Source organism: Ruegeria sp. CDSC085, from assembly GCF_059610465.1.
The window spans coordinates 1-57,453 of sequence record NZ_JBXWNR010000007.1 but is presented as its reverse complement, the minus strand read 5'-3'; the positions used below and the strand labels follow the sequence as shown (position 1 = coordinate 57,453).

Genomic DNA, 57,453 nt, shown 5'->3' with positions numbered 1-57,453 from the left:
TGGCTGACCCTGACACTCATCGCAGGCTTGCTGATCTTCGGTGCGATCTTCGGGGTCAACTCATCGCTGCATTCCTATTTGATTCTTGCCTTCACCCGGTCCGAGCGTGTGACGATGGATGTCGGCTTTTACTACATGGCCAATGCGACAGGGCGGTTGGCCGGCACCGTTTTGTCTGGCCTGACCTATCAGGTCGGGGGGCTGCCCCTGGTGCTGGGCACGGCGGCCGTGATGGTTGGCCTCGCTGCTCTGACGTCCGGCAAACTTACGGATCAAACTTCCGAGGCGCTATTATGAGCATTTTTGAACGGTATCTCACGATCTGGGTTGCGCTTGCGATGATCGGTGGCGTCCTGATCGGACTGGCCGCGCCGGGTCTGGTGCAGCTGGTGGCAAAAGCCGAGATTGCCAGTGTCAACCTGGTCGTGGCGGTGCTGATCTGGGCAATGGTTTACCCGATGATGGTCAACGTCGATTTCGGCGCAGTCGCCGGGGTTGCCCGCCAGCCGCGTGGTCTGATTGTGACCGTGGTGGTGAACTGGCTGATAAAACCTTTCACCATGGCACTGCTGGCCGTTCTGTTTTTTGACTATGTCTTCGCGCCCTGGATCGCGCCCGAAGATGCTGCGCAATACACTGCCGGTCTGATCCTGCTGGGTGCAGCCCCTTGCACCGCCATGGTGTTTGTGTGGTCGCAACTGACCAAAGGCGACGCGACCTACACGCTGGTTCAGGTCTCGGTCAATGATCTGATCATGGTCGTGGCTTTTGCGCCGATCGTGGCCTTTTTGCTGGGGGTCACTGACATCGAAGTGCCGTGGCAGACTTTGGTTTTGGCCACAGTCCTTTATGTGGTGCTGCCGCTTATCGCAGGGTTGATCACTCGCCAAAAACTAGGCTCTAAAACGGCTATAGAAGCCTTTTCGGCGCGGGTGAAACCGTGGTCCGTCATGGGATTGATTGCAACTGTAGTTATCCTGTTCGGCCTGCAAGGTCAGACCATTCTGGCGAAACCTGCGGTCATCGTTCTGATCGCCGTTCCCATTCTGATCCAAAGCTACGGTATTTTTGCCATTGCCTATGGCGCCGCCTATGCGCTGAAGGTTCCCCACCGGATCGCAGCGCCATGTGCCATGATCGGGACATCGAACTTCTTCGAACTGGCCGTTGCCGTTGCAATCAGCTTGTTCGGCCTTCATTCCGGCGCGGCACTGGCGACGGTTGTGGGTGTCCTTGTCGAAGTGCCGGTGATGCTGTCGCTTGTGGCATTCGCCAACCGAACCCGCCAGCGTTTTCCGGAACCTGCGACACGATAGGATTGGTCAACGCAGCAGAACGACTGTCATATCTGGCGGCTGGGCGCCGCCAGAGTCCCGTCTCACGCTGCTTCAGAAATCCACGCCACGCTGGGCTTTGATACCGGCCTGGAACGGATGTTTTTCCTCGGTCATTTCAGTAACCAGGTCGGCATAGTCACGCAGCGCTTGCGGTGCATCACGTCCGGTCAGGAATACGCTGGTCTTGTCCGAGCGCGCGTTCAAACCCTCGATGACCTGTTCGACCGTCAGGTATTCGTAACGCAAGGCGATGTTGATCTCGTCCAGTACAACCAGATCGTATTCGCCACTGGACATCAGGGCACATGCCTTGTCGAAGGCTGCATTGCCAGCAGCTATGTCACGCTCACGATCCTGCGTGTCCCAGGTAAAACCTTCGCCCATCGTATGCCATGTCACCAGATCGCGCTCTTCGAAGAAACGGCGCTCGCCGGTTTTCCACTTGCCCTTGATGAACTGCACCACACCGACCTTCTGGCCCCAGCCCAAGGCGCGAATGACCACGCCGAACGCGGCCGAGGACTTGCCTTTGCCTTTGCCGGTATTGATCAGGACCAGACCACGGCTTGGATCCACGGCCTCGGACACTTTCTTGCGGTGCTGGGCCTGCACCTTCTGCATCTTTTCCTTGTGATCCTGCGCGTTGCTCATTTGGGAACCTCTTTGACTGTTCGGCCCAACCTAGGGGAAGATTACAAAAGGTAAAGTCACGCTTTGGGGTCAGTAACCGACCGGGCCTTGCCACGCTCCAGCCCCAACTGGTGTTCGCGCCAGATGACAACAACATTGCCTGCGATCACCAGTGCGGCCCCGATCAAGATTGCAAGCGTTGGCAGTTCGTCGAACCAGACATAGCCGATCACAATCGCAAAAAGCATGGTTGCATAGTCATAAGGTGCCAGCATCGAGGCCTGGCCAAACCGATACGAGGAAGTGACCAAAATCTGCGCGACGCCGCCGATCAGGCCCATCATGACCATGATCAGAGCCTGATTCCACGTTGGCATTGACCACCCCCAGAATGCTGTCAGGGCGGACAAAAGCGTCGCGGTCATCGAGAAATAGAACACGATGGCCGCAGGGTGATCGACCTTGACCAATTGCCGGATATGGATCTGAACGAAAGCACGGGCAAGGGTAGCACCCAGCACACATAACGCGCCGATGGTGGCGGCGACCTCCATCTCGGTTGTGCCGAGGCGCGGCCAAGTCATGATCAGGACCCCCAGCAGACCCAGCACCACTGCTCCGATGCGGATAAGCCGAATGCGTTCACCCAGCATCACGGCGGCCAGAATCAGGGTGAAGATCGGCGTCGCATACCCGATTGCAGTGACTTCGGGCAGCGGCAGCAGGCTGAGGCCGGTAAAGGTAAGACCCATGGCGCTGGTCCCCAGAACGCCACGCCAGAAATGGCCCATGGGTTTCTTGACCACGAAACCCTTGGACAATTCCCCACGCGCAATGAGCCAGAGAATAATAACAGGTATCGCGAACAAGGACCGAAAGAACACCAATTGGCCCGGTGGGAACTCATCCGACAGTGCTTTGACCAGCGCGGACATCGATGTGAACAGGAACAAGGCGCCAAGTTTCAGCGTTACTGCAAGCAGAGGTCGATGCGATGTTAAGGGTTTTGTCATCGGCGCGAACCTGCGCCTTTGACAGGCAAAGATCAACGGGTGGGTTCAGCAATTCACCCAGGATTGAGGCAAGGAGCAGTCGATCTCCTCGGCGAAGTCTTCTAGAAAGCGGATCATGCGCGCGGTGCGTTGCTCGGCAATCAGTCGGCCGGTTTCGGTTAGCATGTCACCCGGCAGCCGCAGCAGTTTAACCTTCCAATGGTCGAGCGAGAAATGAAGGTCGTCCAGAGGTCGGTTTTGGGCAAAAGGATCTGCCGGGTCATAAAGAGTGCGCCCCAAAGCACCGGAAACGGAAAAGTTGCGGGCGATGCCGATGGCGCCCAAAGCGTCAAGCCGATCCGCATCGCGCAGAATGCGCGCCTCGATCGTTTCAGGGGGGATATTGGCCGAAAAGCTATGGGCTTCGATCGCGTGCCGGATAGCGCGGACCTGAGCCGTATTAAACCCGATTTCCCCAAGAATAGGCTCTGATTCCATCGCGGACCTGCGCGAGGCAAGATGCCGGTTGGGATCGTCCTTGGGCAGATTTACAAGATCGTGCAGATAACTTGCGGCCAGCAGCACGGACATATCGGCTTGATCATTCGCGATGGCTTGGGCGTTGGTCCAAACACGATCCAGATGGGCCAGATCATGGGCGGGATCAGTTTCCATGCGGTGTGCGACCACAGCACGCAGACGTGCGCGCAGATCAGCCGATCCGTCCACGGTTCTCTCCGATCTGGCCGCGATGCAGCAGAAGGTGGTCGAGGATCACGCAGGCCATCATTGCCTCACCCACTGGAACGGCGCGGATACCGACGCAGGGGTCATGGCGACCTTTGGTGATGATCTCGGTTTCTTCGCCGGATTTGGTGATCGTCTTGCGGGTGGTGAGGATCGATGACGTGGGCTTCACTGCGAAGCGGACGACGATGTCCTGCCCGGTCGAGATACCGCCCAGAATACCTCCGGCGTGGTTCGAGCTGTATTGCGGGCCGTTTTGCCCCATGAAGATTTCATCCGCATTGGCTTCGCCGGTCAGTTCGGCGGCGGCCATGCCTTCGCCAATCTCGACGCCCTTTACAGCGTTGATGGACATCATCGCGGCGGCTAGATCAGTGTCTAATTTGGCATAAACTGGCGCTCCGATCCCGGCGGGGATACCGCGCGCGACAACCTCGACCACTGCTCCGACCGAGTTGCCGGACTTGCGCAGATCATCCAGATAGGCGGCCCAGTTCTCTGCCGCAGATGCGTCCGGTGTCCAGAACGGATTCTGTTCAATCTGGGACCAGTCGAAGTTGGCGCGGTCGATCTTATGCGACCCGATCTGGGTCATGTATCCGGTGATCTGCACGTTGGGCGCGATTTGCTTGATCGCTTCGCGCGCCAGTCCACCTGCTGCAACACGTGATGCTGTTTCACGGGCCGAGCTGCGCCCGCCGCCGCGATAATCCCGGATGCCGTATTTCTGCCAGTAGGTGATATCAGCATGACCCGGGCGGAACTTGTCCATGATATCGCCGTAGTCTTTCGAGCGCTGATCGGTGTTTTCGATCATCAACTGCACAGGCGTGCCGGTGGTTTGCCCTTCGAACACGCCGGACAGGATTTTCACCTGATCGGGTTCGCGCCGCTGGGTGGTGAACTTGTTCTGCCCCGGTTTGCGCTTGTCCAGCCAGTGCTGGATCATGCCCTCGTCGATCGTGACACCCGGCGGGCAGCCATCGACGGTGGCACCCAAAGCGGGTCCATGGCTTTCACCCCAGGTGGTGACACGGAAGAGATGGCCAAAACTGTTCATCGACATGGGGCGTGCTCCTTTGAGCGTCGTGATTAGCGGGCAAGGCCTTTGGCCTCAAGCGGATTTGCGGTTGGGGCGTGTTTACCCCAACCTTACGAGCTTATGCAGCCTCAGCCAGTTGGGTGCGCGTGGCCGTGATTATCAGCGCAGCTTGTGCGGCTTCGTGGCCTTTATCCACAAAATGCGCGCGGTAGATGGCGTTGTGGTGATCAGTTTCCTGATATTGGTGCGGGGTCAGCGAGACCGATAGGACAGGAACACCGGTATCGAGCCCGGCGCGCATCAACCCATCGACCACCGCTTGCGCGACGAAGTCGTGCCGGTAAATGCCGCCATCCACGACAAATGCGGCGCAGGCAACTGCGGCGTAGCGGCCGGTTTGGGCCAGATCGCGGGCCATCAGCGGCATCTCGAACGCGCCGGGAACGTCGAAAACATCGACCTGATCGGCCGGGATCAATTCTAGAAATCCATCGAGCGCGCGGTCAACGATGTCGGAATGCCAGTTTGCTTTGACAAAAGCATAGCGGGTGTGTGTCATAGTGATCTCCTTTCAGTTTGGTGGCCTGCTGGCGGTCGCGAAAACCTTCGCTGCCAGCCCGGCATGACACGTCACCCAAGGCGATCACGAGCAGGCGCGCCGTATCACCGGCGCACTGCACGTTCTCTTCCATCCGGACTTTAACCGTCGGCTCTGGCCTCTCACCAGATCTGCTGACACTCTTACATGGTTCCACATTTTGTCCGAAAACCGGTTCCCACTTTTCGGATCGTGGACACGGCAGAGCCGCTCGCGGGCTTGCGGGTCATGGCCCGCATACCGCCGGTGGGGAATTCCGCCCCGCCCTGAGAACAAGGCGGACCTTGCCAAGAACCGACCCCATCTGCAAGAGATTTGGCAGGAGGTCGTTCATGCACCCAAATCCAGCCTACCGCGCCGAAGACAAAGCGCGTCATATCGAATTCGCCCGCGACCGGGCATTCGGCGTTCTGGCGATTTCTGACGACGGCGCGCCATTGATCAGCCACGTGCCGTTTCTGCTGTCGGAAGACGGTGCGGTGGCCGATCTTCATTTGGTACGATCAAACCCGATCGTTCGTGTGCTGCAGGGGCCGAAAGAGGTCAGGATCGCGGTGCAGGGGCCTGATGGGTATATCTCGCCCGACTGGTACGGAGTCGCAGATCAGGTTCCGACATGGAACTATGTTGCCGTGCACCTGACCGGAACGCTTGAGCTGCGCCCGCAGGACGAGCTGCGCGAATTGCTGGACCGACAATCCGCATTCTATGAAAAACGACTTCTGCCGAAAGCGCCATGGGTCACTGGGAAAATGTCTGATGACGCGTTGGCCAGAATGATGCGGATGATCGTACCATGCAGGATGCAGGTAGAGGATATCCAGGGCACCTGGAAACTGGGCCAGAACAAGCGGGACTATGTAAGGATCGCTGCCGCCGATCAAGTGGCCAGCGGGTTTGGCAATGAAACCGGTCAGCTGGCCGCCTTGATGCACAAGGCGTAGCCAGCACCGGGAAACAGGATTACTCGGAACTGAATGTTGCCAGATAAGCGGCGATATCTTCCGCACCCTTCTTCAGTTTGACGCTCATGTTAGGGCGGGCGGTTTCGTCATCCAGATACTCTTTGATGAAACCGATGGGGTCTTTGGAATAGGCGGCGATGTTATCTTCGGTCCAGATCAGACCTTCTTCGCCAGCACGGATCATATCGTCAGTGAACATGCCGATGGGCAGGCGTTCGCTGCCATAACGATAGTCATTTTCTGATCCGGCGACGCGTCCGACGACGCCGTAGAGATTCGGGCCGGTGATTCCGCCTTTGACCAGGACTTCACCGTCCTTGATGATCGCATGACACGAGGAGCAACGGTTATACATTGCTTCACCTTTCACCGGATCGCCTGCGGCAAAGGTTTGCGTGGCCAAAGCCAATGTGAACATCGCAGCGGCCGGGGTGACTTTTGACATAGGGGGTCTCCTTGCTGGAGTTCGCGCGTTTTTTGCGCTGTCCGGCATTCGCGCAAAAAGTGCAACGGTGTATTTGCGCTCAATTTGCAATTTAAATCATCTATTTGGCGAATATGATTTCCCTGAAAACAATCTGCGTTTGGCGTTGCTGATTGTCGAGAATGCACGCGCGAATAAGACGCTGCCCAGGTTGTCTGAAACCGACTGGATGGGGCCCGCAAAGCAGAGTTCTGAGCTCGAATCAACAACCGCTGATTCGAAGCCGCAGGCAAAGTTGCGGGCAAGATTCACCAAAAAAAGCCCTTCGGCAGGTGCATGAAGCGACACATGCGGCGTATTGCGCGTTTATGAACGCTGGACGAACACTATTCTCCCCGATAGTAAGCGCGGTTAAGACGCCGCATTCATGCGGTGCGCGAGCTATTTGCCCGTCCGCGGGCGCCAGACAATCGGAGATAACCTCGTGTCCCACGCAGAAGACCACGAAGGCACCCGCAGAGATTTTCTGTATTACGTCGCAGGCGGCGCAGGTGTCGTTGCAACGGGTGCAGCTGTATGGCCCCTGATCAACCAAATGAACCCATCGGCAGACGTTCAGGCGCTGTCCTCGATCCGTGTGGATGTGAGCGGCGTCGAGCCGGGCACACAGCTGACGGTAAAATGGCTGGGCAAACCCGTTTTCGTCCGTCACCGCACCGGTGCCGAGATTCAGGAAGCCCAGGATCAGGACGCCGAAGGCGTTGATGCGCTGCCAGATCCGCTGGCGCGTAACTTCAACCTAAGCGCTGATGCGCCCGCGACTGACGCAAATCGCGTCATGCCGTCTCCGGAAGGCGAAGCGCCGGGTGCTTGGATCGTTCAGATGGGCGTATGTACGCACCTTGGCTGTGTACCTCTGGGAGACGCCGGTGACTTTGGCGGCTGGTTCTGCCCCTGCCACGGCTCGCACTACGACCTCGCCGGTCGTATCCGCAAAGGCCCCGCGCCTGAGAACCTGCCTGTCCCGCCCGCAGAATGGGTGGACAACAGCACAATCAAACTCGGCTAAGGGAGACCCAAACTTATGTCCGGAATTCCCCACGATCATTACGAGCCGAAGACAAACGGCGAGAAATGGCTGAACAGCCGTCTGCCGATTGTCGGCCTGCTGTATGACACACTCATGATTCCAACCCCCAAGAACCTGAACTGGTGGTGGATCTGGGGCATCGTTCTGGCGTTCTGCCTGGCGCTGCAAATCGTCACCGGCATCGTATTGGTGATGCACTATACCCCGCATGTTGATCTGGCCTTCGCCAGCATCGAACACATCATGCGTAACGTGAATGGTGGTCACTTTATCCGCTATGTGCACATGAACGGCGCGTCGCTCTTCTTTGTTGCGGTTTACATCCACATATTCCGCGGCCTGTTCTACGGCTCGTATAAAGCCCCGCGCGAAATCACATGGATCATCGGTATGCTGATCTATCTGATGATGATGGGCACCGCCTTCATGGGCTACGTTCTGCCCTGGGGCCAGATGTCCTTCTGGGGTGCGACCGTGATCACCGGCCTGTTTGGTGCGATCCCGTTTGTTGGTGACGCGCTGCAAACCTGGCTGCTGGGCGGACCCGCCGTGGATAACGCGACGCTGAACCGCTTCTTCTCGTTGCACTACCTGCTGCCGTTCATCATCGCGGCACTGGTTGTCGTGCATATCTGGGCCTTCCACACCACTGGCAACAACAACCCGACAGGTGTTGAAGTGCGTCGTGGTTCCAAGGACGAGGCGAAGAAAGACACGCTGCCGTTCTGGCCGTATTTCGTGATCAAGGACCTGTTCGCACTGGCCGTGATCCTGGTCGTGTTCTGGGCCATTGTCGGCTTCATGCCGAACTATCTGGGCCACCCGGACAACTATATTGAGGCCAACCCGCTGGTCACACCTGCACACATCGTTCCTGAATGGTACTTCTTGCCGTTCTACGCGATCCTGCGCGCCTTCACCGGTGAGGTCTGGGTCGTTCAGTTTGCCAGCTTCATCACCGGCGGCATCATCGACGCCAAGTTCTTTGGTGTGCTGGCGATGTTCGGTGCGATCCTGGCCATGGCACTGGCGCCCTGGCTGGACACGTCGAGCGTGCGTTCGGGCAAGTACCGTCCGATGTTCAAATGGTGGTTCTACCTGCTGATCATCGACTTCTTCGCCCTGATGTGGCTGGGTGCGATGCCCGCCGAGGAGCCCTATGCGACTTTCTCGCTGATCGCCTCCGCCTACTGGTTCGCCTATTTCTTCGTGATCCTGCCGATCCTTGGTGTGATCGAGAAGCCTCTGGCACAGCCCGAGACGATCGAAGAAGACTTCAACGCGCATTATGGCAAGGCTGACGCCGAAGCCACGCCGGCCGAGTAAGAAGAGGGACCGGAAACATGTTCAAGAAACTTGCAATCGGCGCCGCGTTTGCCTTGGCCCTGACCCCTGCTGCATCCATTGCAGCAGGTGGGGGTGAGCAGCATATCGAAGACTTCGACTTCTCGTTCGAAGGCCCGTTCGGTACATGGGATCAGCATCAGCTGCAGCGCGGCCTGCAGATCTATACCGAGGTTTGCGCAGCCTGCCATGGCCTGCAATATGTACCTCTGCGCGATCTGACAGCGCTGGGCTATTCGGAAGAAGAAGTTATCGCTTATGCGGCGGACAACTTCGAAGTGTTCGATCCTGAGCTGGACGATTTCCGCCCGGCCATCCCGACCGACCACTTCCCGGCCAATAACGGTGTTGGCGCGCCGGACCTGAGCCTGATGGCCAAGGCCCGCGCGGGCTTCCACGGGCCTTACGGTCTGGGTATCAACCAATTGGTCAAGGGCATGGGGGGTGCCGAATACATCGCCTCTCTGCTAGACGGCTACACCGGTGAAGAAAAAGAAGAAGCAGGTACCATCCTGTACGAAAACAAAGCCTTCCCTGGTGGCTGGATTTCGATGGCACCGCCGCTGTCGGACGAACAGGTCGACTTTGCTGACGGACATTCTAACTCTGTCGAACACATGTCGGAAGACGTTTCAGCCTTCCTGATGTGGGCGGCAGAGCCGAAGATGATGGAGCGTAAGAACGCTGGCTTTGTTGGCGTGATTTTCCTGACCGTTCTGTCGGTGCTGCTCTATCTGGTCAACAAGCGCCTCTGGGCTCCACATAAGGGCAAGCTTCGTAAAGAAGATTGACCTTTCTCAAGATGCAGAAATTGAAACCCCCGCGCCATCAGGCTGCGGGGGTTTTTGTTTCTAGAACGAGTAAAAAGGTCCGAACCCCTTCTTGGCCTTTGAGCGGTTCTTCCTCGAGGTATTTTTCCGGATGAGGGGGGATCAGGCCGTGAGTTGGGACATGGTCTGCCCCGTGATCGCAGCGCGCACAATCTGCCCTTCGGGTTGCGCGGTTGCGAATGTCACCTCGGTGAATTGCTCGGTCCGGCCCATATGAGGGTTCTCCATCAGGATGTGATGGGTCTTGCCGATTTGCTTCGACAGGTGTGTTGCGACCTGAGCGTCCCCCGCCGCACGCAAGCGGGCAGCGCGATCCTTAATGACTGTTCCACTCACCTGCTGCGGTATGCGCGCTGCCGGGGTGCCTTCTCGCTTGGAATAGGGGAAGACATGCAGCCAGGTCAGATCGCAATCGGTGATCAGTTTCAGCGAGTTTTGGAAACGCGCTTCCGTCTCGGTCGGGAAGCCTGCAATGATATCCGCACCGAAGGTCATATCGGGGCGCAGTTTCCGTGCGTCCTCGGTAAAGCGGATTGCATCGTCGCGCAGGTGGCGGCGTTTCATGCGCTTGAGAATCAGATCGTCGCCATGCTGAAGCGACAAGTGCAGGTGCGGCATCAGACGCGGCTCGGTCGCGATGGCCTGCATCAGATTTTCATCGACCTCGATCGAGTCGATTGAACTGATCCGCAGGCGTGGCAAATCTGGCACCAGCTTGAGAATCCGCATCACCAGATCGCCCAGTTTGGGCTGCGCGGGCAGGTCGGCGCCCCAGGAAGTCAGGTCGACCCCGGTCAGCACGACTTCTTTATAGCCGCGATCCACCAGCCGCTTGATCTGGTCCACCACCACGCCTGCGGGGACGCTGCGCGAGTTGCCGCGGCCGTAGGGAATGATGCAGAAGGTGCAGCGATGGTCGCAGCCGTTCTGGACCTGCACGTAGGCGCGCGAACGTGTACCGAACCCGTCGATCAGGTGTCCGGCCGTTTCCGTGACCGACATGATGTCATCGACCTGCACCGCCTCGGTCTCACCAATAAAATCGGCCGCCATGCCTTTCCAGGTCTCAGGCTGCATCTTTTCAGCGTTACCGATGACCGCATCGACCTCGTCCATCCGTGCAAAGGTTTCGGGCTCGGTCTGAGCGGCGCAACCAGTGACGATCAGGCGAGCATTCGGATTCTCGCGCCGTAGCTTGCGGATTTCCTGCCGGGCCTTGCGCACCGCCTCAGCCGTCACTGCGCATGTGTTCACCACCACAGCGTCTGTCAGACCTGCCTGTTGCGACAGCTCTTTCATTGCCTCGGTTTCATAGGCGTTCAGGCGGCAGCCCAATGTGGTGAACTTGGGCGGGTTCATCCCAGTGACCTCAGAAATTCAGGCGTCAGAGTGCCAGAAAAGACGTGGCACGTTGGGCCGGTCATCCAGACACCGTCGTCGCGCCAGTCGATCCAAAGCGTGCCGCCATCCAGATCAATCTGCACCTTGCGCCCGGTTAGCCCGCGACGCGCGGCAGCAACGGCAGTTGCACAGGAAGACGACCCGGAGGCCAGAGTGATGCCAACTCCGCGTTCCCATACACGCATACGGATGTGATCCGGGCCGATGACTTGTGCCACCTGCACATTCGTCCGTTCCGGGTAAAGCGGGTGGTATTCATAACGTGCACCGAACTCTGCCAACGGGATCGCTTCGGCGTTCTCAACGAAGAAAGTGCAATGCGGGTTGCCCATTCCTGTTGCCGTTGGGGCGCCTTCAATTGGCAATTCCAGCGTGTCCATCTCTTCTGCCAGCGGAACTTCGCGCCAGTCCAACTGCGGGTGACCCATGTTGACCGAGGTGCGCCCATCGCCAGCATCCCGCGCATGAAGTGTTCCGCGTTCGGTGGTGAGCGTCAGCGCAGAGCGACCCGTCTCATTCATAAGTAATCGCGCAATACAGCGGGTGGCGTTGCCACAGGCAGCAGAGGTTGATCCATCGGCGTTGTAGAACACCAGATGCGCGTCAGCTTCACCATTTTCAATAACGGCCAACTGATCGAAACCCACACCAAATTGCCGATGCCCGATTCCTTTGGCCAGCGCCGGCGTGATCGGGGCATCGTGCGCGCGTGCGTCAACGATGACAAAGTCATTGCCCAGCCCGTGCATCTTGATGAAGGGCAATCCTGTATCGAGTCTCTGTTGCATGGCGGGCATATATCGTTGGTCGGAACATGAATCCACCCTGTCGCGAAGATTCCTTAAAAAAGGGGTTGACCCTCCTGCGCCTCCTGCCTAATTAGGCCGCCTATCGGGTTGCCGGAAACATGAGTTGTAACGGCGAAACGAGGCGCAAAATAAGGGCTTGAACCTGGTTGAGGAATTGCCGTAAAGAGCGCCACGGATCAACAGATCCAACAAAAGAGTGGGCCGTTAGCTCAGTTGGTAGAGCAACTGACTTTTAATCAGTGGGTCGCAGGTTCGAATCCTGCACGGCTCACCACTGCACCCTGACTGCTTTTTAGTAGGCCTAAAGCCTTGAAAGGTGGGCTTATTTCGGCGGTTCGAATACCTGTTTTTCTATTGAAGATTAGTGGTTCCGAAAGAACTAACTTCAGGACAGTTCGTTTGACCTCAAAGTCCCCATTTTTCCATATTTCATAGGGTTTTGACAAAAATCTCATCGAGTGTTCGAACATTTCGTCAAAGGTTTTCTCGGGACGGGCGTTTTGAGCCGCTTCTTCTAGTCGCGCGCGCTCATGCTCCAACTCTGAGATTCTTGCTTCGTAAGCGAAGATCATTTTTTCATTGTCGGTTCGAACTAATCTCTCCAAGTACTTTTCTACATCAAGTTCCACTTGCCTCGCCTTGGCGCGAAGGCGTTTTGCTTCGGCGTTAACTGAACAGCTTTTCTCTTCCCAAGCGCTTCTGAAAACAGTCTCCGCCAATTCAAATGTTTCAGGAGTGGGGACAAGTCGATTTAGATGATCTTCGAATTCGTTTTCTACATCGACTTTTGAACTGGACTTTCCCTTTTCAGAACAACCACGGTATTGGCAGAGGTAGTAGGGATACTTTTTTCCGCTCCGGCTCTTGGACCAGCAAGATGTCAGGGGGTGACCACAACTCTCGCACTTGAGAAAACCGCGTAGAGGAAAATCCATATGAATATCCTTGCGAGCGGGAGCGTTAGCGCCTTCGTTCAATCGCTGTTGGATAATTTGGAACGTCGCAAGGGTAACCAGTGGCTCGTGTTGCGCTGGTGTGAGTGGAATGTTCCATCGAGGGTATTCCAAATAACCAGCATACAACACATCGGTGAGCATACGTTTCACTTTATCCCAGTGGACCTCTGAGTTTTTCCGACCTCTTGGAAACTCAGATTTTGATTCCAAGAAACGCTTTACTTCCCCCTGAGAACCTAGCCTTCCGGCGGCAAAGCCTTCTAAAGCGTCCTTTACGATATTTGCAATAGGTTGCTCGGGTACAAGGATTTTTCCACCGCCACGATGTTTGTCGAACCTGTAGCCAATGGGGGTAGTCCTGAGTGCCCAGAAACCATTTCGCATTCTGGCTATTGATCTGCGTCTAGATTGCTCAGCAATTCGGCGTCTTTCATGTTCTGCGATTGCCGCCATGACGGTCTCGATAAAGCGATCACCCGCATCTTCTCCAAATCTCTGGTTTGGGCTCTCGATTTTTGCCCCAGTGGCCGTGACTTTATCGCGCAATGTTGCGTGAGTTGATACGTCACGAGCGAACCTAGAAATATCGTCGACCACCACTACGCAGCCATTTGGGTGCGAAATGCGGAGACTATTAAGGAGCGCGTTCATGCCGGGTCGATCTGCATGGCGGCCAGAAATAATGTCGGTGAACACTTCTACGACATCGTAACCCATTCGTTCTGCATAGTCGCGGCATGAGCGTTCTTGGCTCGATAGACCTGAACCCTCTTTTGACTGCTTGGTCGAAGACACTCGTGTGTAAATTATGCAGGGCACTTTAGTCGAGCTGAGCGACTTATTCGTTGGCATGACTTAGTTTCCTTCCCCGCTGTTCTTGCTCATGTAGTTATCAACTGCCTGTTGGATGGGCTTGTTGTCATTAGCTGCTTGCAAAACCAGCTTCGTGGGCGAGGAGCCAAATCCAATATCGACGAAAGCGACGGCAATTTCTCTAATGGCCTCGGCGTACTTGTCCGATTTCTGACTAGCGGTACTAGTTGGTTTTGACCGTGGTTTTTTTGCAAACGATTGGGTGCCATCATCCATGTTCGAACCTCCTTCTAATTCTCAGATATGAAATATTGAATTTTCCATATCTCACGTTTTGCAGCATCCAAAGCGCGTTAGTCAAATTATTGATATTGTTATATATTATGACACGAAGAGTCTGATTTGCGTCATTCTCGATGACAACTTTTTCGTGATCGGTCGCTCAATTTGGCGCTCTGTCACTTTCGGTAGAGACGCGTAAGTAGGGCTAGCCGAGTGTCAGGATAAATGACGAATCACTTTGTTCGAACCGCATTTGAGCACTGATTTTTTTCTGCTCGGCGAAGGTCAAAGTTGAGATTTTCTGCGCGATCTGAAGGTACAAAGATTAGAAACCTTGCTGCCAAGCGGCAAAGTCGTAAACGTCACTCAAAATAAATCTAAGCTAGATCTGCAATTCGTGTGAGTTCATTTGGCACATCTGCTTTCTGATTTGATCACAAAGGACAAAACACCAGCATAACACCGCGCACGCCATCTCTAGACTTGAAGTTCGAGATGCCGTGCATAACTTATTTATACCGAACCATCTGCGCCCGTCGCTAAACCGACGTTAGTTAAAATTCGCTAAGTGTAGCTCTTGAATAACTGATGTAGGTGCAGTAGGTTATCCAAATCGGCGGGAGTAGTTTGCGAGGCTGGGTAGGAGTTGTGTTAAGCGACTCAAAACTCATCTTAACATTTGTGCTTAGCAAACAATGGCTTCCTTGGGTACAATAATGTCGAATGTTCAACCGGAGTACCCACGCGGTTTGGACGCAGTATGGGGTTTGAGGTCCATGCTGGCTAGCTCATAGTCGTCTGTTTTGACGGCTGATTTGATGAATTCGATAGTGTCGCCTCGTATTGGGGCGACGCTTCGAAATTTTCTTAGGAGCTATGCTTTGGACGAGCAACCCAAACTTCAAGAACACCTGAACGATATCGAGAGCGCTTTGAACAGGTATCCTGATGCCCTCATTCAGGGAGCAAAATTGAATCAATATATTCAGGATGTCGCGCCAGAATTGAACGTTCGCGAAACTGTAGGAATCCTTACAGGCCCCGGAGCGCTCAAGAAATTTGTCGAAACTTTTTTGCCCGACGTTCTTACGCACGTCGGATTCAATGGTGGCGATGTAGTCTACAAAATTGAAGGACACGCGCGATCATCAACCTTGCCTGGCGAAATTAATCCGAACATCTGGAAAGCTTTTGTAAGCCCTTCTGCTTCTTCTGATGTTGCTATCAGTGAAGATCGTTCTGAATTGAATGTTAGAAAGCCAAGTGAATTAGAACCGGACGAACTACTTGTCTCACGTGTTTCCACTTCGGAGCACAATCAATTGCGCGAGGAATTTGTCGAACTAGTTTCAGAGGAGAACGAAGGGGCTCTCAAGACCGCATCTAGCGGCATTGACGATTATGGAGATTGGCTTGACGTTCTACGTGCGCATGGGTTTTTCAAGCGTTGGGGCGAATTTCGTCGAAACGGGCTACTCAACATATTCTCGAGGCGGCTTTCGGATCTTGAGCTAGACCCTGAGGTGGTTGAAGAGTTGTCTTCCCAAATGAGCAAATCTCAGCTCGCAACCATATCTAAGAAGCCATCGGGTACGGCACGCATCACGCAGACAGTTCACAGCGCTCCTACCAATAAGCAAACGACGGTTTCTGTGAGCAATTCACCAGTTGAACTTGGGCGTCAACTAGCGCACGCTGCCATCAACAGCATGAGCTATGAAGAGCTTCGTTCAATCAGCTTACCATTAGGTGTTGTTTTGGACGCTTTGAGCAAAAAGTAATTCTGTGAGCGCCTTATTATATGATTCCACCAAAAGTCTTCTTGGCTGCGCCGGAGAGCGTTCGCAAGAACGTTGAGCGGTTTTGCATTGACAACATTTCGCCCAGTTGGCGCAATCAAATCTTCGCAATAAATCTAGATTCTCCCGGTGTGCAGAACCCAGACAGACATCAGCTAACTGAGCGGGTAGCGAATGTCTTCGAGAGCTACGACGCAAATCAAAGCAGCGTTTTGTTCGTGTATCAGGGAGCAAAGCTAGACCATGAAAACCTTGAGGACCGGTGGATAGATCACGGCTATTCATCGGAGAGATTCCATTGCATAGCTTGCGACACCATTAGAAAGAAGCTCAAAAAGATAAGTTCCGCGAACCACGCATTTTGGAAGGACCATGCCGCCGCTCAACTATCTAACTTCGAAGGGATCAAAACGCCCCCGCAAGTTTGGATGGAGCAATTCAATCAGCTTGGTATTGGCCATATTGGCAAGCGCCTGCTGATGCAGATAAGAGCCATAAGCTTCGACACCCAAAATAGGCCGTTTGGCGCAAAGCAGCATGAGGAGCTTGGGCAACGTGTGCTTTACAGCTACATCAGCGATGAAGATCCGGGTGGCAGTTGGGTCAGCGTAAAGGATGTGATTACGCATGAACACCGACCAGATTCTGTCGAATGTGTGCGTTGGAGTTCAGAGACCTGCGAAATTGAGATTCCCAATCGCGACTTTGACGAGTTGGTAATTTTTGAGGACGGCCTTTGGAGCGGCAGCGAAACTAACAAGCGATTGCATGCATTGTACGACGCATCGCTGGACAAGCGATTGCGCCTAAAGTTCTCGGTGGTAACCGATTTCGGGCTGCGTGTCGTGCGACACAAGATTCGTGAGCTAAAATTGAACGGACTTGTTCAAGTGGACGCCCACGATGCAGAGGTAGTCTCATTCCTAAACCCGAGTATCCCTGATGAACTATCACTTGGGTCTGGGATTCGAACCGAGGATTACTTCAAAGAACTACATAACCATGTAATGCCGTTCGCTTTCTCAAGAGATGAAGACTGGCCTGAGGGTCGCGGTGAGGCGATAGAAATCTGTCGCTCTATTGGTTCTCAGTTGGTTCAGCAATGGTATGCGGACGAACGACCGGAGAAAGATGCGGGCGCTGCCGCTAAAAAGTTTGAACTTGGAGGAGGAGGATTTGCTTCTACACTATTCTTTAAACGAAGTGTTCCTAAGGTCTGCCTTCCACTTTTCTGGTTGGACGGCAGTGTCGAAATAGACGGAAAGAAAGTCAATTGGCGTCCACTATTGGTAGATTCTCGCCGAGTTAGAAGCGACCAGTTACTTCGACGCTGAGGTAAGCAGTGCAGGCCGGTCAACCCGTTCTTCTCTACTGATTGTACATAATAGTGATATCGTGGGCAGCGGCGCGAAGTTGATGTTTCACGCCGCAATGCATGAAGCAAATGGGCAAAATGCTAACACTGGGTTGGCGGCTTATTGGCGATACCAAATTAGAAAATCTATTGCAGAGACCCTCACTTCCATAAGAAAGGGTAGATCGCAATTGAAGCCTTCGATTTTAGGTTTTTAACCTCAAGGGTTGGGCGCAACGTCTCACCCACTCTCCGACTAGTCCTTAGCGAGGTCTAAGTGTTTACAGTGCCTAATTTGAACCTCCCAGAAACCGAGACTCTCGAAAAGAAGGTTCGAACTTGATCGCTTTAGGGTCACCACTTTTTTCTGATAGAAACCAATTTGTTAGCTATCCTTGCGCCAACATGGCGGCTAGTTTAGCTGGTTACCTGGATACTTTTGGGGGACAAAACCCTAAGGCAAATGCGTCAATGAGTATGCTGTTTGCTTCGACCAGTACACTTGCGGCTATGAGGGCTTCACGTGTAAATCCAATTTGTCTGATCTAGCTACCGAGTACGATGACTTGGTCTACGACTATAATAACCTAATGAGCTCGTATAACGCGCTTCGCTATGAAGCTGAGGAACTAGTTTAAAACTACCAGCGACTATTTTCAGAATACGAAAGTGTGGTTTCAGAGAGAGACAATATCGTGTCGTGCGTTGAATCCGCCTCTTCGATTTCGGAAGCTCGATACTGCTTTTAGTTGAGGTTTTTTTTATTGAAGCCTCAACTTCGAACGGGAATTAGCGACGCTGTTCGTTCCAGCGGTATTCGACGATTTCGGTATCCAAGAACATGCGGAAATTGTCATCGGATACCATTGTCAATCTGATTGCATTTGAAGCGTCGGACCATACTGCAATGCCCTCTAAGTTGCCGTGGGTGCGTATCTTGGTCTGTAGAAGAATGTCGGTTTCGACAATTCCGTCTTCCACGAATGCGAAGCGCCTCACCCTATTTGAAAAACCAATCCCCCAAACAAATCGTCGTTCCAGCAAATACAAATGACCATCAGGTCCAGTGTCAGCTCCCACCGGCACGTAAGAACCACTTTTCCGAATCTCGCCTGATACAGACCATTCACCTTTCTCTAAGCGAAATACAGGAAAGGAATTTTCCGGCCATGTCTCTGGTATCGCAATGACCCGGCCCTGTGGGTCAAGTGACAGCGCTTCTAGTCCCTGATTGTAAGGCAACGACCTGAACGCTTGGGTTTCGGTCTCGTAGTCGATATGGTTTGCCGTGTGTTCGCCGCGGTTGAAGTACTCAACGTCGTGGTAGTTTTCAGTGCTGACCCAAAGCCTACCAGGCTTCTGCAACGCGAGCGCTTCCGGGTCACTATTTACTTCATCATGGTAATTCATCGAGCCCGGAGTTCTGGGGCGAACAATCTCCATGTTTTGAATGCCGACAATTGAGTCACCTTGCCTTCGTACTTTGGTAAAAAACCAGCATCGGCCTGTCTGACACGGCAATCAGCTTTGTTCCGTCTTCACTTATTTCCAAACCAGATAGGCCGCCAAATCTCTCTTCTCCCGGCCATCTCCAACTTAGCTCACTCAACAACTCCAATTGCGAAGCAGCACTGTCATTTAAGTGAGCAATATATGCTCTCAGGGAAGTAAGGCTGACCAAAACAAAGCAAATCACAAGAAGAAGCGAATTACGTTTCAAAGGAATTTTCCGAACAAGTCACATTTCTCGCAAGACAATGACGAAACGAACAATAACGTCGCAACAGAATCCTGCAATCGTTCGCGCCAGAAGTGGTAACCACTGATTGAGCATACTCAGCCCAAGTCTGAACCTACTATCATGATACCAGAGGATGCGCTCAAATTTGAATAATCCCCAAGAAAAAAATACACCGAGCGCAATCGATGCAGGGCCAAGCCCGACAAGGGTCAAATTGCATTGGTGGTCTTCCCTTGAACGGCAGATAGCCGACTTACATTCACGGCGCTATACAGCTGGACCACAGGACCACCGGGCAGCAATGCGTGATTGGTTAGTTCACAATGACGTCCCTGCTCCAAGAAATCTTCCTGGATGGTCGGAACATTTATAGAGGCTGGCTGAGGGGGTCGAGGCCAGCCTCTATCTTCGTCACGAGGGGGTAAGTGGTTATTCTGATCCCACACTACTCAATATGAGCGAAGCCCGAAATTGGGGGATTCCCGTAACGGCGCTGTTTCGGTCAAAAAGGTTCGTTTCCGGAGGGTAAACAGTCAGTTGCCGAACGAGCTATGGACACAACTTTGCCACAATGCGATCCTCTTGACGTGGGTGGCATGCTTTTATTTTAGCACTTTCTGGTTTTTCTGACTGGATTTGAGGGGGTTACCTAGCACGGTGTGCCACCCCACGAGTTTTTCGTAAAACAGACCGAAGCAAGAACCGCGTTTTTCAGATGTCATTGCGCTTTGGTAATCTTCATCGAACGGTCGCAATCAGAACACTTCGCTCCCATATCACTTATATGCGGCGCGTCATGATGGGGTTTAGCGATTTCAATGAGGGGGTACGAGTTCGGCGCGTCGCAACCCCAACATGTTTTTCTGGCAAGAAACACCGGCTGTCTTGATATCAGAGTGACTGAATAAGAACGCGGGTACAGAGCACCAATGAATATCGATGAACCTAAACTAGTAATGTCAGACAAGTGCAAGTCCGTGCTTGTTGATGGGTATCGGTTTGAAATCGAAATCTACCGCCTGGACAACCAGAACAAGTAGACGTTGGAAGCGGTGGACTGCAAAGATGCCAGCTATGTCTGGGACGACAAGTTTGTTTCGGATCAGGAAGCCTTGGGTACTGCAATTGAGATTCTGAACAATGAAGGCGCTTTGGGCTTCATGGGTTAAGGACACGAAGCCTTAGGGCAATTCCTTTCGGAGGATCTCTACATGTCGACTATCATGCGTTCGAGTTGGCGTGAAATACGCACGTGTTCAGTAACGGCCTTCCTCATCTCCTGAGCTTCTCTGGTGCGCATTCCGTGCTTGTAGGCGGGGTTGACTGACCCAGAACCATGCCTGCCGCCTGCGACATGCATACGGCAAACCGACCAACCCCTTACAGCAGGATTTTTGCATTGAACGCCACTACGTTTGGACGTCGCCGTGCATCGGGGTGCTGCATGTGCTCTTTGCATGGGGTTGGCGAATCCAAATTGAGCGGCTGCGACGACGGGGAGTTTAGTAGTAAGCGATCTCTCAGGAAATGATATCGGAGAAACGATACTCGTGTCGGAAAATCACAAAGCGTGAATGTCCAATGGATCGGAGAAGCCCTTGATCTGGCTCCCGCCAAATGTCTCCTGAATATCAACTCCGTCGAGCAGATCCAGGGTCTCTTGATCAACCAAAATCCGGCTTCCGGTGTTCTGGGTTTCCGCTTCCAATCGGGCTGCGAGATTTACTGCGGATCCGATACAGGTATAGGTCGCCCGATTGTCAGTACCGGCATAGCCCGCGACGACTTCGCCTGTGGCGATACCGATCCCGATCCTGAGACCCCGTTCTCCATCCGCGAGCCGGTCATGATTCAGCATCTCTATCATGCTATGCATTTCATGCCCCGCAGCTACAGCACTTTGCGCAGTATTGTTCAGAGGTTGTGGAACACCGAAGAGAGCCATCAACCCGTCACCCAGCATCAGGCTGACAATGCCGCCATTGCTGGTCACCGCCTCGAACATCAACGTGTAGAAGGTGTTGAGTAGATCAATTGTTGCCTCGGGCGCTAAGTTTTCTGAAAGGGCTGTGAAACCGCGAATGTCGCAAAAAAGAACCGATGCGTTTGCACGTTTGCCACCGATGGCAAACCCAGACTCTTGCAGGTCTTGCGCAACCTCGGTGGTTGCGAAGCGTTCGAGAAGGCGTCTTTGTTCGTCCCGCAGTCGCTTTTTTTCAAGGCAGCTGGAGACGCGGGCGCTGAGAAGCGTCTTGTTCACCGGCTTGGGCAAGTAGTCTTCTGCGCCTAACTCGATGCAGCGCACAATATTGTCGAGCCCTTCGACCGAAGAAGTCACAATCACCGGCAATTCGCGCAGGTCGGGGTCCGCATTGATTGCCTCCAGAACCTGAAATCCGTCCATTTCCGGCATTTCGATATCGAGTAGAAGCAGGTCATAAGACTGACTCGACAACATCTCCATCGCGACGAGGCCGTTCTCCGCGACAGAGGCTTTGTGCCCCAACAGTTCAACATTGCGAGACAGGAGTAGCCGATTGACTTTGTTGTCATCAACGATAAGGAGATGGCCAGATGCATCAGTCATCGTTCAGGGTCCGCAGGGCCACAGCAGCTTTGGCGAAAGCGGCCTCCAGGGCTTTCGCATCTGTAAGGTCGCCAGTCGCGGGTATGTCCCCGAGCTCGATTTTTCTTGCCAACTCGGCCAGTTCAGTCGCACCAAAGGTGTTTGCATTCGATTTAATGGAATGAGCCGCGCGGCGATATCCATCAGCATCGGACACGTCGGCAGCCGCTTTCAATTCGGCAATCATGCCGGGGGCTTCGTCGAGAAAGGTGTTTACAAGCTCGGCGGCAAATTCGTCGCCAGTCGCGTCCTTGAGTTCAGCGAAGATATCAAGATCAATTGGGCCGTTTGTCATGGATTACTTGCTTTTCCTGGGAACATTCAAAAGGGCTTCGATAAGAATAGGCAGGCGTATCGGTTTGGCGATGTAGTCGTCCATCCCGGCATCCAAACACATCTCGCGGTCGCCTTGCATGGCGTTGGCAGTCATGGCGACTATACGCGGTCGGTCTTCTTCGGGGAAATCTTTGTTTATGCGGCGTGAAGCTTCGAGCCCATCCATTTCGGGCATCTGCACGTCCATCAATACGATATCGTATGTTTGCCGGTTCACACTTTCGACCGCCTCAGCGCCGTTGCTGGCCAAATCAGCGCGATAGCCCATCTGTTCCAGCAGGCGAAGCGCAAGTTTCTGGTTCACCAGATTATCCTCAGCTAGCAGAATACGCAGAGGGTGGCGTTTTGCCATCTCTGGATCGGTCTGGGGTTTGTCTGCGGGCTTGGTCAGTTTCACGGGGATATCTTCGGTCGAAAACAAAGTGACCAGAGTGTCGAAGAGATGCGACTGACGCAATGGCTTGGCGAGGTTGGCAGCAAAGAGGCCGTCTTCGAGGTCAAATTCACGTGGACCAAGAGAACTAAAGAGGATCAGCGGCAAGTCCGGATGCTTGGCCCGAATTTTCTGGGCAAGTTCCTCGCCATCCATTTCTGGCATGTGCATGTCGAGAATGGCCAGATCGAACTTTCCAGCCTTCTCGAGAGTCGCTAGCGCCTCGGATGGGGTTTCACATGTGGTGGTTTGAGTGCCCCATTTCTCGGTCTGGAGGGACAGGATTTTTCGGTTGGTGGCATTGTCATCCACCATAAGAATACGTTTGCCGTCCAGTTCGGACTGAACACCTACCAGATCGCGCGACGAAGATTTGACCGGTTTGGAGGGTTTGGCCCGGATCGTAAACGTAAAGGTCGAACCATGCCCTTCGCCGTCACTTCGTGCCCACATGGTGCCGCCCATGAGTTCCGCAAGACGCTTGGAAATTGCCAGACCAAGACCGGTGCCGCCATATTTGCGGGTAGTTGAGCTGTCTGCCTGACTGAAGGACTGGAACAGACGGCTCATCCCCTTGTCGGACAGGCCGATGCCGGTGTCACGGACTTTGAAAGTCAGCTCAAGCGATCCGCGCTTTTTGGCAGTTTGTTTAACTGAGAGAACCACTTCACCGCTTTCTGTGAACTTCACCGCGTTGGAAAGCAGGTTCAGCAGGATCTGCCGCAGCCGGGTCAGGTCAGCACTGATTGCAAGGGGCAGAGCGTCGTCAAGCTCATAAGCCAGATCAAGCTGCTTCTCGGCGGCTTTGCCGCTGATCAGATCTAGCGCGCTTTCGATACATTCACGCAGGTCAAACGGATGGTTCTCGATGTCCATCTGCCCGGCTTCGATTTTTGAAAAATCAAGAATTTCGTTGATTATGCCCAGTAGTGCGTCGCCACTGTCGCGGATCGTGTTGGCATAATCGCTTTGCTCGGCATCTAACTTGGTATCAATCAGGAGCCCACTCATCCCGATAACGGCATTCATCGGTGTGCGGATTTCGTGGGACATGGTGGCGAGGAAGGCACTTTTGGCCTCGTTGGCAGACTCGGCCGCTTCACGTGCCTCTTGAGCCTCCTGGAATAGGCGCACGTTCTCGATGGCAATAACAGACTGATCTGCAAAAGACTCAGCCATTGCAATATCGTCGTCCGAGAACGGTGTTTTTGATTTCCTGATGAAATAGAGCCCGCCCAAACACTTGTCTCCGCGCATTAACGGTGTGCCAAGGAAAGCTTCAAATCCGTTTTCTTCGTGAAGCTTCTTTGCCAAGCGCGGCAAGCCCTGCGACGTCAAATCGTGGACATGCATAGTTTTCCCGGACAGTAACACGGACGACAGAAAATTATCCTTCGGGTCCAACGGGTGTCGGGTTCGTCCGAAATCACGTAAAAGGCCTTTTGGCGTCGCCAAAGCCACTTGCCACCAGAAACTGTCATCTGACAAAGCGGCGCCTGCCATGTCACATGAAACAAGCCGTGTCGCGGAATTCACAATCGCCTCAAAAACAGGTGTGGTATCTGAAGGCGATTGGCTGATCACCCGCAGTACATCAGCACTGGCAGTCTGTCGCGCTAAGGAAGCCTGAGTTTCATTGAACAGACGCACGTTTTCCAGCGCGATGATAGCCTGATCCGCGAAAGATTCGGCAATGGCTACTTCGTCATCACTGAAAGCCTTCGACGTTTTCCGAATAAAGGCGAGAGTGCCGAAACAGTCTTTCCCTCGCATCAAGGGTACCATCAAGAACGACTTGAATCCTTGCCGCTCGACGATTTCCGTGTCCCGCGGAGATAGTTCATCAAAGCGCGAGTCATCCAATTGCAGCGTCTTGCCTCTCTGGATGACGCGGGATGGCAGGTTGTCGTCGGGATCAATTGGCAGGCGCTCAGTCCAAGTGATTTCCTCTAAACCATCCGGAGTTGCGGCCGCTACTTGCCAGTATTCAGTTTTGTTAGCCTGCATGGCAATCGACAAGTCGCAATCGATAAGAGCCGTAGCCAGTCCGACAATCTTCTCAAAAACCGGTTTGGTATCTGTCGGGGATTCCGAGATCACTCTGAGGACATCCGCACTTGCCGTTTGGCGAGAGAGTGCGACTTGCGTATCGTTGAACAATTGAGAGTTTTGAATCGCTATGATCGCCTGCGAGGCAAAGGTCTCCATCTGCTTGATTTGCTTGTCCTCAAAGGCGGCTTTATTTCGGCTGCCCATACTGATGACACCTATCGTGTCACCGTCGCGTATCAAAGGTACAGAGAGAACCGACCTGTATCCATGCAAGTTGGTCCTAAGGACTGGATCATAATTAGGGTCCGCTTGAGTATCCTCAACGTAATCGGCGCGCCCATATAAAAGCGCCCGGGCGGTCGCCGACGTTTCCCCCGGTTCAAATGGATGCGACTCGAGAAATTTGGCAAAACTCTCTGTGAGATTGTGCCCGGCAAAGAAATGAAATTTTCCGTCCTCGGGTTTCTTAAGCGCCACAAAAGCATCTTGCAGCCGGCAGATGCGCGACGAAACCGCCACCAACGCTTCCAAAACCGGCTCTAAAGCGTCAGGGGAACGGGAAATCACCTCAAGCACTTCGGATGTGGCTTTCTGATACCCCAATGCCTCTTCAACTTCTGCAGTGCGGGCCTGCACTTCTTTGAAAAGTCGCGTATTGTTGATGGCGATTACGGCCTGGGACGCGAAAGTTTCCAGCAGGCTGACTTGTTTGTCGCTAAACGCTGCTGCCTGCCGATGCGCCATAACAATAACGCCAACAGTTACGCCATTGCTGACCAAGGGGACACCAAGGGTGGTTAGGTAGTCCCCGATCTCAGCCGCTTTTTTCCATGTGTAAGTCGGATCCCTACGGGTGTCTTTTATATAAACCGTCTTGCCGTGCAAGGCCGTGCGCCCGATGCAAGAACCTTCCTCTGGCGCGATAGGGTTATCGGACAGGAATTTGAGAAAAGCACCACTGACATTGTGGGACATGGCCACACGGTAAAGGCCATCGTCAGCATCCTTCATTGCAAAGAACGCGTATTCCGGTGAACAGATACGCGACGAAACCTCCAGGATGGCGTCCAAAACCGGTGGAAGATCGTTCGGTGAGCGCGAGATGACGCCGAGAACTTCGGACGTGGCTGTCTGATACTTCAGCGCCTCTTCGACTTCCGCGGAGCGAGCCTGGGTTTCTTGCATCAAACGGACATTTTCGATGGCGATACTCGCTTGGGCAGCGAAACTTTGGACCAACTCGATTGTTTCAGGTGCTGGCTCTTCTGTGCCTGGCCAGCCAAGGTTGATGCAGCCCCACACTTTGCCGCCTGCCTTGATTGGCACGCCCAGCATACGACGCCATCCAACAGCTGCGGCGAACTCTGGGGCGTAGTACGTCGATTTCTGTGCATCTTCGATTTGAACCGGGGCACCTGCTTCGACAACAAAAGCCGACATGTGCCCTTCTGTATCAGAGACCGGGTAATCCGACATCAGCTCCGAAAACAACTCCAACGGAAATCCGTGTTGCGCACAGTAATAGAATTTGTCGTTTTTATATTGATCCAACACGCAGAACCGCGCGCGGCTGAGTTCGGCTGATTTTTTGACGATAAGGTCAAACACCGGCTGCAAATTGGAAGTCGCTTCGTTGATAATATGCAGAACTTCTGCACTTGCTTGTTCGCGCACCAGTGCTTCTTCAACTTCGGCGGTACGGGCCTGAACTTCTTCAAACAACCGGGTGTTGTTGATCGCAATTACAGCTTGGGCCGCGAACGTTTCCAAGAGGGCGATTTGTTTTGAATCGAATGGTGCGACTTTGTCGTGGCAGAGCACGATCACACCGACCACGACCTTATCCTTGACCAATGGGACACCCAGAAGCGAGCGATACTTGCCAATACGTGCGGCTTCCTTCCAGGCGTATTCGTTAGCTTCAGTGTCCTCGTAGTAGACTGTTTCGCCGCGTGCAGCTGTTTGGCCAATACCGCTCCCATGACCTGCCGGCACTGGGTGTGCCTTCATGAACTTCATGAAATCACTGTCAAAGTCGAGCATGATGTCAGTATGGTAAAGGTTGTCTTGGGGATTCAGAATCGAGATTGCCGCATATTTTGGCTCGCAAATCCGGCCGGCGACTTTCAGTATCTCCTTCAGCACCGGCTCCAGCTCATTCGGAGATCGCGAAATCACCGACAATACGTCTGAAGTGGCAGTTTGATACTCCAGTGCCTGCGTGACTTCTTCTGTCCGCTCCTCCAACTCGTGGAAAAGGTTTGCGTTGGTAATCGCGATAACGGCCTGATCCGCAAAAGTTTCCAGCAGTTTGATCTGTTTGGCGGAAAAACCCAAGACCACTGGCGCCCCAAGAGAGATAACGCCTACGACTTCGCCGTTTTTGACAAGCGGAAGTCCAAGCAATGATTTGTAATCACCTACGCCGCTTTCTTCCAACCAGGTGTAGGTGTCATCCGCTTCGACATCTTCGACATAGCTTGTGCGTTTCGACAAGATCGCACGCCCACTTACACCGTTATCCGTTGGCGAAATCGGGTGAGCTTTGACGTACTCTGCAAAGGCCGTGTCTTGTGTGAGCGTCGAGTGCACATGAAAAAGCCCATCGTCCGGGTCGAGCATTGCGACATAGGCATCCTGCAATTCGCAGATGCGCGACGCTTCTTTAAGAATGGCGTCCAGAACGGGCGACAGTTGATTGGGAGACGCTGAGATCACACGCAGCACTTCGGATGTTGAAGTCTGATACTCCAAGGCTTGCGTGACTTCCGCGGTACGGTCCTGCACCTCTCGGAACTGGCGTACGTTATCCATTGCGATCACGGCTTGGGCCGCAAAGGTTTGGACCAGAGCGACATCATCATCCGAAAATGGCGAAACTTCACGGCGATAGAGAACGATCACCCCAAGACCCGTGTCGTCTTTCATCAACGGCACCGCAAGGACCGAGCGAGCCCCTTCCACTTCAACCATCTGAACCCGTTTTGGATCGCGATCCTGATAATAAAGCGGATCATCTGCAATATCGTCTTGCCGGATGACCTGGCCATCGATCATAGGGCGGATTGCAACGAGTTCCGTACGGGTCAAGGGCTCCACGAACCCCTTCAGGGCCTCATCAAAATCCGTTCGCGCACCGATATTGGCCGGAATTGTTGCAAGGCCACGTTCGTGATCGGCGACACACAGAAAGGCCAGCGGCGCTTTGCACAGTCGGCTGGCGTTTTCGAGTATGCTATTGAAGACAGGGCTATCGTCATCGCGGCTGCGGCTTATGACTTCGAGGATTTCACGCGACGCTTCTTCCCGTTCGAGTCGTTCCTGTACTTCGCGAAACTGACGCGTGTTTTCGATGGCAATGACTGCATGTTTGGCAAATTCTTCAATCAACTGCACGTCAGGGTCAGCAAATGGTCGCACCTCCCGGCGACTGACCGCGATGGCACCAATGGCCTGATCTCCTTGCATCAGGGGAACCGCAACGCGTGATCGAATGCCTTCAACTTCGACCATCTTTATGGCTGTAGGATGCCCTGAGCGGAAAAAGTCCGTTTCAACCAGATCATCCACGCGAACAACCTGACCTGTCCGTATCGCCGTGGCAACGGTAACCGATCCTTCGATTAGCCATTCCTGTCCGATATCAAATTCGGTTTTCTGATGCCCCCAATTCGCAGCCAAACGGCCGTGGGTTCCAGCTTTATTGATCAAGACAAGCGCAGCCTGATCTGCGCCACAAACCTTAGTGGCTTGTTGAAGCACTGTGTCAAAGACGCGCGCATCGTCATCACGGCTTTGGCTAATGGCCGTTAGAATTTCTTGTGTTGCCGTCTGACGCTCCAACTGAGTGTGCAGTTCATTCAATTGTCGCGTGTTGTCCAAGGCGATCACGGCTTGGGCGGCAAAGCCCTCAACCAGAGAGATCTCGTCGTTTGTAAATGCGCGAACCTCACGTCGGTAAATCCCGATGACGCCCACAGGCGTTCCGTTTGCCGACATTAGTGGGACCGTCAGAAATGACCGGACACCTTCTTCGTCTACAAGTTGACGGCGCCATGGGTCGCCTTTGATATACTGGTCAGTCAGGCGCAAATCGACATTGTGAATGACGCTTGCCTCGCGCACGGATTCCGCAATCTGGAGATGTGAATCCAGTGACCAGCGATCTACGCCGACCTCGTAGGTCGCCAACTGATCACCGAAATGGGCCGCATACTCAAGGTGGGTTCCTGCCTCATTCAAAAGGCTCAATGTGGCGACATCTGTTTCGCAAAGCCGGGCGGTGTTTTCCAGGATGGTCTGGAACACCGGCGTCTCATCTTCTCGTGATTGGCTAATTGTCTCGAGAACTTCACGCGTGGCGCCTTCGCGTGCCAGGCGGATCTGCAATTCGCGGAATTGGCGCACATTCTCAATGGCGATTACCGCTTGGGCGGCAAAGGTTTCGACGAGCTTTACCTGATCGTCGGTGTAGGGCCGCACCTCGTCTCGCGCCAACATCAAGCATCCGATTGCACCGCCATCCACCTTTAGAGGAACAAACAGATTACTGCGGCACCCATGCTTGTCGACAATCAGCTTGAATCGCTCATCGCCGGACTTGTGGAATTCAGTGTCTCCCATATCCACAACACGTTTGGTCTCGCCGTTGAGGATTGTTTCAGTCACCAGAGAATTGCCCGGCTCCATCGTGTATTTGCCGTCGCGCCAGAGCTGCTGAATGTCAGGGTGCAGGTTAACACTGGCCACGAGCCGCTGAAGTGCGTCGCCTTCCTGTCCAAGAACCAGACCAGCAAAAACAGCGTCGCAAAGGTCTTTGGCAAGCGCAACAATCAGATCGCAAACCGGCTGAACGTCGTCCTTGGTCACAGAGATCGCCTGCATCACCTGAGCGGTGGCTTCAAACCGCGCCTGTTGATCAGCTGCGCTTAACTCCGAACTTGGCGCAGATGATGGCGCGGGACTTATCGGGGTCCCTGATGCCTTTTTGTCGCCCAACTGAGCCCAAACTCCCACGTCAATTCTGACTAACAACTGCCCGGAGTTTAGAGAGCATGTTATAGAAGTCACTGGAATTCTTTACGGATGATGCCCTTTGCATTCATGCACGCGCGAGCACGGCCCACTTAGCTCGGATCATCTGACTGGTCAGCGTGATGAATCAACAGTGTAGTGCCAAGGCGCTGGATAGCCTTATAGGCCTTACCGTTCTGGCACTCCATATGCGCCTCGAAATCGTCAGGACGTTCGATCTCTGAGGCGCTCCACCGAGCGTCATTGCTTAAACCCAGACTTCTGTTGGCGAAAGGCAGCATGTGCTGGGCACGCAAGCCCCTGTAAACTCTCTGGGAAGATGCACTGCGAAGTGTACTGCTCGCTTAACAGGACGGCAGACATGTTCCCATCTCGGAAATCGAAGCAAAGGAAATGTTGCAAATGTCGGAATGGCCGCTTTCAGGAAGCTGATTAGTTAATGATGGTTCAAGCTCAATGTCGGGCCCATACCTGCCGTTGGCCGATGGGCGTCTTTTCTGCTTTGCGGACCGCCAAACCAGTCGTTCGCTCCAAAAGTTTGCGGTATAACCAAGAAGCGTGGCGACTTACGTACGGTTTATCTTCTGCTAGGTCATGCGAAAATGGTCAGTACAGTTAGGTATCTGGACGCTGAGTTGGAAGACGCGCTTGCGATTGCAGAAGCTATTGAAATCTAATGACGCGGGCCGTCACACTCTTATAAAGCGATCAATGCCCGCGTTCCAGATATTCACTCAACGCGCAGTATTCAGGCAACTAGAATTCAATCGGCACCGGCCAAATCTGCCGTTCTACTTTTCTCAACCAGCAACTATTCTTCGACTGTCTTATAAATAGTTAGATTCTCCAGAAAGGCGATGATTTTTGTTTGTTCACTTTCGCTGAGGTGGTTGTAGGCAGTGGCGCTGTCTGAGGCTTCACCCGCATGACTCACAATTGCCTCTTGCAGAGTGGTTGCCCGACCATCGTGCAGCCAGGGTCCAGTTGCTCCGACACCCGCCAGTGATCGCGTCAGAAACATAGAAGCCCCCAACCCAAGAGGGTCATCGGGATCTGCCAAGTCGGAACCCATATCGTGTCGTTTGAAGTCTGTGTACCATCGGGCCACTGGCTCACCTTCGGCGTTCCGCGCCATTGCACCTAGATGGTGGACTGAACCGTCCAGCAGCTTAATCGAGTTGTTGGGCTGATCTCCGGCCAGATTGAATTTGATTGCACTGGCGACGTTCAGTCCATGAATATTCGGGTCAGATCCATCTGGAAACCTGGCATCGTAGAAACCCGGAATCTCGCTGGGTTCTTTAAACATTGCGTCCCGAAGGCTCATCGCTGGCATGTGACAACTGGTGCAGCCGGTTTGAGCAAAAAGCGCCTCTCCTGCCAGAATACTGGTTCTTTCGGATCCAGAAAGGTCGATCAAACCCAGATCGGCCAGTTCAATCTTGGTTACCGGCCGTTCGAGGGCTGCCATGTATACTGTAAGAGCCGTTACGTCGCCGACGGTCAACTCATTCACCACACCATCGAAATCGCCATCCTGATCTCCGACAAGCTCGACGGCCTGTAATCCCAGTTCATTGTGCGCAGCATTCCTGGTGAATGCTCTGATCGTTGCATGATTACCCTTCCATCCAAACGGTTTGATCACGAGGTCCGGGTCTATACCACTCAACCCACTGGAATCCGTGTCGACGGAACAAGGGTCTTGCGAAATACGCGTCAGTGTCAACGTTCCAAAGTCAACGCCCTTGGACTCTAACTGAACTGAGGCGCGACCCGAATTACAGGCAACCTGATGGGCTGCATCACGCTGTTGATATAGGTCCGTGCTAATTTCTTCTGCAAGCCGCTGAGGGATACCAAGCGCAAACAAGGGGAGTGTATTTCTCTCAAGATATCTGGCTGCGTCGCCCGTATGCGCAGGATCCACAAGAACGTTCATTGCAACGTCACCCGCCCCATTGGCAATCGGCGCGTTGTGACAGGCAATACACGATGTCGCGTTAGCCCCTCCTTCGCGCTTTGGAAAATGCGAAGCCCACTCCGATGGGTCGGCGAGATCAGCCCGGGGAATGCGCGTAAAACGACGACCTTCGCCGATATTGGCACCGACCCCGCGCGCTGCGTCAAAGCTGAACTCGGTCAGTTCATCCCCTGCCTCGAAGGCCTCTAGAAACGCCTTGGTTGCCTCTCCGTTCTGTATCATGCGCGATAATTCGTGCTGATCGACGGGCGCAGGTTCCTCCTCAGCATAGGCCGACAAAGGCATCAGGCTTGCCATTATAAAGCTCAGGGTGCTTGGTCGCATATCGTGTCCACTTCTTGGTCGCGAGGTTCGTTTTGTAGTGACGGCTGAAGGGACTTGGGTGACATGTTTTCCGATCAGAAAACCATTGTACCCAGGCTGCGAAAGGACGTTCTAAGCCAAAATCATATATACCTTTGACACCGAAAATCTCATCGTGAAGAAAGCATTATGAACGCGCCAATCTTGAGCATTTCGGCCATGCTGGGCGCTTTTATGACTTTAGCTTATACCGCCAAAAATCAGGCTCGCGTCCAGTATTCCAATCGATGTTTTCACTGCATCTAGGCTTCACGGCACCAATCCAAGCCGCGCTAAATCTTACAAACAGGAAGACTAATCATGCGTACTCTCTCACTCCCTCACAGCCCGTTGATCCTTGCAGCCCTGATCACCGCAGTGTCGTTCCAGCCGCTACTTGCCCAGAGCATTTCGGTTGTTGACCCGAGTACAGGGGAAACCGTCGAGCTTTCGGAAGTGGATTTCGAAGCATTGTCCGAGGAAGAACGTGCCGATATTCGGGATCAGCTGAAAGAACAGGGAGTCCAGCCCCGAGGCGGTGATCGGAACGCCCTCGACATTTCAGAGGTTGAAGTCGTCGACCCTTCAACCGGCGAAACCGTGGCGCTGGGGGATATCGACCACTCAAGCTTGAGTCCCGAAGATCGGCGGAACATCGGCGATCAACTGGCCGAACAAGGGGTCCCAGCAGGTCGCGGCGGGCGTGACGATGCAGGCCGAAATCCGGATTCCGGCACCGAGACGGTTGACTCTGGCGAAAGGGGCGGCAGTGGCGAAGGTCGTGGAGGTCGCGGCGGCGAAGGTCGTGGCGGCCACGGCGGTCGGGACGGCCACGGCGGTCGGGACGGTCCTCGCGGGTAAAATAAAGCCACCGCGCACCGGTTGACACGGTGCGCGGTAACCCCTTAGCCAAATTGCAAAGGTACGGGAACTTTATGATGTTTAGATCACCTATCCTCGCAAGTTTTGCGGTGGTCATGCTCTTGCACTCGCCGGCGCAGGCTCAGGTGTCCGTTGCGGATGACGTCATCGCGCGGATTGAGGCCGAAGGTTACACGGTCGAGGAAGTAAAACGGTCTTGGCTGGGCCGCATCGTCATCACCGCGAGTGATCAGAATGAGCTGCGCGAGGTGGTTTTGAACCGTACATCCGGAGAGGTTTTGCGAGACCAAAGTTTCTCGAAGAAATCACATGGCGACGGGCGCCCTGCACCGCCAGCCAACAAACCAGACAAACCTTCCCAGCCGAGCGAACCAAATGCGCATGGCGGTCCCAAAGGGGGTGGCGGACAAGGCGGTAAAGGAAAAAACGGTGGGTAATCCGACATGAGAGAACCTGCTGAAACAGAATTTATCAGCGCACGGTGCCGCGCATGATGAACCGCGCATGGGTCGTTTGGACCCTTGTCCTTATCCAGTGCCTGTGTGGTGCTTATTTCCTGTGGGAAATTCTGGCATCTATTTTGGGCATCCCATCGGTTCCGCTACGTTGGAATGTGCGAGAGCTTGTCGAAGCGGGCGCCAGTATCGGGCTTATACTTGGTGCATTTCTGGGTGTCCGGCTTGCGCTCGTGGCCCAAAAAGCGACACACCGGGCCGAAACCGCCCGCCGGATCACGTCCGGCGAGTTCACAACAGTAGTAGAGGCGTATTTCGAAAAGCTTGGCCTGACTGGCGCGGAAACAGAGATCGCATGGCTTGTTCTGAAAGGGATGTCTATGGCTGAGATCGCCAATCTGAGGCAAACCCGAATTGGAACCGTTAAGGCTCAATGTACTGCGATTTACAGAAAGGCGGGAGTGTCTGGCAAAAGCCAATTGATCTCACAGCTCGTTGAGGACCTCCTGTTCTAGGCACAATTTGGATCAGATGGCGCTATGGCATTCACCCGATACAGTGTACAAAACTTGCGTTTCAATTGCCGTTGCCGTCTGGGGGCTAATCCGACCCGAGCGAACAATTTCACTCTTGGAGTCATTGGATAGGTTTCTCGCGTCCGGCCCCTCAAAAAACCAAGGCTAAAACCGGTTCGGGCACCTGACGCTGCCATATCTAGAAAAACTCGCAGAATCCTGGGCCCAGGAACTCGATTTATTCTGGATTGAAGCCAAAAAGGATGTCAGCCAGCGAAGTGCTGATCAGCGAGAGATCCCGGACTATCTGGGTATCGACGCCATTTATGGTTTCTTTGAGCAGCAGCCGTCGATGACGCTCTGTGAAGTACGCACCAGCATGGAAGAGTTGCTCGATGCGGCGGAGCAGCCGTCACGAAGCGCAAACAAACTAATCTTGGATCGGATTGCTGTTATATTCCGTTCAAAACGACCATACTGAGTTGTACCAAACCGCAAACGCGCTAACGGCCTACAGACGACATCAATTGCAACTCAAACTGAGTTGGTACGCAAGGTCATTTTGCGCGCACCAAGCCCAACCGGATCAGATCATAGTTCCACAACGACTTTTCCGACCGCACCTCCATGAGTCAGATGCGCATAGGCGGCATCGACATTGTCCCACCCAAACTTCTGTTCGTCGACAATTGGCTTGAGCCTGCCAGCATCCACCAGATCTGCCAACTTCCGCAAGATGTCTCCATGGGTTTGCCGCCCAACATCGTGCATCATCGGAATCAGCATGAAGACGACATGCAAAGACAGGCCCTTGAAATGCACAGGCGTCAAATCAATCTCGACCATCGCGACCGTCGTGGCAACATGACCATTGAGCTTGGCCGCGGCGAAAGAGTTTGTCATGTTTGGTCCACCAACGCTGTCAAACACCACATCAAAGCCTACGCCATCAGTATGCTCGGCAACATAGTCCTCGACTGTTTCCGTTGTGAAATCCAAGGGACGCGCACCAAGACCCTCGATCAAGGCCAACTGATCTGCACCACGACCTGTTGCGGACACGGCCGCGCCAAGGTGGCGGGCTATTTGAACGGCGACATGACCAACGCCACCTGCGCCGCCATGAACCAATAAAGTCTGCCCTTCGCCAACACCGGCGCGGGTCAGCCCTTCGTAGGCGGTGATGCCGACGAGAGGCAGCGCTGCGGCTTCCCGCATGCTCAGCGTCTTGGGTTTGTGGGCAATCAGGCGCGCATCTGCGTTAATGTGCTCTGCCAAAGCGCCCGTGAGATCCATCAATCCACCAGAACAACCGTACACCTCATCGCCTATCGCAAAACCTGTCACACCGTCGCCAATCGCAACGACCGTGCCAGCGAAATCCATGCCAAGCACGGCGGGCAATTGGGGGGACAGAGGCAGGTCCGCGCCCATGCTTCGGATCATTGTGTCGACGGTGTTGACGCTGGTCGCGGCCACTTTGACGACCACATGTCCAGAAGTCGCGACAGGGTCGGGTATTTCAGCAAGCTCGAACAGCGCATCGGGTCCGTAAGAGTTGAGAACCATTGCTTTCATTGAGATTTTCCTTTTGTGAACATGGTGTCAGGCCTACGTGGAAATCACGCACGCCTGACGAGATCATTGTCTTGGGGGTGGTCAGTTGATGTCCTGCACCTGCATCACCAGATCGCCCCAATTGCGCTGGTTTTCGATGTCGTGTTCCAAACCTTGTTCATCCGCGATGGTGAACCGTTTGACGGCCGGAGTTTTGCTGGTGGCCTGATAAAGCCAATAGGCTTCGGCTTTCAGCGCTTCATCAATTGGTTTGTCGATCGATTCATAGACCATCTGTTTGCAGGCATTGATCGACTCTGCCGGGAACTGTGCGATCCGTTCGGCCAGTGCGGTCACATAAGCGCCAATTTCTTCCGGCTCCAAAGCCTTGTTGATGGTGCCCAGACGCTCGGCATCATCCGCATCGTAGTCTTGCGCGCTCAAAATGATCTCAAGCGCTTTTCCAAGGCCTGTTTGGCGCGCCATGCGCGAGGCGCCGCCGCCACAGGGCAGGATGCCCATTCCGACCTCCATCTGCATGAACTTGTACTTGCCCCGCGCGGCAAACCGCATGTCGAGCGCCAACGCCAACTCATGTCCACCACCGCGTGCAAACCCTTCCAGCTTTGCGATTGTGGCCTGCGGCACCTTGCTGATCCGCTCGCAAACCGACTGTAGATCCAAAAGCCGTGCATCCTCGCGGGATACGGCCTCAGTCGACATGTCCTTGAGCAGTTCGGTGTCGTAGTGGCAGACCCAGATTTCCGGGTTTGCAGATTGAAAGATCACGACCTTGGTGTCGCGGTCTCGCTCTAAGCGCATGGCCAGACTGTTGAGATCGGCCAGCATTTCCTGGCCTTGCACGTTCACAGAGCCAAAGTTGAATGTCACTGTAGCGATACCGTTCTCAACGGCTACGTCAAAGGTTTGAAAGTTCTCGTATTTCATCGGGCAGTCCTTTCTTGGGCCTCGACGCATCACGCGTGAGGGGTCAGGGAGTGTTAAAGGTGGAAGTGCGTGGCGTTTTAGCGCCACGCGGGTCAGTTGGTCTGGTTAACCAATTCTCTGATGGTTTTCATGACGTCGGCAGCGTGGCCTTTGTCGAGTGCCGCTGCGTGTGGATCTGAGAATGCCCCACTGTCATTGTCAAAATAGGCGCCCGACGCATCAGCGAACCGCTCACCTAATGCCGCATCAATCAAGATATCAGCGCCGATGTTCATATCGTTCCCGGCCAAGCCAAAGCCGTCTTTCACCATTTTTGAGGCCAAAAGCGATCCTGGATTTACCGCGACCATGACAGGCGCATCGGATTGCGATTTGGCCCATTCCCGGGTCCATATGGTGATGGCCAGCTTGCTCTGGGCATAGGCTTCCATATCCGCCAGCGGAACACTGCCCTGCATGGCTCGGATGTTCACCGGGGCCTGCGCCGCCGATGACAGGTTCACGACGCGCCCGTCAGCAGGAATGATAGGCAGCAGCAACTCGGTCAGCAGATAAGGTGCAAGCGTGTTCACGACGAAGCGGATGTCCTGCCCATTCTCAAGCACCGATTGCGGGGCTTTCAGCACACCCGCGTTGTTGATCAAAACATCCAACCTGTCATGTTTCGCCCGCACGTTCTCAGCCAGTCCCTGCACCGCGGACAGGTCGCTCAGATCAGCGGCATAGGTTTCGACATTTTCACCGACTTCGGCAGCTGCGCTCTCCAGTTTGGGTATACTGCGGCCATGCAACAGCACGTTGTGCCCGTCAGATGCCAGCTTCTTGGCCGTCAGCAAACCAATGCCGTCAGTTGAACCTGTAATGAGAATGGTCTTGGTCATCGGTCTGATCCTTTACGAAAAGTCAGGCAGCACAGTGTCTGCCAAGTGTTCAAGGGTTGCGTCGATAGGCGCTTGATTGAACCTGAGGTTCAGCGCGACGTGATTGACCCCAAGCGTTTCAATCTCGCGAAGATAGCTGCGAAGGAAGTCGGAGCCAGACTGAAACCCAAGATGGATCGGGCGCGGAGGCGCAGCGGGGTCGTCCACGATATCGACATAAAGCGATTGCATGACGGGCTTATCCAGTTGGCCCGCCTCCCTAACGCGTCGTCGGTAATCCGCTATGACCTGCCCCTGGGCAGACGCATTGCGCGGATAGGTCATCCAACCGTCGCCGTTCCGTGCCACCCAATCAGGGGATTGCTGGCTACCGCCGGTAATAAGCATCGGCAGACGCGTGCCATGCGGTTTGGGCAATAGGTCAATCCCGCCACCCAGTTTGCCCTGCGCGTTTTCATGTTCCGGATAATCGGACCCCACTGCGCGGATATACTCAACGCTGTCGCGGAAACGCGCCCCTCGGTCGTCAAAGCTGTGGTTCATCGCCGGGTATTCCTCGGGGCGGTCACCTGAAGCAACGCCCAACAGCAACCGTCCGCCCGAGAGCACATCGGTCGTCGCCGCTGCCTTGGCCACATGCGCGGGGTGACGCAATGGCAGGATGACACTCGACGTTCCAAGCGCAATCCGGTCTGTTGCTGTTGCCAGAGCACCCAGATAGACAAATGGATCGAAAACCTGTCCCGGGTCACCGAAGTTTGGCACATTGAACGGGACGTCGCGCAGCCAAAGTGCCGCAAACCCAAGTTCCTCGGCCTTTTGAGCCGCCTCCAGATGACCGCGCAGCGTCGGCTCTGCGCCGACTGCGTATGCCTCAAGCGGCAGCACAAGGCCAATGCTCAAGCGCTCGGGACGGAACACCCGGTTATAAGCCACGTTGATCTGGGTAAACTCGTTAGGCTGCATTTTATCCAACATCTCGGGACCCCACTAGTAGCGCACCAAGGTGCGGCTCTCGATGCTTTTGCGAATGGTGGAGATGCTTGAATCTTCGACCATATCGAGCGCGCTATGCGCAATCGAAGGTAGTCCTTGATTGTCATAGATATTGAAAATCGCGACCTCATCCGGTGTCATCTTGGATTGATAGATCCACTCATGCTTGGGGTTTCCCACCAGCCCCATGATTTGCCCTTTGCGGTCAGGATAGATCAGATCCAGCAGGATCCAGTCAGACGCGTCAACCGATGACGGGCGAACAAAGCCAAGCGGCGCTGAATTGATCGGATGCTCCACGGGACGCCACACATTAATAAATGCAAAGTGACCTTGCGCCCATTCCGATGCGACATCGGCACCCAACAGGTCGACAAGCCGCTGTTCGGCTCCGTCCTTGCTGTAGTCACTGTGAACGTTGCGCGCAGGTTTGCGCGTCGCACTCGGGTCATCTGTCCGAACCGTATGGTCAAAAACCACAACCTCGCGTGCGCCCAGCCTGTCCGACAGCATCGCTGTCAACTCGGCATCGTATATCGATTTCCATGCGGCACCAGCAAAGCCCCGAACCTGCGTTTCCAGCGTCGTGAATTCAACAGCATCAGACGCAAATGTAACGGAGTTGGCCGCTGCGCGGGCGTCCTCCAGTGCAACAGCCGTGGAGGCTAGTTTGGGGGAAACCAGGTTTCCAGCAATCCCGCCGGCATCCAGTTCAAAAGCTTGCCGGTGCGGCTTGTGAACGTGGTAGTTGACTGTGGCTGTTCGCGTCATATGCGCCTCCTTCGTATGCTGTGTTGCATCGATGGAAGGGATTTAACGTCAATCCAATTGCATATAAACTGCTCATTGATGGAATGATAATTCGGGTTTGCGATATAATGGGGCTTGATACAGATGCGCTGCGATTGTTTGTAAGGGCAGCAGAAATGCTGAACATAAGCGCGGCGGGGCGCGCATTGGGTATGGCCCCGGCCGTGTCCAGCGCAAAACTCGCGAAGTTGGAGCAGAGCCTGGGTTCCGAACTGTTACATCGCACAACACGCAAAGTGTCGTTGTCGGTTGAAGGTGCTGACTTCCTGCCCTTCGCCCGCGAGATTATCGCGCAAGAAGAGGCTGCACTTGCTGCTCTGGGCAAGCAGACAACAACCATAAAGGGCACGTTGCGCTTTGCTGCGCCAAGCAGTTTTGCACAGCTCTACATCGCGCCAATCCTTCCTGAGTTTCTTAAACAGCATCCCGATCTCACAATCGATCTGCGTCTGTCGGATGTGCAGTTCGACCTGATCGAGGGAAGCTATGATCTAGCACTCAGGAACGCGCCGCTTGTCGACACCAGCTTAAAAGGTCGAAAGCTGGCCGTTGATCGCCGTATTCTATGCGCCGCGCCGCATTATCTCGATGAATACGGCACGCCCAAGACGCCTGACGATCTGAAAACCCACCATCTGATAGCTTTCCAAAACCGCCAACCGCGGCCATTGACAGGACCGGCGGGCAAGAACGCCATTTTCGATCCCGCATCAGCCAAAGGCCAATTGATTATCGATGACGGTCAAAGCCAGGTCCGCGCCACGCTGGCCGGAGCCGGTATTTCCTTGAACGCTCTATGGAGCGTGCATGACCAACTGAAGTCAGGTCGTTTGATACGGGTTCTTCCAAACTTTGAGGCCAGTGAAGACAATGTCTTGTGGCTGATCTATCCCAAGTCCAACGTGCTGTCCCCAAAAGTGCGGGTGTTTATTGATTTTTTGATCGCAGAGATTGGCGCAAAGCCACCTTGGGAAACGTAAGCTCAAATAAAGCTTAGCGCGCTGCCAGACATCCTGACATCAATGCCAGGGACCAGGCGCTGAGCGGGCATGCCTTGTCCAGTCCAAATGTCTGGTTTGGTGTCCTCATTGCGGTCGTCGCCGAACGGAGGTTCGATTAGCAGATTACCGCACCATTAGATGATTGACCACATCACAACAACCACTAACGCCGCTGAACCGGATTTATGTGAAGCTATCTCTGGTTGAGTGGTCAGCTCATCAGCGGACCCAACGCACCTTCACTTAACTCGCCCGATAGAAGCCGTTGATCGTGTATGCAGAAAACGTCAGCGATGAGCCCAAAGTGTCAAATATCGCATGGGAGCGCAATAAACGCCTGCGACAGCAACTGAGATATACACTTTAGTGGTCAGGGGCTGCTCCTGATGTTCCTCGAATTGTCAGGGTCGCAGAATACTCGAAATGACAGACTGGCAGATCGGGTGTTCGCATCCGGTCCAGAAGGATCTCGGCCAACCGCTTGCCTAACTTCTTCGGGTCGATCGCCATGGTTGTTAGGCCGGGCGTCGAGACGGCCGCATCCTCGATGTCATCAAAACCCACCACCGAAAAATCATGCCCTGGTTTCCAACCGGACCGGATCAATCCGAAGCAGGCGCCAAGCGCCACAACGTCTCCGTTGCAAACAATACCCGTCACCTCGGGGTGTTGGTGACGGAGTGCGGCAATAGCGTCAACGCCAGCACTCTTATTCTCATCGCATGGCCAGACAATTGGCTGCACGTCATCCATCTGCTTTAAAGCGCCAAGGTAACCGGCAATGCGTTCTTCACGCACGGACGATTGCTCGGTGCCGCCAAAATAGGCGATGTGCTTGTGCCCTAAATCAATCAAGTGCTGCGTGGCTTGTGCGAGGGCTTCGGTATTAAGAATGCCGACATGGTCGAAAGACTGCGACACCTTTCGCATGAATGTCACAGCGGGAACACCGTGAGCATTCAGAAGCTCCATAGATACTTCGCTTGTGTCTAGTGCCGGAACCCAGATCAAACCACGTCGGCCAAATCTGATGCAGGCTTCCAGAAGGCGGTCCTGACGTTGAAGATCGCCTTGCGCATCGAGGATCGACACCATGAACCCTTCGGTTTCGAGCAAGTCGACGGCGCCACTCACAACCTCTGCGTTAAACGGGTTGGCCAATTTGTTAAGGATAAAACCGATTTCGCGATTGTCACCCGATCGCATTGTGGCCGCCGCTTGATTTGGGACGTAGCGCAGACGCTTGGCTGCGCTCAGGACTTTCTGACGTGTCTTCTCTGAAATTCGGCCGGTGTCACGCATAACCTGGCTGACGGTTGGAACCGACACGCCCGCTTCTTTGGCAACGCTGGATAAGGTGGGTTTTTTCGTCATGGGTCACAGTTTAGATATAACGTTTGCCTAAAATCGCAAGTGGTTTTGCAAATGGCAAGCAAATTATGGCAAAAGCTTGGCGGCAACAGGCTTGACTCAAGATACAACGATATACCATATTAACTGCATTCGCCCGCGGACTGACCCAAAGGTGTCGGCGAGGGAGAGAGGTTGTCGGGTTTCGGTCAGCCTCAGACATAGGGAGGAAATCATGTCGATTCATCTGAAACTGTCGGTTGCCGTGTCCGGTGTTGCCATGCTTGCTGGCGCTGCTGCCGTGCAAGCTGAAACTCTGTTCTGGTCGACCCAGGCCCGGCCCGCCGAAGAAGCGCAGGCTATGCGAACCGAGGTTCTTGGTGGCTTCGAGGGCGGGGTTGACTACCAACCGAACGAAGATGGCCCCTGGCTGACTCGCTTGCAAGCCGAGCTGCAAGCCGACTCAGGCAGCATTGACTTGCTGGGCTCCTTGCATGGCAACTTCTCGGCGATGAATCCTGATGACCTGATGGACCTTAGCGAACTTGGCGTCATGTCGGCGTCGGGCACTTTCAATGATCTCGCTAAGCTGGGTACTGACAGCTTGCAATATATGCCGTGGATGCAAGCGAGTTACATCATGGCCGCAAACACGGAAGCACTGCAATACCTGCCTGAAGGTGCGGACATTGATGCACTGACCTATGACCAGTTGATTGCGTGGGCGGCGAACGTTGAAGAAGCGACGGGTCAGAAGAAATTCGGATTTCCAGCAGGTCCCAAGGGTCTGAAACACCGCTTTTTCCAAGGTTATCTTTACCCGTCCTACACCAACGGTGTTGTGCGGACCTTTGCTTCGCCCGAGGCTGTGACGGCATGGGAAAAATTCAAAGAGCTGTGGAGCCATACGAACCCTGCCTCGACCAACTTTTCATTCATGCAGGAACAGCTGTTGAACGGGGATGCCTGGATCGTCTTTGACCACACGTCGCGTTTGGCGCAGGCATTCAATGAACGCCCAGATGATTTCGTTGCCTTCCCAGCACCTGCAGGCCCAACTGGCCGTGGCTTCATGCCCGTTCTGGCAGGTGTTGCCATCCCACGCACCGCGCCGGATGCCGAAGGTGCCAAAGCTTTGGTGACTTATCTGATGCAGCCCGAGACACAGATCGCGACACTGAAGGCAACAAACTTCTTCCCCGTGGTTGATGTTGAGCTGCCCGCCGACCTACCGCCTTCGGTCAAAGCTGCCGGCGAAGCGGTTGCCAAGATGAGCAGCTCGGCAGACGCAAATCCCGGCCTGCTGCCTGCGGGTCTGGGTAGCATGGGCGGCGACTTCAACCGTGTATATGTGGATGCGTTCGAACGCATTGTTTTGGCTGGTCAACCCATTGAGCAGGTTCTGGAAGATCAAAAGAAACAGCTGGAAAAGATCATGAACGAAACTGGCGCGCCTTGCTGGGCACCAGATGCGCCTTCGGAAGGTGCCTGCCCCGTCGAATAAAACCTTCCATGACTGCCGGGCCGCAGAAGCTGTGGCCCGGTTCCCCAGCATAATCCCAACTTAAAGGAGCGGTCCGATGGAAGCGCGGCTATTGCCTTACTTTCTGATCCTCCCGGTGACGCTGTTTCTCTGCCTGTTTTTCATCTACCCGTTTGCGCTGGTGGCGCAGCAGGCTTTTGGAACAGGAGACGGCTTTTCACTGGATAACTTTCGCGAGGTTGTGAGCTACTGGAAGTTCCCGATCTCGATGAAAAACACATTTCTTCTGGCCGCGGCCGTGGTACCGATCCAGCTGGCGCTGTCACTTCTGATGGCCACGATGGTCACGAAGATGCAAAAGGGCCGCGATCTGGTTCTGTACATCTGGACCATTCCTTTGGGGATTTCTGACCTTGCAGCCGGTATCATCTGGCTGGCGATCTTCGAGCAGTCGGGTTTCCTGAACTCGATGATGGTCGGGCTTGGTGTCACTGACCAACCTGTAAGTTTGCTGAGTTATCAAACGCCGTGGGTAGTGTTCCTGGCGATTATGCTTGCCGAGATTTGGCGTGCGACCGCGATTATGCTTGTGATCCTTGTGGCGGGAATTGGTCTGATCCCCAAGGAATACTACGAGGCTGCGGATGTGTTTGGCGCCTCGCGCTGGAAACAGTTCACCCGGATCACTTTGCCGCTTCTGCGCCCATCGCTGCAAACTGCCCTGGTCCTGCGTGTCATTCTGGCCTTTGAAGTCTTTGCTGTGGTCGCAGCCCTTGGGGGCACGATCTTCCCGGTGCTTATGGGCGAGATCTACGCCTATCAGTTTGACCTGCAAAATGGTGGGGCAGCAGCAGCGCTGGCGATCATCGTTCTGATTATCTCAATCGTGTTTACGCTGATCATCATGCGCGCTCTGCGCGTCCCGAAAGGAGCCACGATATGACGGCTGTAGCAGACGTTGTGGCCCCTGACGCCCGCAAGGCGGGAAGGGGGCTCTACCGAGCAGGCGTGATCTTGCTGTGTGCCTGGGTGATCATACCGCTCTACCTGCTGTTCGTGAACACAATGTCCTCACCGGATACAGTGAACAGTTTCCCCAAGAGCTTCATCCCGGAGTTCAATATGGGATCCCTGGAATTCTTCATGGGGTTCCAGGGGATGCTGAGGGCGCTGTGGAACTCGGTTGTGGTGGCTTTGATGACGATGGTGATGTCCATCGCCATCGGAGCCCCCGCGGGCTACGCCCTATCGCGGTTCGACTTCCGTGGGAAAGAGCTGTTCCGGCTGCTGATCCTGCTGACCCGGGCTTTTCCGCTGCCCTTGCTGGCGCTGCCCCTTGCGGTTCTCTTTATCCGCACAGGTCTGGATGACACGGCCTTCGGTCTGGCGCTTGTCCATACGACACTGGCGATCCCTTTCGCGGTTCTCATCACCTTTTCGCTTTTCTCTGGTATCCCGCTGGAGCTCGAAGAGGCAGCCTGGACGCTGGGCTGCACACGGCTGACCGCCTTCACCAAGGTGATCCTGCCTTTGGTTCTGCCAGGGATTACAGCCTCGGCGATTTTCGCCTTTGTGATCTCGTGGAACGAAGTATTCGCGGCTGCCGTGCTGACTATCGAGAACCGGACGCTTCCCGCGTTCCTATTGCAGACATTGGGCGAAGCTCCGTTGCACCTGAAATTCGCAGGCGGCTTCATTCTCGTGGTACCTGCGCTGATCTTCATCTTTGCTGTGCGCAAATATCTCTTTGCCATGTGGGGCATCGCCAACCGCTGAGCGGTGACTGAAAGGAAACTGTTATGGCTGAAATACAGATCAAAAACGTTGCCAAGAATTTTGGATCCTACCAGGCTCTGCACGATATCAACCTGACCATCGCAGACCAGGAATTTATGGTCCTTTTGGGCGCCTCGGGCTGCGGTAAATCCACGCTTCTGCGCATCATTGCAGGGCTTGAGACAGCGACGACCGGTGAGGTCTGGATCGGTGGGCGTCGCGTAGATCACCTTTCTCCCAAAGATCGCGGCATCTCGATGGTGTTCCAGAACTATGCGGTGTTTCCGCACCTGACCGTGTTCGAGAACATTGGCTTTGGTCTTCGGATGCAAAAACTGCCCGATGATGAAGTCAAACGCCGGGTCGAGAGAACTGCCGGGCTAATGCATATCGAGCAGCTCCTGAAGCGCTACTCTGGCGAGTTGTCAGGCGGTCAACGCCAACGGGTCGCTGTCGCCCGCGCGTTGGCAATGGAGCCGGACGTGATCCTGATGGATGAGCCGCTGTCGAACCTTGACGCGCTGTTGCGGATGGAAATGCGCGCTGAGCTGAAGGGTGTTCTGGCCGAAAGCAAGACCACTGCCATCTATGTGACACACGATCAGGTCGAAGCCATGTCCATGGCCGACCGGATCAGCGTCATGCATCAGGGCAAAATTGTTCAGGCAGCCTCGCCCATCGAAGTGTATAGGGATCCAGCGGCCGAGTTTGTGGCCAGTTTCATCGGCAATCCGCCAATGAATTTCCTCCCCGCTGAAGCTGCGGGCTCTGGTCGTTGGATTGTTGCCGGGCAGAACTTCGATGGGCCGGCAATTGGCAAGGACCTGAAATGGGCCATTCGCCCGGAAGATTTGCGCGTTGCTGATCAGGGTTTTGGAGCGCGAGCCAAGGTTGTGGAACCTCTTGGCGCGCATTTGTTGGTGACTTGTGATGTCGAAGGTCACCAGTTCCGCGCTGTGCTGGATAGCGAACTCCACGTGAAACCCGGTGACGTACTTACGTTAGCGCCGCAAGAAGGCCGGGGACGCTGGTTCGACCCCGAAACCACCTTGGCTGTCGCGTAAAGGAGAAACAAGATGAGCCAAGCGTTGATCGATCAGGCACGCAAGGTCATGGAGAACAATGACCGGGGCACCTACACAGTGCCCACCCATGGCCTCTATCCCTTCCAGTGGAACTGGGACAGCGCCTTGTCCGCACTTGGCTTTTCGCATTTCAACATGGAGCGGGCCTGGGTCGAGGTCGAGACTCTTATGGCCCATCAGTGGGTCGACGGTATGGTGCCGCATATCATTTTTCACGAACCTGATGATGGGTATTTCCCTGGTCCTGACGTTTGGCAAACTGGACGCGTGGTGCCGACGACTGGTATCACCCAGCCAGCGGTTGTGGGCTTTGCTTTACGCAAGCTTTACGATCGGGCGGAAGACAAGGCCGCAGCCCGCGTGCGGCTGGCCAAGCTCCTGCCCAAAGTCCATGCGTGGCATCAGTGGTTCTATCGCTACCGCGATCCGAACGGCACGGGGCTGGTTGCGATCATCCACCCTTGGGAATCTGGTCGAGACAACTCGGTGGATTGGGATGAAGGGCTGGACGCGGTGCCGATCGAGGGGGTCGCGCCATTTACGCGGCGCGATACGACACACGCCAACCCAGATCACCGCCCGTCGGACGAGCAATACAAGTGTTATATCTGGTTGGTCGAGTACTTCCGAGGACTTGGATGGGATAATGCGAAGCTCCACGATGCCTCGCCCTTTTGCCTCGTTGACCCAGGATTTAATGGCATCCTGATACGGTCCTGTGACCAAGTTGCGGATTTGGCGGAAATCTTGTGCGATACGTCAATCGCTTCTGAAGCGCGTGAGATGGCCGCAAATGGCCGCGCGGCGCTGGAAAGCCTCTGGAACCCGGCGCTTGGGCAATACACGTGTTACAACCGTGCCGCTGGTCGCCTGCAAGACACACCAACGATTGGTGGGTTGCTCGCGGCAATTGCTGATGTACCTCATGGCCGTGCTGATGCGCTCGCACGAAGGATTGCTTTATTGGGCGAGCGTTGCGGCTATCTGGTGCCCAGTCACGACCCGGCAGATGGCGCTTTTGATAGCCTGCGCTACTGGCGCGGGCCCACATGGTTAATCGTAAATTATTTGATTGCCGAAGGTCTAAGTCGGTCTGGGCAGAGGGAAATGGCGCAACGGATCCTCGCCGACAGCCTAAAGCTTATTCAGAAAAGCGGCTTTGCGGAGTATTATGACCCGATGAGCGGCGAGCCTTGTGGCGGCAGTAGCTTTACGTGGACCGCAGCCATGGTAATCGAAATCCTCAAAACCAAAAGAGTGCCGGCATGAAGCGCTCGCGCATCAATGAAATCATGGCCCAAGCAGATGAGATGATCCGCTCTCACGGGTTCACGTTGCCGCCCTTTGCCTATTGGACACCCGAGGAGTTTAAAGCCCGTAAAAGTGATGCCCGTCACGTCATTGATGCAAGGTGCGGATGGGACATCACCGATTACGGTGACGGTGATTTTGACAAGATGGGCCTGTTCCTCTTTACCCTGCGCAACGGGTTGCAGAGTGATTTGGCCAAGGGCGGCGGCATGTGCTACGCCGAGAAGCTATTGATTTCGAGGCGGGACCAGCTATCGCCAATGCACACGCATGTTCTGAAAGCTGAGGATATCATCAACCGCGGTGGCGCAATTCTGGTGGTCGAGCTTTTCGGCTCAGACGACGCGGGTGGATTCGCAGAGGATCGCGGCGGTGTGGTCTGGCTGGACGGCATCCGACATCATTGCCAACCGGGCGAGAAGTTGCGCCTGGCACCGGGTGAAAGCGTTACCCTGCGTCCTGGTGATTGGCACGCGTTCTGGGGCGAAGGAGGGGATGTGTTGATCGGTGAGGTCTCAACGGTCAACGATGACGAGACCGACAATGTCTTTCGTGAACCCATCGGCCGCTTTGCCGAGGTTGAGGAGGATGTTGCTCCGACACATCTGTTGGTCAGCGACTATTCCAAATGGCTGGGTTGATCGAAGAAACCAGTGGCGGATTCTTGGCAGACCTGTCGCAAACTTTGATCCCCATAGCCGCGTTCAGGCAGTCATCCTTCATTGAATAATTTGGCAATGTTGTATGGACCTCATCTGGCCGTTCTCTACATTGTGCTTCAACTCGCAGAGTATAACCCAAGCGGACCTTCACCCAACATCTCGCAGCGGCGGCTTGGTGCTGACGTCAGACAATTCATGCCACTGCGTGGGTTCACGCCTTTGGTTATAACCTTTCCCCGCTTCAAGAGTGGATATTGCCGTAACCGCTAGGTGAGCGCGTCCAATCCGGCGCGCTCACTTTGCTTGGTATTGCCTATCACCATGGAGTTAACAACGATGTACTACTCCGCGGCGATCGCTTCCTCTTCCAGCGACGGGTAATCGGTGTACCCTTTTTCGTTCCCGCCGTAGAGAGTACTTGGATCGAGCTCATTCAGCGCGACGTCTTTCTCCAGCCGGTTGACAAGATCCGGGTTGGAAATGAACGGCCGGCCAAAGGCCACCAGATCGACCGTGCCGGTATCAACCGCTTCAATCGCCATGTCTCGGTCGTAAGCGTTGTTGCCCATTTTCGCACCGTCAAACAATTCATAGAGTGCCTTCAGATCGCCACCTTCCGGAATATCGCGCGGGCCGCCGGTCTGTCCCTCCACAAGATGGAGATAGGCCAGCCCATAGCCATTCAGCAATTTGACCGCATGGGTGAATGTCGCCTGCGGGTCGCTGTCGGAGATGTTGTTGGCGTCCGAGAATGGGCTGAGGCGGACACCGACGCGGTCGGCGCCCCAGACATCGACAACCACGTCCATGACCTCTTTCAGGAACCGTGCTCTATTCTCAACTGGACCGCCATATTCGTCTTCACGCTTGTTGGATTCGTCCCGCAGGAATTGATCGATAAGGTATCCGTTGGCTGCGTGGACCTCGACACCGTCGAAACCGGCCTCTTTGGCGTTTTCTGCGGCCCTCCGGTAGTCGGCAACGATGCCAGCTATTTCATCGATGGTCAGAGCCCGCGGTTCAGATGTTTCAACAAACTGCTCACCATCAAACGTCTTGGCCTTAGCGCCAATTGCGGATGGTGCAACAGGGGCGCCTCCATCGTGCTGTAAACTGGTATGCGAAATCCGGCCCACATGCCAAAGCTGGATTACGATCTTCCCGTCCTTGGCATGGACGGCCTCAGTCACTTTTTTCCAGCCGTCGATCTGTGCTTCTGAATAAATGCCGGGCGTCCAGGCATAGCCTTTTCCTTGGGGCGAAATTTGCGATGCTTCCGTGATGATCAGACCAGCACCTGCCCGCTGCGCGTAGTACTTGGCCTGCAATTCATGGACGCTGTCATCCTCGGCTCTTGCCCGGTTGCGGGTCAGTGGCGCCATGACAATGCGGTTTTTCAGCTCGATTGCGCCAGCTTTGATGCCGGAGAACAGTTTTTCATCAGCCATTGCTGCTTCCTTCTTTGGTAAACTTCGTTCAGATATTATTGGACTAATTGGTCCAATATTAGGGTCACTGTCTCTTGTTTGAGTTTGTGTTAGGTTTCATTTCCTTATGGTGGCGGGGGGCCTTATGGCGAAATCACCATCCGGGCTTGTTTCAGGGTTTGCGATATCTGCTCATCGGGAACGCCCGCCTTGCGCAAGGCTAGCGTGCCAATTGCAAGGGAGGCAAAGGCGCGTGCCTTGTCGAGTACCTGTCCCGGATCCGAAGGCTCAAGCGCTCCCGCAATAATCTCGTCAATACTCTCCAAATGCTGTCGCCCGAGAGCCGCCACTTCATCATCATGAGGAGCAAGCTCCGTAAGGCAATTGATCAGCATACAGCCGTCACGACCACCTTGTGGGTTCGCCAAAGCTTCCATTATCGCACCAACGGGGTCATTTCCGCCCGTATCTGCAACGTCACGCAGATTTTTTAAACCACGCCTTGAATAGTGGCTGAGGGCTTTGTGAAACAAAGCCTGCTTGTTGCCGAACGCTCCATAGAAGCTGGACCGGCTCAAACCCATGGCCTTGGTCAGATCATCCACAGATGCGGTCTCGTAGCCCTTGTGCCAAAAAACGCACAAGGCTTTCTCCAAAGCCTCAGCTTCGTCAAAGGCGCGAGGCCTACCCGGGCCTGCGAGTGATTTGATGTCGCCATTTGGGAGAGTTTTTTTGCTCATGCGTATGATTTGGAATGATTGGTCCAGAAATTCAAGGTGGCGGTAGGAAATTTTTGGAATGGTCAGTCCGTATTGTGACCAGAGAAAGGAATTTAGGTCGGTAGAAATACAAAACCTCCCCATCCCGCTTGGTGTCACGCTAATCTTAGGATCAGGACTGTTTGTCTTTTTGCGGGAGTGTCAGACGAGGAGGATCGTGATCGTAGAAAAGAGAGCCCGCGCTCGGTACTAGTTTCCAACACTGGACAGAATGATTGGCGGCTTGGTCCAACGCGTTGATGTTGATCACTAACAAACCAGAGATTGGTTCGGTAGATTCATGGCCAATGCCCTCAGCTTGTGAGGATTAATACTCCAATGAGTAACAAAGCCAAGAATTCAGAACTGGTTTTACGAGCATCAGAACGGCGGGTCATCGTAAGCAAACCAACAATAATTTCAGCGCACTAGGTAAAAAAACGAGGTTAGCTGAAGTTTAATTTGCCCAATGTGAACTTCTTAACTTTGGTTAGAACGGTTTTTTGGCAGTATCGTTTCATGAGTTGTTAGTGAGTTCAGTGAGTAAGTAGATGTATTTGCATAATTTCGAGGGGCATTGTCGCGCGGTCAATGACATCCGGATGGATGATTTTGCGCGTGAGTATCCGTTGCTGGACGATGCCGGCGTGCACGCACAATGGCAGAAGGGCTCCTGGCAGATCACGCGGATAGCCGACATCTGGACACGAACCGGGAAGGTGCTTTCCTTGCCTTACAAAGGAGCCAACGCCTATCCATCTTTCCAGTTTGCTCAGGATGGAACCCCGCTTCCTTTGATGGAAAAAGTGTTGAAAGCCCTGCCACGTGAAATGACCCCGTGGCAATGCGCGTTCTGGTTAACCTCACCCAAACTGGAACTCGGAGGGGAAAGCCCGGCAAATCGCATTCAGATCGGCGATGATTGCATAGTCGGTATCGCAGGCGATGCTGGTGGTCTGATGGCAGCTTAGTGTTAGCTTTTGGTCACTCATACGTCGTACAGCATCTGGCAAATTCGTGTCTCCCCTGCTTTTTCTGCCTCCGGCAAGAATAGCGAGATCAGGGCACTTAAATGTCCATTCTCTTCTGAGAATTCAGAGTCAATACCAAGCAGCCCATCCATAGATACGAATGGCCAAGAGCATACTGAAATACGGGTACTCACTAGGTCTTCGAATATCGATACCCGTTGGCGAAAATCCCACCGACAAGTACAACTGCTCTGCAAATCTGTAATCTGCCGCTACGCGTAGCGGAAACTCAACAAACTCGGTTTCTGCATATTTCTGTCAAACAGACTTCACCGCTCAAACACAGCCATCATCTGCCTGCGCAATCGCGCCAGATCCTCATCCACACTAGCGGTAGGATCGCACGCGAATGTTGGCAATGCCTCCACACGGATCGTCCCGCTGCGCGGTAAATGTTTGCCGCGTGGAAGTAGACTATCGCTGTCATGGATGACAATGGGGGTGATCGTGCGGCCGGTTTCTCGGGCGACTAAGACAGCACCCGCTTTAAAGTCCCCTAGCGATTCTGTTTTGGATCGGGTGCCTTCTGGGAATAGCACGATGGAACAGCGGGCAGGCATTTCCCTGACAGCCTTTATCAGCGTATCCATGGCCGTTGAGCCGGAGTCTCGGTTGATAGGGACGAGACCCGCTCCATCAAAACCAGTGCGCAGGAGTTTGCTGTTCCAGAACTCTGACTTCGCCGCGAAAGTGAACCATTTGGTGTCTGGCACCACGTGCATGAGACTGAAGCCATCGAGATGGCTACGGTGGTTGACCACGATGATGCTGTTGGTGTCGGCGGCGAGGGCATTCTTTTCCTCAGGACGCATCTCGACGCGGATGCTGAGGAGCCACAGCAGGCGTGAGCATGACCGTTTCACCAGGCGCCAATACCAACCCCGAAACCCTCTGCGCCGAACGCAAAGAAGAGGGGCAAAGGCCACGAAGAGGAAATAAAACAGGCCGATAAGAACCAGTATAGCGCGCTTGATTAGGCGTATTGGCAAAGGGTCAATGGCGCGAGTTGCGCGGTCTTGACCGTCAGGTGAAAGGGGCATGACGTCCTCTGATAGGGCCTGTGGCAGGTGCGTAAGCCGTGAATAAAGGCCACCGGAGATCCTCCGGCAGCGCTTTGAAATGCGCCACTTGCGAAGGAAGACAGCCACCGCACACCTCTCTATCTGTCGAAGCCAGTCCCAGATCAATGAGAAAAGACGACGTAGGGGAATGTATCTTGGTGCTTCAGTGTGACTTGAGTGCCAACTGACCGGCCTTGGCATAAAATATCGTTAATAGCCCTTACCAGACATAGCCGAGTGATCTGGTAGCTGCGAGTGCACAAGGCTGCTTACAGCACTTTGCCGACCTTGACCCCTTGGTGCCCGTCAATTGTCTGAGTGAAATGACCGAATGCCGGCTGCGAGCCCAAAGCAGTCGTTACAAAATTGGCTTTGAGCAAAGGACTTCATCTGGAACTCAGTCCAGCGTGTTCTTGTAGACTTTGCCGTCTTTCATGATCAGATCGAAATTCTCATGCGGGTCTGCGATCAGGTCGATATCTTGCAGCGGATTGCCGTCCACAAGGATTAAGTCGGCATAAGCGCCCTTTGCGATTACACCTAAGTCACCTTGTTGATAGGGGTGGCGCGGGCCTGAGAGTTTGAGCAGTTCAGCATTGGTTGAAGTCGCCATTTTCAGCACCTCGTATGGCGTGTACCAGCGCTTCAATTTGGCAAGGAACGCGCCTTGACGTTCGGCCAGTTTGGGATCGAACAGGATGTCGGTGCCGAAAGCGACTTTCACGCCAACTTCTTTCGCCGTTTTGTAGGTGAAATCTGTACCGTTGGTGACGTCGATCCATTTCTGCTGGCTAACAGGGTCGTCGAAAGAAAAGCCATCCTCGTCATCCAGCAGGGGCTGCACTGACAACCAAACTTCATTGTCGCGCATCAGTTCCATCGTTTCGCGGCTCATCAAAAAGCCATGCTCGATGGACTTAACGCCAGCGGCAACGGCAATTTCCACGGCCTCGTCCGTGAAGACATGAGATGCAACATAGGTGTTGTAGGTGTCGGCCACCTCTACGAAAGCCTCGATTTCGGCCTTGGTATATTGGCGTACATCCAGAGGGTCATAAGTAGATGACACCCCGCCACCGGTGGAAATCTTAAGCTGGCTTGCGCCCATGCGCATGATTTCACGCGCGCGTTTGACCACTTCCGGAACACCGTCAGCCTGCGCCATCAAACCAACGCTGTACCAGTACCATTGCGAATCCGCGCCGTTCGTCGGAACCGCTTGGTAGGGGCGATAGTCAAAGTGGCCGCCAGTTTGTGTCACGGGTGGGCCGGACGGCAGGATACGGGGGCCTTCTATCTCGCCTGCGTCAATCATCCGCTTTATGGCAAATGAATTGCCGCCAACGTCGCGCACCGTTGTAAAGCCGCGCATTAACGTGCCTTCGGACCCGATGGCACCCCGCACCGCGACCTCAAGAATATCGCCGGTCACAACCACACTCTGCGGATTGCAACAGTAAAGCGTGTGCCAGTGTACGTCGATCAGGCCCGGCATCAACGTGCGCCCGCCGCCGTCGATGACTATACCATTGGCGACGGCGAGGGGTTCTGAGGACACATCTGTGATCAGATTGTCGGTTACAACGACATTGGCATTTGTAATCATTTCCTCATTCACACCATCAAACACGTTGACGTTTGTGAACAGTATCGGTCCCCCATCCTGGGAGAGCGCTTGCGAATTGGCTATAGTGAGAAAAATCGACGAAACCGCCGCAAGTTTGGGAAAATGCATTGTAAATTCCTCAGAAAATTCTGTCGGAGAAACCATCCCAGCAGAAGCAAGTTTTTTCAAGAATTACCTCGCTTTTCTGCAAGGTCGGCTTTGTCCGCTAGGCCGACCTTGATGCCGTCTGAACCGACCCGATGAACAACTGAAACCGTCAGATGACCGGTTCGAGCCCAGTACTACCGCCTTGGTGATTTTGCGAGTACGGTAGATACGGTGCGCGTCTTTTTACTTCTTGTGATCGCGATTGCGCCCAGCACTAAGGCACATGCCAAAGCTTGAGGTAAAGAGATGGCTTCGCCAAAGGCAAGATATCCCACGGCAAACATCGTGGGTAATTCGATGCTTCCGACGACCGCAGTTTGGGAAGCCCCAATAACAGGTGAGCATATCGTGTAGATAAGCTGGGGTACGAAAGCGGTAACCAGACCAATACCAACAATGAAAAGCCAATCGGATTGTTCCCTTGGGAGAAGCTCTCCAACCTCAGCTCCAAGGATGAGCGGCGCGAGGCCCAGTACAGACCCCAGAGAAACTGACGCGATACGTGCCAACGGTGCAATCCGTGACAACCTGTGTACCAGTACGCAAATTCCGAAGCCAAACCCAAATGGGGCGGCAAGGGATAGCAGCAGCGTTAGTAGGTGTTCCGCAGCCACTGACGCAGGCGAGCCAGCAATGACAGCTGCCACCACAATCAGACCAGCGGCCAACATGGCGCGTCGCGTGGGTGCATCGCCAAACACCGCCCAAGCAATACCTAAGGTGAACACCGGATAGGTCATGTAAAGCACACCCACTGTCGATGCGGGCAGCTTCTCCAGCGCCGTTACATATCCGATCCAACCAAGCCCCATTACGGCTCCGGCGGAAAAACCCCAAGTGATCTCTCGCCATTCTTTTCGGTGCACAATGAGAACAGGAAGCAGAAGAAGAGCCGCAACAATGTAGCGGTAGAATGCGACCGCATAGGGTGCAACACCCTGTTCGGTCAGGCTGCGGCTGAAGTAGGGAACCAGCCCGAAACAGATTGAAGCAAAGAGAACACCAATACCCGCAAATGCGTAAGGTATGGGCGTTCGATTTCGCGCAGATGTCGTGGCCATAATCTGGAGCTATCACGCATTTGCATCTTCGTCTTTAGAGATTCTACGAACGACTGCTTTGTCCCACATAGCTGCTGTCCAAGAAAAAAACATTGCATCTTAGATGAAAAGTCCGCTTCCTGTGCATTGCCGCCGTCACTGAGTCCTAGTGCTGCGCTAGCAGCGAAGGTCTGCCTGGTGGCGGACTCCACCAACTCTGATCCTTGCAGGAACGTCTGTTTTATCCGAGGTAGGATGACGGTGGAATGTTCGCATCGGGATGGGTGCCGTCATTTGTCGCGTTTGGCATCAACCCTGCTTTTTGAAAATACTCGTGATTGCCCTTGAGCTGGCACCAATCCAACCGTCAGATTGGTTCCAGACTTACAACGCAAAACTATGGGCAAACTACGCAAACCTATGGGGTGCGCGAAGTGTTATGCGCAAACCTACACCTGATGTAGGTGCGCACATAACACTGCGTTTTCGACATTGATTTCATTAAAGAAAATCTTGGAAGCTTGCCCATAACCTCTGTGCGGTATTTGCGCATAAATTTGCACAATTCGCCCGGAAGTTTGCACGCGACAGAGAACCCATCGAGCTAACGGCGTCCTCTGGCACATTTGCTACGCACATATGCAGTTTACTCCCAATCGCCAGCAGACGAGCGCCACGTCTTAGTTTCCGCATCCCAAACACTGGCTGTGACGCAAGGCGTCGGGTTTATCCCGTCGCAATTGGAGCCGTATATCTGCGACAACAACGCTTTGACGCCCGAAGTCAACGACTGTCCAGCCTTGATTGAGCAAGGAGTGAACCTCCTCTTCAATCAAGAAGTGCGACATGCATCCGCCAGTGCCGCAGTAAAGAGAAGCGGCGCTCGAACACGCAAAACCAGACTCATTCAGAACCCAGTCGCGTTGCAGATCTCCGTCAAGATCCACCCTTTCAACCGCGCCCCAATCTAAGCCAAACTGACCGTTGTTGAACTCTGTGCGGGCCTGTGCCGCCAGATCAACCTTCGCCCGCAAACCGGTTGGAAGTTGCGAAACGTCAGCCGCGAAAGCTGGTGAGGTCCAAACTAGACCCGAACCCAGCACAATCGAGGAAACCAAACAATTAAACTGGATTACCAATTGGGAAATCGGTTGGAGGGGGTAATCAATTGCATTGATCATACCTATAGTCCCCGTATTCCAGCCAGTTTGCCGAGCCTTCGCTAAAAATCAGAAATTCGGACCTGTCTTCCCCAAGCAGGGCCACGACAAATCCGGTCGGCGGCTCAGAGTTTCCGAAGTAGCTGTAGGCCGTCATGGCTCTGATCGACTCGCCGTTAACCGTTACTCGCGCGTCCCACTCTCCGTCCGGGTTGTCCAAAATTACGGGTTCGATTACGCGTTTTTTCGCTCCGCCACCACAATAGACGATGCCTTCGGGTGCTTCGTAGGAGGTCCCCTGGCTAGCATCTGAATCGCACGCGGAACGAAGGGACCGAATTGCCGCGCCGGAACCTTTCAAGTCAAAGATTCCATAGCTGATATCTTGATCAACCATCGACAGGTTTACCGATGCATTGGCCGCAAGTTGGTCTAGTACAAAACCATAGTCCTGCTGGCTATTGAAACTGATCTCGACGGGATAATTGTCAACGATCTGCAAAGCAGCGTTTTCAGCGCCAACCTGAAATGCGCCAACCTCGGTGTTGCCGTTTTTCAAAAAACGAATTGAAAGCCCTTGCTTCTCCACAATGTCCTGGCTGTCCTCGTATCCAGCCGGAGCAAAGCGGATACGGTTACACTGAAGTTCCAGCGTCATGTTTCCGGTCTGAATAAAGGCATTGGGGTTGGGCCCGGAACTGAACGACCACTCCGCTGATGCTGTGGTCGCCATTGCCATCATTAGCATTCCAATGGAAATCAGCTTGAAACTCATTTTCACTCTCCATGGTATTTGGACTCGTACTGTCTTTCAGCAGAGATTCCGACCCGTTGCTTGGGCAACCAGGTCAGGAAACAGGTTCGCCGTATTCGTTTGCGCCTTCTTGGGAAGGTCGTGTCAGCCACCAGATCATCAGGATGGACAGAACCAATTGAAGAATTGAGACAACAACAATACCGGTCACGCCCAAGACTGCCGCGGGTCCTCGCAATGCATCGGGGTTTTCCGTCCCTTGCTCCAATACCGAGAAGAACGCCACGCCACCCAGCATAACAAAAAGCGTTGTAATGCTGAGCGCCATCGGCAGCAGCAAATACCAGCCAGGTCGTCCTGTATCATGCAACCTCCGCCAACCTGCTGCGAGCATAGGTATGAGAACGGCTAGTTGAAAAACAGAGGACATGACGCGAGATCCTTGCCCAGTTTCTGGGTTGGTCCCGAATATGATAGTATCCAGCACAGCTAAAGCGGCACTTACGAGAACCACAAACAAGAAGAACCACCAGTATTCTGAGCGTAAAGCCCGACCGGAGAACTGGAAGTATTTCGAGAAACACGTTTTGACTGCTTCACCAAATCCCATATTTCACTCCATTCTTACTTTCTTTGTGGCCTCAAACGCTTCGCTGCTCAGGAGAACGCACTCGCCCCTACGGATGCTCCCACTTACCTTTTTGTTTGAAAGTAGAAGCCTATCGCATGAGAGCGTAAAGAATTTTACGCGCGGAAAAAATATTGATTTATGAAA

At 54.1% G+C, this 57,453-nt stretch carries 49 protein-coding genes, 1 tRNA gene, 1 pseudogene and 1 riboswitch (1 of these 52 only partly in view); of the genes and pseudogenes, 22 read left to right on the top strand and 29 right to left on the bottom strand.

Features of this window, described 5'->3' with window-relative positions:
• Together arsJ and arsB are read left to right on the top strand one after the other, a co-directional pair.
• A protein-coding gene (arsJ, locus tag AC2FJB_RS11950; RefSeq protein WP_496719058.1) for an organoarsenical effux MFS transporter ArsJ crosses the window boundary here: on the top strand, positions 1-297 show its 3' end. It extends 969 nt beyond the left edge of the window; the window shows 297 of its 1,266 coding nt (coding positions 970-1,266); its start codon lies beyond the left edge, outside the window; its stop codon occupies positions 295-297.
• Positions 294-1,316, top strand: a complete 1,023-nt coding sequence (gene arsB / locus AC2FJB_RS11945) for an ACR3 family arsenite efflux transporter (RefSeq protein WP_496719059.1) — start codon at positions 294-296, stop codon at positions 1,314-1,316. Before arsJ ends, arsB begins: the two co-directional genes overlap by 4 nt.
• 72 nt (positions 1,317-1,388) lie before the next feature.
• Here the strand turns inward: arsB and cobO are convergent, their stop codons facing one another.
• The 5 genes from cobO to AC2FJB_RS11920 all read right to left on the bottom strand — a co-directional run bounded on the left by cobO (position 1,389) and on the right by AC2FJB_RS11920 (position 5,307).
• Positions 1,389-1,988 carry a cob(I)yrinic acid a,c-diamide adenosyltransferase gene (gene cobO / locus AC2FJB_RS11940; protein WP_496719060.1) on the bottom strand — a complete coding sequence of 200 codons (600 nt, stop codon included), beginning with the start codon at positions 1,986-1,988 and terminating at the stop codon, positions 1,389-1,391.
• A 56-nt stretch (positions 1,989-2,044) separates the two neighbouring features.
• Positions 2,045-2,980, bottom strand: a complete 936-nt coding sequence (locus AC2FJB_RS11935; RefSeq protein ID WP_117871448.1) for a DMT family transporter — start codon at positions 2,978-2,980, stop codon at positions 2,045-2,047.
• A 45-nt stretch (positions 2,981-3,025) separates the two neighbouring features.
• Entirely contained in the window at positions 3,026-3,688 is a 663-nt protein-coding gene (locus AC2FJB_RS11930) for an HD domain-containing protein (RefSeq protein ID WP_496719061.1), read from the bottom strand.
• Positions 3,672-4,772: a chorismate synthase gene (gene aroC, locus AC2FJB_RS11925; RefSeq protein ID WP_496719062.1), complete on the bottom strand. Its 1,101-nt coding sequence runs from the start codon at positions 4,770-4,772 to the stop codon at positions 3,672-3,674. Before aroC ends, AC2FJB_RS11930 begins: the two co-directional genes overlap by 17 nt.
• A 94-nt stretch (positions 4,773-4,866) precedes the next feature.
• Positions 4,867-5,307 carry a 6,7-dimethyl-8-ribityllumazine synthase gene (locus AC2FJB_RS11920; RefSeq protein WP_496719063.1) on the bottom strand — a complete coding sequence of 147 codons (441 nt, stop codon included), beginning with the start codon at positions 5,305-5,307 and terminating at the stop codon, positions 4,867-4,869.
• 117 nt (positions 5,308-5,424) lie between these two features.
• Positions 5,425-5,624, bottom strand: a riboswitch (FMN riboswitch).
• 54 nt (positions 5,625-5,678) lie between these two features.
• Here AC2FJB_RS11920 and AC2FJB_RS11915 point away from each other — a divergent pair.
• Positions 5,679-6,290 carry an FMN-binding negative transcriptional regulator gene (locus tag AC2FJB_RS11915; protein ID WP_496719064.1) on the top strand — a complete coding sequence of 204 codons (612 nt, stop codon included), beginning with the start codon at positions 5,679-5,681 and terminating at the stop codon, positions 6,288-6,290.
• Between the two features lie 19 nt (positions 6,291-6,309).
• Here AC2FJB_RS11915 and AC2FJB_RS11910 read toward each other — a convergent pair whose 3' ends face one another.
• Positions 6,310-6,756, bottom strand: a complete 447-nt coding sequence (locus AC2FJB_RS11910; protein WP_496719065.1) for a c-type cytochrome — start codon at positions 6,754-6,756, stop codon at positions 6,310-6,312.
• On the opposite strand from AC2FJB_RS11910, the gene AC2FJB_RS11905 reads away from it, so the two are divergent.
• From AC2FJB_RS11905 to AC2FJB_RS11890, 4 genes are all read left to right on the top strand, one after another.
• Positions 6,743-7,075: a hypothetical protein gene (locus AC2FJB_RS11905; protein WP_496719066.1), complete on the top strand. Its 333-nt coding sequence runs from the start codon at positions 6,743-6,745 to the stop codon at positions 7,073-7,075. The genes AC2FJB_RS11910 and AC2FJB_RS11905 overlap by 14 nt on opposite strands.
• Before the next feature lie 144 nt (positions 7,076-7,219).
• Positions 7,220-7,804 carry a ubiquinol-cytochrome c reductase iron-sulfur subunit gene (gene petA / locus AC2FJB_RS11900; protein WP_117871462.1) on the top strand — a complete coding sequence of 195 codons (585 nt, stop codon included), beginning with the start codon at positions 7,220-7,222 and terminating at the stop codon, positions 7,802-7,804.
• 15 nt (positions 7,805-7,819) lie between these two features.
• Positions 7,820-9,151 carry a cytochrome b gene (petB, locus tag AC2FJB_RS11895; RefSeq protein WP_117871464.1) on the top strand — a complete coding sequence of 444 codons (1,332 nt, stop codon included), beginning with the start codon at positions 7,820-7,822 and terminating at the stop codon, positions 9,149-9,151.
• Positions 9,152-9,168: 17 nt separating this feature from the next.
• Positions 9,169-9,960 carry a cytochrome c1 gene (locus AC2FJB_RS11890; protein WP_496719067.1) on the top strand — a complete coding sequence of 264 codons (792 nt, stop codon included), beginning with the start codon at positions 9,169-9,171 and terminating at the stop codon, positions 9,958-9,960.
• 141 nt (positions 9,961-10,101) lie between these two features.
• On the opposite strand, the gene mtaB is transcribed toward AC2FJB_RS11890, so the two are convergent.
• Together mtaB and dapF are read right to left on the bottom strand one after the other, a co-directional pair.
• Positions 10,102-11,358, bottom strand: coding sequence for a tRNA (N(6)-L-threonylcarbamoyladenosine(37)-C(2))-methylthiotransferase MtaB (mtaB, locus tag AC2FJB_RS11885; RefSeq protein ID WP_496719068.1), 1,257 nt, complete (start codon positions 11,356-11,358; stop codon positions 10,102-10,104).
• Positions 11,355-12,197, bottom strand: coding sequence for a diaminopimelate epimerase (gene dapF / locus AC2FJB_RS11880; protein WP_496719069.1), 843 nt, complete (start codon positions 12,195-12,197; stop codon positions 11,355-11,357). Before dapF ends, mtaB begins: the two co-directional genes overlap by 4 nt.
• Before the next feature lie 210 nt (positions 12,198-12,407).
• Here dapF and AC2FJB_RS11875 point away from each other — a divergent pair.
• A tRNA-Lys gene (locus AC2FJB_RS11875) sits at positions 12,408-12,483 on the top strand.
• Here the strand turns inward: AC2FJB_RS11875 and AC2FJB_RS11870 are convergent.
• Complete coding sequence (locus AC2FJB_RS11870) at positions 12,446-14,017, bottom strand: recombinase family protein (RefSeq protein WP_496719077.1); 1,572 nt, start codon at positions 14,015-14,017, stop codon at positions 12,446-12,448. The two genes, AC2FJB_RS11875 and AC2FJB_RS11870, sit on opposite strands and share 38 nt — an antisense overlap.
• 3 nt (positions 14,018-14,020) lie before the next feature.
• Positions 14,021-14,254 carry a hypothetical protein gene (locus AC2FJB_RS11865; RefSeq protein ID WP_496719070.1) on the bottom strand — a complete coding sequence of 78 codons (234 nt, stop codon included), beginning with the start codon at positions 14,252-14,254 and terminating at the stop codon, positions 14,021-14,023.
• 887 nt (positions 14,255-15,141) lie between these two features.
• On the opposite strand from AC2FJB_RS11865, the gene AC2FJB_RS11860 reads away from it, so the two are divergent.
• Together AC2FJB_RS11860 and AC2FJB_RS11855 are read left to right on the top strand one after the other, a co-directional pair.
• Positions 15,142-16,041 carry a hypothetical protein gene (locus AC2FJB_RS11860; RefSeq protein ID WP_496719071.1) on the top strand — a complete coding sequence of 300 codons (900 nt, stop codon included), beginning with the start codon at positions 15,142-15,144 and terminating at the stop codon, positions 16,039-16,041.
• 20 nt (positions 16,042-16,061) lie between these two features.
• A complete protein-coding gene (locus tag AC2FJB_RS11855; protein ID WP_496719072.1) occupies positions 16,062-17,393 on the top strand; it encodes a phosphoribosyltransferase-like protein in 1,332 nt (443 codons plus the stop codon).
• Between the two features lie 809 nt (positions 17,394-18,202).
• Here the strand turns inward: AC2FJB_RS11855 and AC2FJB_RS11850 are convergent.
• The 4 genes from AC2FJB_RS11850 to AC2FJB_RS11835 form a co-directional block, all read right to left on the bottom strand.
• The gene (locus tag AC2FJB_RS11850) at positions 18,203-18,934 is read right to left on the bottom strand and encodes an esterase-like activity of phytase family protein (RefSeq protein ID WP_496818372.1); all 732 of its coding nucleotides are present in this window, start codon (positions 18,932-18,934) and stop codon (positions 18,203-18,205) included.
• 1,781 nt (positions 18,935-20,715) lie between these two features.
• Positions 20,716-21,741: an adenylate/guanylate cyclase domain-containing protein gene (locus AC2FJB_RS11845; RefSeq protein ID WP_496720683.1), complete on the bottom strand. Its 1,026-nt coding sequence runs from the start codon at positions 21,739-21,741 to the stop codon at positions 20,716-20,718.
• Positions 21,734-22,075, bottom strand: coding sequence for an Hpt domain-containing protein (locus AC2FJB_RS11840; RefSeq protein WP_496720685.1), 342 nt, complete (start codon positions 22,073-22,075; stop codon positions 21,734-21,736). The genes AC2FJB_RS11845 and AC2FJB_RS11840 overlap by 8 nt, the downstream gene beginning before the upstream one ends.
• Before the next feature lie 3 nt (positions 22,076-22,078).
• Positions 22,079-29,470: a GAF domain-containing protein gene (locus tag AC2FJB_RS11835; protein ID WP_496818369.1), complete on the bottom strand. Its 7,392-nt coding sequence runs from the start codon at positions 29,468-29,470 to the stop codon at positions 22,079-22,081.
• Between the two features lie 698 nt (positions 29,471-30,168).
• Between AC2FJB_RS11835 and AC2FJB_RS11830 the strand changes: the two are divergent.
• Positions 30,169-30,312: pseudogene (locus AC2FJB_RS11830) on the top strand (integrase); the annotation flags it as partial.
• 134 nt (positions 30,313-30,446) lie between these two features.
• Here AC2FJB_RS11830 and AC2FJB_RS11825 read toward each other — a convergent pair.
• Positions 30,447-31,916, bottom strand: a complete 1,470-nt coding sequence (locus AC2FJB_RS11825; protein WP_496818367.1) for a di-heme oxidoredictase family protein — start codon at positions 31,914-31,916, stop codon at positions 30,447-30,449.
• Between the two features lie 366 nt (positions 31,917-32,282).
• Here AC2FJB_RS11825 and AC2FJB_RS11820 point away from each other — a divergent pair, with 366 nt between their 5' ends.
• The 3 genes from AC2FJB_RS11820 (at position 32,283) to AC2FJB_RS11810 (ending at position 33,813) form a co-directional block, all read left to right on the top strand.
• On the top strand, positions 32,283-32,822 hold the full coding sequence (locus AC2FJB_RS11820) for a hypothetical protein (protein WP_496720691.1): 540 nt from the start codon (positions 32,283-32,285) through the stop codon (positions 32,820-32,822).
• Positions 32,823-32,899: 77 nt separating this feature from the next.
• Positions 32,900-33,280: a hypothetical protein gene (locus AC2FJB_RS11815; protein WP_496720693.1), complete on the top strand. Its 381-nt coding sequence runs from the start codon at positions 32,900-32,902 to the stop codon at positions 33,278-33,280.
• Between the two features lie 53 nt (positions 33,281-33,333).
• The gene (locus tag AC2FJB_RS11810; RefSeq protein ID WP_480642060.1) at positions 33,334-33,813 is read left to right on the top strand and encodes a helix-turn-helix transcriptional regulator; all 480 of its coding nucleotides are present in this window, start codon (positions 33,334-33,336) and stop codon (positions 33,811-33,813) included.
• Positions 33,814-34,404: 591 nt separating this feature from the next.
• Here AC2FJB_RS11810 and AC2FJB_RS11805 read toward each other — a convergent pair.
• From AC2FJB_RS11805 to AC2FJB_RS11785, 5 genes are all read right to left on the bottom strand, one after another.
• Positions 34,405-35,391 carry a zinc-dependent alcohol dehydrogenase family protein gene (locus AC2FJB_RS11805; RefSeq protein ID WP_496720696.1) on the bottom strand — a complete coding sequence of 329 codons (987 nt, stop codon included), beginning with the start codon at positions 35,389-35,391 and terminating at the stop codon, positions 34,405-34,407.
• A gap of 81 nt (positions 35,392-35,472) precedes the next feature.
• The gene (locus AC2FJB_RS11800; RefSeq protein ID WP_496720698.1) at positions 35,473-36,318 is read right to left on the bottom strand and encodes an enoyl-CoA hydratase/isomerase family protein; all 846 of its coding nucleotides are present in this window, start codon (positions 36,316-36,318) and stop codon (positions 35,473-35,475) included.
• A gap of 92 nt (positions 36,319-36,410) precedes the next feature.
• Complete coding sequence (locus AC2FJB_RS11795; RefSeq protein WP_496720700.1) at positions 36,411-37,199, bottom strand: SDR family NAD(P)-dependent oxidoreductase; 789 nt, start codon at positions 37,197-37,199, stop codon at positions 36,411-36,413.
• A 12-nt stretch (positions 37,200-37,211) separates the two neighbouring features.
• Positions 37,212-38,177 carry an LLM class oxidoreductase gene (locus AC2FJB_RS11790; protein ID WP_496686132.1) on the bottom strand — a complete coding sequence of 322 codons (966 nt, stop codon included), beginning with the start codon at positions 38,175-38,177 and terminating at the stop codon, positions 37,212-37,214.
• A gap of 12 nt (positions 38,178-38,189) precedes the next feature.
• Positions 38,190-38,966 (bottom strand): CmcJ/NvfI family oxidoreductase, encoded by a 777-nt coding sequence (locus tag AC2FJB_RS11785; protein ID WP_496686134.1) that lies wholly within the window; start codon positions 38,964-38,966, stop codon positions 38,190-38,192.
• Between the two features lie 107 nt (positions 38,967-39,073).
• On the opposite strand from AC2FJB_RS11785, the gene AC2FJB_RS11780 reads away from it, so the two are divergent.
• Positions 39,074-39,985: a LysR family transcriptional regulator gene (locus tag AC2FJB_RS11780; RefSeq protein ID WP_117871515.1), complete on the top strand. Its 912-nt coding sequence runs from the start codon at positions 39,074-39,076 to the stop codon at positions 39,983-39,985.
• Between the two features lie 384 nt (positions 39,986-40,369).
• On the opposite strand, the gene AC2FJB_RS11775 is transcribed toward AC2FJB_RS11780, so the two are convergent.
• On the bottom strand, positions 40,370-41,380 hold the full coding sequence (locus tag AC2FJB_RS11775; RefSeq protein ID WP_496720702.1) for a LacI family DNA-binding transcriptional regulator: 1,011 nt from the start codon (positions 41,378-41,380) through the stop codon (positions 40,370-40,372).
• Between the two features lie 211 nt (positions 41,381-41,591).
• Between AC2FJB_RS11775 and AC2FJB_RS11770 the strand changes: the two genes are divergently transcribed.
• The 6 genes from AC2FJB_RS11770 to AC2FJB_RS11745 all read left to right on the top strand — a co-directional run bounded on the left by AC2FJB_RS11770 (position 41,592) and on the right by AC2FJB_RS11745 (position 47,652).
• On the top strand, positions 41,592-42,860 hold the full coding sequence (locus AC2FJB_RS11770; RefSeq protein ID WP_117871519.1) for an ABC transporter substrate-binding protein: 1,269 nt from the start codon (positions 41,592-41,594) through the stop codon (positions 42,858-42,860).
• Between the two features lie 76 nt (positions 42,861-42,936).
• On the top strand, positions 42,937-43,782 hold the full coding sequence (locus AC2FJB_RS11765) for a carbohydrate ABC transporter permease (RefSeq protein ID WP_496720704.1): 846 nt from the start codon (positions 42,937-42,939) through the stop codon (positions 43,780-43,782).
• Complete coding sequence (locus tag AC2FJB_RS11760; RefSeq protein ID WP_117871523.1) at positions 43,779-44,615, top strand: carbohydrate ABC transporter permease; 837 nt, start codon at positions 43,779-43,781, stop codon at positions 44,613-44,615. Before AC2FJB_RS11765 ends, AC2FJB_RS11760 begins: the two co-directional genes overlap by 4 nt.
• 23 nt (positions 44,616-44,638) lie before the next feature.
• Positions 44,639-45,679, top strand: coding sequence for an ABC transporter ATP-binding protein (locus AC2FJB_RS11755; protein WP_496720706.1), 1,041 nt, complete (start codon positions 44,639-44,641; stop codon positions 45,677-45,679).
• Between the two features lie 12 nt (positions 45,680-45,691).
• Positions 45,692-46,969 (top strand): amylo-alpha-1,6-glucosidase, encoded by a 1,278-nt coding sequence (locus tag AC2FJB_RS11750; protein ID WP_496720708.1) that lies wholly within the window; start codon positions 45,692-45,694, stop codon positions 46,967-46,969.
• The gene (locus tag AC2FJB_RS11745; RefSeq protein ID WP_496720710.1) at positions 46,966-47,652 is read left to right on the top strand and encodes a D-lyxose/D-mannose family sugar isomerase; all 687 of its coding nucleotides are present in this window, start codon (positions 46,966-46,968) and stop codon (positions 47,650-47,652) included. The genes AC2FJB_RS11750 and AC2FJB_RS11745 overlap by 4 nt, the downstream gene beginning before the upstream one ends.
• A gap of 362 nt (positions 47,653-48,014) precedes the next feature.
• On the opposite strand, the gene AC2FJB_RS11740 is transcribed toward AC2FJB_RS11745, so the two are convergent.
• Positions 48,015-49,121 carry an alkene reductase gene (locus AC2FJB_RS11740; RefSeq protein ID WP_496720712.1) on the bottom strand — a complete coding sequence of 369 codons (1,107 nt, stop codon included), beginning with the start codon at positions 49,119-49,121 and terminating at the stop codon, positions 48,015-48,017.
• A 122-nt stretch (positions 49,122-49,243) separates the two neighbouring features.
• Positions 49,244-49,963, bottom strand: a complete 720-nt coding sequence (locus AC2FJB_RS11735; RefSeq protein ID WP_496818360.1) for a TetR/AcrR family transcriptional regulator — start codon at positions 49,961-49,963, stop codon at positions 49,244-49,246.
• Positions 49,964-50,409: 446 nt separating this feature from the next.
• On the opposite strand from AC2FJB_RS11735, the gene AC2FJB_RS11730 reads away from it, so the two are divergent.
• Positions 50,410-50,829, top strand: a complete 420-nt coding sequence (locus AC2FJB_RS11730; protein WP_496720716.1) for a hypothetical protein — start codon at positions 50,410-50,412, stop codon at positions 50,827-50,829.
• A gap of 329 nt (positions 50,830-51,158) precedes the next feature.
• On the opposite strand, the gene AC2FJB_RS11725 is transcribed toward AC2FJB_RS11730, so the two are convergent.
• The 6 genes from AC2FJB_RS11725 to AC2FJB_RS11700 all read right to left on the bottom strand — a co-directional run bounded on the left by AC2FJB_RS11725 (position 51,159) and on the right by AC2FJB_RS11700 (position 57,288).
• Positions 51,159-51,929 (bottom strand): lysophospholipid acyltransferase family protein, encoded by a 771-nt coding sequence (locus AC2FJB_RS11725; protein ID WP_162896861.1) that lies wholly within the window; start codon positions 51,927-51,929, stop codon positions 51,159-51,161.
• 418 nt (positions 51,930-52,347) lie between these two features.
• Positions 52,348-53,685 carry a metal-dependent hydrolase family protein gene (locus AC2FJB_RS11720; RefSeq protein WP_299423164.1) on the bottom strand — a complete coding sequence of 446 codons (1,338 nt, stop codon included), beginning with the start codon at positions 53,683-53,685 and terminating at the stop codon, positions 52,348-52,350.
• A gap of 173 nt (positions 53,686-53,858) precedes the next feature.
• Positions 53,859-54,785, bottom strand: a complete 927-nt coding sequence (locus AC2FJB_RS11715; RefSeq protein ID WP_496720718.1) for a DMT family transporter — start codon at positions 54,783-54,785, stop codon at positions 53,859-53,861.
• Positions 54,786-55,444: 659 nt separating this feature from the next.
• Positions 55,445-55,945 (bottom strand): hypothetical protein, encoded by a 501-nt coding sequence (locus tag AC2FJB_RS11710; protein ID WP_496720720.1) that lies wholly within the window; start codon positions 55,943-55,945, stop codon positions 55,445-55,447.
• The gene (locus tag AC2FJB_RS11705; protein ID WP_496720722.1) at positions 55,929-56,699 is read right to left on the bottom strand and encodes a hypothetical protein; all 771 of its coding nucleotides are present in this window, start codon (positions 56,697-56,699) and stop codon (positions 55,929-55,931) included. Before AC2FJB_RS11705 ends, AC2FJB_RS11710 begins: the two co-directional genes overlap by 17 nt.
• A 73-nt stretch (positions 56,700-56,772) precedes the next feature.
• Positions 56,773-57,288 carry a DUF805 domain-containing protein gene (locus AC2FJB_RS11700; RefSeq protein WP_496720724.1) on the bottom strand — a complete coding sequence of 172 codons (516 nt, stop codon included), beginning with the start codon at positions 57,286-57,288 and terminating at the stop codon, positions 56,773-56,775.
• Between the last annotated feature and the right edge of the window lie 165 nt (positions 57,289-57,453).

What these genes read in the sequence shown, in the direction of transcription:
- arsB (WP_496719059.1), top strand. Translation starts at nt 294, where the DNA reads ATGAGCATTTTTGAACGGTATCTCACGATCTGGGTTGCGCTTGCGATG.
- cobO (WP_496719060.1), bottom strand. Translation starts at nt 1,988, where the DNA reads ATGAGCAACGCGCAGGATCACAAGGAAAAGATGCAGAAGGTGCAGGCC.
- AC2FJB_RS11935 (WP_117871448.1), bottom strand. Translation starts at nt 2,980, where the DNA reads ATGACAAAACCCTTAACATCGCATCGACCTCTGCTTGCAGTAACGCTG.
- aroC (WP_496719062.1), bottom strand. Translation starts at nt 4,772, where the DNA reads ATGTCGATGAACAGTTTTGGCCATCTCTTCCGTGTCACCACCTGGGGT.
- AC2FJB_RS11920 (WP_496719063.1), bottom strand. Translation starts at nt 5,307, where the DNA reads ATGACACACACCCGCTATGCTTTTGTCAAAGCAAACTGGCATTCCGAC.
- AC2FJB_RS11915 (WP_496719064.1), top strand. Translation starts at nt 5,679, where the DNA reads ATGCACCCAAATCCAGCCTACCGCGCCGAAGACAAAGCGCGTCATATC.
- AC2FJB_RS11910 (WP_496719065.1), bottom strand. Translation starts at nt 6,756, where the DNA reads ATGTCAAAAGTCACCCCGGCCGCTGCGATGTTCACATTGGCTTTGGCC.
- petB (WP_117871464.1), top strand. Translation starts at nt 7,820, where the DNA reads ATGTCCGGAATTCCCCACGATCATTACGAGCCGAAGACAAACGGCGAG.
- AC2FJB_RS11890 (WP_496719067.1), top strand. Translation starts at nt 9,169, where the DNA reads ATGTTCAAGAAACTTGCAATCGGCGCCGCGTTTGCCTTGGCCCTGACC.
- mtaB (WP_496719068.1), bottom strand. Translation starts at nt 11,358, where the DNA reads ATGAACCCGCCCAAGTTCACCACATTGGGCTGCCGCCTGAACGCCTAT.
- dapF (WP_496719069.1), bottom strand. Translation starts at nt 12,197, where the DNA reads ATGCCCGCCATGCAACAGAGACTCGATACAGGATTGCCCTTCATCAAG.
- AC2FJB_RS11870 (WP_496719077.1), bottom strand. Translation starts at nt 14,017, where the DNA reads ATGCCAACGAATAAGTCGCTCAGCTCGACTAAAGTGCCCTGCATAATT.
- AC2FJB_RS11865 (WP_496719070.1), bottom strand. Translation starts at nt 14,254, where the DNA reads ATGGATGATGGCACCCAATCGTTTGCAAAAAAACCACGGTCAAAACCA.
- AC2FJB_RS11855 (WP_496719072.1), top strand. Translation starts at nt 16,062, where the DNA reads ATGATTCCACCAAAAGTCTTCTTGGCTGCGCCGGAGAGCGTTCGCAAG.
- AC2FJB_RS11845 (WP_496720683.1), bottom strand. Translation starts at nt 21,741, where the DNA reads ATGACTGATGCATCTGGCCATCTCCTTATCGTTGATGACAACAAAGTC.
- AC2FJB_RS11840 (WP_496720685.1), bottom strand. Translation starts at nt 22,075, where the DNA reads ATGACAAACGGCCCAATTGATCTTGATATCTTCGCTGAACTCAAGGAC.
- AC2FJB_RS11825 (WP_496818367.1), bottom strand. Translation starts at nt 31,916, where the DNA reads ATGGCAAGCCTGATGCCTTTGTCGGCCTATGCTGAGGAGGAACCTGCG.
- AC2FJB_RS11820 (WP_496720691.1), top strand. Translation starts at nt 32,283, where the DNA reads ATGCGTACTCTCTCACTCCCTCACAGCCCGTTGATCCTTGCAGCCCTG.
- AC2FJB_RS11815 (WP_496720693.1), top strand. Translation starts at nt 32,900, where the DNA reads ATGTTTAGATCACCTATCCTCGCAAGTTTTGCGGTGGTCATGCTCTTG.
- AC2FJB_RS11810 (WP_480642060.1), top strand. Translation starts at nt 33,334, where the DNA reads ATGATGAACCGCGCATGGGTCGTTTGGACCCTTGTCCTTATCCAGTGC.
- AC2FJB_RS11805 (WP_496720696.1), bottom strand. Translation starts at nt 35,391, where the DNA reads ATGAAAGCAATGGTTCTCAACTCTTACGGACCCGATGCGCTGTTCGAG.
- AC2FJB_RS11800 (WP_496720698.1), bottom strand. Translation starts at nt 36,318, where the DNA reads ATGAAATACGAGAACTTTCAAACCTTTGACGTAGCCGTTGAGAACGGT.
- AC2FJB_RS11795 (WP_496720700.1), bottom strand. Translation starts at nt 37,199, where the DNA reads ATGACCAAGACCATTCTCATTACAGGTTCAACTGACGGCATTGGTTTG.
- AC2FJB_RS11790 (WP_496686132.1), bottom strand. Translation starts at nt 38,177, where the DNA reads ATGTTGGATAAAATGCAGCCTAACGAGTTTACCCAGATCAACGTGGCT.
- AC2FJB_RS11785 (WP_496686134.1), bottom strand. Translation starts at nt 38,966, where the DNA reads ATGACGCGAACAGCCACAGTCAACTACCACGTTCACAAGCCGCACCGG.
- AC2FJB_RS11780 (WP_117871515.1), top strand. Translation starts at nt 39,074, where the DNA reads ATGGGGCTTGATACAGATGCGCTGCGATTGTTTGTAAGGGCAGCAGAA.
- AC2FJB_RS11775 (WP_496720702.1), bottom strand. Translation starts at nt 41,380, where the DNA reads ATGACGAAAAAACCCACCTTATCCAGCGTTGCCAAAGAAGCGGGCGTG.
- AC2FJB_RS11770 (WP_117871519.1), top strand. Translation starts at nt 41,592, where the DNA reads ATGTCGATTCATCTGAAACTGTCGGTTGCCGTGTCCGGTGTTGCCATG.
- AC2FJB_RS11765 (WP_496720704.1), top strand. Translation starts at nt 42,937, where the DNA reads ATGGAAGCGCGGCTATTGCCTTACTTTCTGATCCTCCCGGTGACGCTG.
- AC2FJB_RS11760 (WP_117871523.1), top strand. Translation starts at nt 43,779, where the DNA reads ATGACGGCTGTAGCAGACGTTGTGGCCCCTGACGCCCGCAAGGCGGGA.
- AC2FJB_RS11755 (WP_496720706.1), top strand. Translation starts at nt 44,639, where the DNA reads ATGGCTGAAATACAGATCAAAAACGTTGCCAAGAATTTTGGATCCTAC.
- AC2FJB_RS11750 (WP_496720708.1), top strand. Translation starts at nt 45,692, where the DNA reads ATGAGCCAAGCGTTGATCGATCAGGCACGCAAGGTCATGGAGAACAAT.
- AC2FJB_RS11745 (WP_496720710.1), top strand. Translation starts at nt 46,966, where the DNA reads ATGAAGCGCTCGCGCATCAATGAAATCATGGCCCAAGCAGATGAGATG.
- AC2FJB_RS11740 (WP_496720712.1), bottom strand. Translation starts at nt 49,121, where the DNA reads ATGGCTGATGAAAAACTGTTCTCCGGCATCAAAGCTGGCGCAATCGAG.
- AC2FJB_RS11735 (WP_496818360.1), bottom strand. Translation starts at nt 49,963, where the DNA reads ATGGGGAGGTTTTGTATTTCTACCGACCTAAATTCCTTTCTCTGGTCA.
- AC2FJB_RS11730 (WP_496720716.1), top strand. Translation starts at nt 50,410, where the DNA reads ATGTATTTGCATAATTTCGAGGGGCATTGTCGCGCGGTCAATGACATC.
- AC2FJB_RS11725 (WP_162896861.1), bottom strand. Translation starts at nt 51,929, where the DNA reads ATGCCCCTTTCACCTGACGGTCAAGACCGCGCAACTCGCGCCATTGAC.
- AC2FJB_RS11720 (WP_299423164.1), bottom strand. Translation starts at nt 53,685, where the DNA reads ATGCATTTTCCCAAACTTGCGGCGGTTTCGTCGATTTTTCTCACTATA.
- AC2FJB_RS11715 (WP_496720718.1), bottom strand. Translation starts at nt 54,785, where the DNA reads ATGGCCACGACATCTGCGCGAAATCGAACGCCCATACCTTACGCATTT.
- AC2FJB_RS11710 (WP_496720720.1), bottom strand. Translation starts at nt 55,945, where the DNA reads ATGATCAATGCAATTGATTACCCCCTCCAACCGATTTCCCAATTGGTA.
- AC2FJB_RS11705 (WP_496720722.1), bottom strand. Translation starts at nt 56,699, where the DNA reads ATGAGTTTCAAGCTGATTTCCATTGGAATGCTAATGATGGCAATGGCG.
- AC2FJB_RS11700 (WP_496720724.1), bottom strand. Translation starts at nt 57,288, where the DNA reads ATGGGATTTGGTGAAGCAGTCAAAACGTGTTTCTCGAAATACTTCCAG.